Source organism: Sorangium sp. So ce185 (assembly GCF_051526825.1).
Taxonomy (GTDB): domain Bacteria; phylum Myxococcota_A; class Polyangia; order Polyangiales; family Polyangiaceae; genus Sorangium; species Sorangium cellulosum_D.
This window is the reverse complement of the sequence record NZ_CP150316.1, coordinates 4,783,945-4,841,615: the sequence shown is the minus strand read 5'-3', so window position 1 is coordinate 4,841,615 and position 57,671 is coordinate 4,783,945. Positions and strand designations below refer to the sequence as shown.

Here is a 57,671-nt window from a genome sequence, read left to right as displayed (position 1 = left end):
AGCTCGACTACGCCTGACGGTGCATGGCTCGAATTCTGCTCACCCTGGCGATGTTCCTCCTGGCCGCTGGATGCGGTCGCTCCGACGGTCCCCAAGAGACCGGCTCGCTGCCCGGCTCGAAGCCGAACGCGGCGCCTCAGCCGGGCGCCGATGGGGAGGTCACCCTGACGGGCGCGGGTGCGACGTTCCCGTATCCGCTTTATACGAAGTGGATCTCCGAGTTCCAGAAGGCCAACTCCAAGGTCAAGATCAACTACCAGTCGATCGGCTCCGGCGGCGGTATCCGGCAGATCACCGAGCGGACCGTCGACTTCGGCGCCACCGACGCGCCGATGACCGAGGAGCAGCTCGCCAAGGCGGCGGGCATCCTGCACCTGCCGACCTGCCTCGGCGCCGTCGTGCTGACCTACAACCTCGAGGGCGTGCCGTCGGGGCTGAAGCTGACGCCGGAGGCGACCGCGCAGATCTTCCTCGGCAAGATCAAGAAGTGGAACGACCAGGCCATCCAGCAGGAGAACCCGGAGGTGAAGCTCCCCGACAAGGAGATCGCGACGGTTCACCGCTCGGACGGCAGCGGGACCACCAAGATCTTCGTCGACTACCTGAGCGCGGTGAGCCCGGAGTGGAAGAGCGGCCCCGGGACCGGGACCAGCGTCAACTGGCCGGGCGGCCTCGGCGCCAAGGGCAACGACGGCGTCTCCGCGCTCATCACGAGCACGCCCGCGTCGATCGGCTACATCGAGCTCGCGTACGCGATGCAGAACAAGCTCACCTTCGCCTCGCTCAAGAACAAGAGCGGCAAGTTCGTCGCACCGTCGCTCGAGAGCACGACCGCCGCGGGCGCCGGCGCCGCCGCCAAGATGCCGGACGACCTCCGGATGTCGATCGTCGACGCCGAAGGCGAGGACGCGTACCCCATCGCCGGCTTCACCTACCTCCTCGTCTACCAGGAGCAGAAGGATCTCGCGAAGGGTAAGGTGCTCGCCAACTTCGTGAAGTGGGCGATGCAAGACGGCCAGAAGTTCACCAACGACCTCCATTATGCGCCGCTGCCGACGGCGGTCGTCGAGAAGGTCAACAAGAAGCTCGCCACCGTGGTGGGCCCCGACGGCAAGCCCCTGCTCACCCCAACGCCATGAAAGAAGGCGCGTCAGCGGCGCGCACGGCGCTCCGCCGCGCGCCGCCGGCGCGCGCGCAGGATAGGTCCATGAGCACGGTAGAAGTCCCCATGCAACAAGCCGCATCGACCGCGTCCGGGGGCGACGCGGCGCGCGGCACGCGCGGCGCGGATCGAGCGTTCCGCGTCATCCTGACGGTGTTCGGCCTGACGGTGCTCGCGGTGCCCACGCTGATGGTGCTGGAGCTCGTCCGGTCGTCCCGGCTGGCCATCGACAAGTTCGGCCTGGGGTTCCTCACCGGCACCGTGTGGGACCCCGCCCGCGAGCAGTTCGGCGCGCTGCCGTTCATCTACGGCACGGTCGTCAGCTCGCTGATCGCCATCGCGCTCGCGGTCCCCGTCTCGCTGGGCCTCGCGATCTTCCTCTCGGACCTCGCCCCCCACCGGATCCGCAAGCCGCTCGGCTTCATGGTCGAGCTCCTCGCGGCGATCCCGAGCGTGGTCTACGGGTTCTGGGGCATCGCCGTGCTCCGCCCCTGGCTCCGGGAGACCATCGAGCCGTTCCTGATCGAGCACCTCGGCTTCCTGCCGCTCTTCGAGGGCCCGCCGCTCGGCATCGGCATGTTCGCCGCGGGCGTCATCCTCGCGATCATGATCGTCCCCACGATCACCTCGGTCTCGCGCGAGGTGATGCAGGCGGTCCCGCAGCTGCACCGCGAGGCGGCGGTCGGGCTCGGCGCCTCCGCGTGGGACACCATCCGCTACGCGGTCCTCCCGTCCGCGCGCTCGGGCATCATCGGGGCGATCATCCTCGGGCTGAACCGGGCGCTCGGCGAGACCATGGCGGTCACCATGATGATCGGCAACGCCCCGAAGATCAGCGCGTCGATCTTCCACCCTGGGTATTCGATGGCGAGCGTCATCGCCAACGAGTTCGTCGAGGCGACGAGCGACATGTACGTGTCGGCGCTCGCCAACGTCGCGCTGCTCCTCTTCGGGGTCGCCCTCCTCCTCAACCTCTTCGCCCGGTGGCTCGTGAGCTCGACCAAGAGCAAGCTGGAGAGACGCGCATGAGCAACGACACCCCTGCCCCCGCGGCGCGCCCCTCCGCCGCCGCTCGACGCACGCTGCTCGAGCCGGCGCCCGGCGAGCGCCTGCGCCGCGCCCGCAGCTACTTCTTCGAAGGGCTCTGCGTCTCGAGCGCCGTCGTCGTCCTGGTGCCGCTGTTTCTGATCTTCATCTACGTGGTCAGCAAGGGCCTGAGCGGGCTCTCCCTCGACTTCTTCACCCAGCTGCCGAAGCCGCCGCTCGGCGACGAGCGGAGCGGCATGGGCAACGCGGTCGTCGGCACGCTGATCCTCGTCGCGATCGGCTGCTGCATCGGGCTGCCGACAGGCATCCTCGCCGGCATCTACCTCGCCGAGATCGGCCGGGGCAAGCTCGCGAGCGCGATCCGGTTCATCGCCGACGTGCTCGGCGGCGTGCCCTCGATCACCATCGGCGTGTTCGTCTATGCCCTCGTCGTTGTCCCGATGAAGCGCTTCTCGGCGCTCGCCGGCGGCATCGCGCTCGCCATCGTGATGCTCCCGACGGTGACCCGCACGACGGAGGAGCTGCTCAAGCTCGTGCCCGCGCACCTCCGCGAGGCGTCGCTCGCCCTCGGCGTCCCGGAGTGGCGCACGAGCCTCCTCGTCGTGCTCCGGACGGCCTCGCCGGGCATCGGCACCGGCGTGATGCTCGCCGTGGCCCGCATCGCCGGCGAGACCGCGCCGGTGCTCCTCACCGCGCTCGGCTTCCAGTACTGGAGCGTCGCCGTCGACCGACCCATCGCCTCGCTGCCGGTGCAGATCTGGAGGAACGCGACCTCCCCCTACCCGAAGTGGCAGCAGGAGGCCTGGACCGGCGCGCTCGTGCTGATCGCCATCGTCTTCTTCCTCAATCTGCTCGCCCGAATCGTCACGTCCCGGAGCGTCAAGGCGCGTTAAAGGCACCCGATGAGCTCGTTTGACTCACCGCACGATGGACAGACCGGACAACGCCGCGGCGGGCTCGACGCGGAGGGCGACCGCCGCTCTGTGGAGTCCGAGCCCGAGGCGCCGCCGGCCAAGATCAGCGTCACCCGGCTGAACGCTTACTTCAACAAGTTCCACGCCATCCACGACATCACGCTGGACATCCCTGACGGCCAGGTCACCGCGGTCATCGGCCCGTCCGGATGTGGCAAGTCGACGTTCCTGCGCTGTCTCAACCGGATGCACGAGCAAGTGCCCGGGGCCACGGCGAAGGGCTCCGTCATGATCGACGGCGTGAACATCTATGATAAGGCGGTCGACCCGGTGCGATTGCGCCGCCGCGTCGGCATGGTGTTCCAGAAGCCCAACCCCTTTCCCACGATGTCGATCCGGGAGAACGTCCTCGCCGGGCACAAGCTCAACGGCGTCTCCGTCAAGGACGCGACCGGCCTCGTGGAGAAGTGCCTTCGCCAGGTCGCGCTCTGGGACGAGGTGAAGGACAAGCTCGATCAGTCCGGGCTCTCGCTCTCGGGCGGCCAGCAGCAGCGGCTCTGCATTGCCCGTGTCCTCGCCGTCGAGCCCGAGGTGATCCTGCTCGACGAGCCGTGCTCGGCGCTCGATCCCATCGCGACCGCGCGCATCGAGGAGCTCATCGACGAGCTCAAGCAGCGGTATACTTGCGTGCTCGTCACGCACAACATGCAACAGGCCGCGCGGTGCTCTGACTACACGGCTTTCTTCTACATGGGAGATTTGGTGGAGTTCGACAGGACCCAGACCATTTTTACCAATCCGAAGGAAAGCAAGACGGAAGACTACGTCACCGGTAAGTTCGGCTGAGGGGAGTGGGGATTTCATGCCGACGTCGCACACGAGCAAGGTCTACGAGCACGAGCTGCGCACGCTGCGCGAAAAGCTGCTGCTGATGGGCAGCCTGGTCGAGGAGATGATCCAGAAAGGCTCGACCGCGCTCGCGACGCGCGACACGGGCCTCGCCAAGGCGACGATACGGCTCGATCGCCGGATCAACCGCCTGGAGTGCGAGGTCGACGAGCTTTGCATGAGGATCCTCGCGACGCGCCAGCCCGTCGCCTCGGATCTGCGCTTCGTCACGACCGCGCTCAAGATCGTCACCGATCTCGAGCGGATCGGCGACCTCGTGGTGAACGTCTGCGAGCGGGTGCAGGAGCTCAACGAGGAGCCGCCGCTCGCGCCGGCGGCGGAGCTGCAAGGCCTGTCGGACGAGGCGATCGAGGTGGTGCACGAGGCGCTCGACGCGCTCGTCGCCCGCGACTGCGACCGGGCGCAGCGGCTGCTCACGCGCGACGACGTGATCGACGAGCACTACGCCCGCATCTTCCAGGAGGTGCTCCTCATGATGAGCCGCGACCCGAGCACCGTGTACAGGGCCACGCGCATCCAGTCGATCGCGAAGTACCTGGAGCGCATCGCCGATCACGCGATGAACATCGCCGAGTCGGTCGTGTTCCTCGTCAAGGGCACGGACATCCGGCACAACAACCGCCTGCAGGAGAACGATCCGCTCTCCACCCCGCCGCCGCCCGGGCTACGCCTGCGCTAGGCGCCGCCGGCGCCGCCCGGAGGTGCCGCGCCGCCGTGGCCGTGGGCGTGCCCGTGGTGCTCCTCGGGCCCGTGCTCGCCGCCGCAGCGGGCGTCCTCCCAGCCGACCCAGTACGGGCCGTCCGGCCCGTGCTCGCGCTTCCAGATCGGCAGGCGCGCCTTGATGCGGTCGATGAGCAGGCGGCACCCGCGGAACGCCTCGCCCCGGTGCGGCGCGCTCGCGGCGCAGGCCACGGCGACGTCGCCGATCCGGAGCGCGCCCACCCGGTGCGTCGCGGCGACGCGCACGCCGGGGATCTCCGCGGCGATCTCCGCGAGGATCCGCTCGAGCTCGGCCTCGGCCATCGTCCCGTACGCCTCGTACTCCAGCAGCGTGACCGCCCGGCCGTCGTTGACGTCGCGGACCACGCCGAGGAACGTGGCGATGCCGCCCGCGCCAGGGTGGGACACGGCGGCGATGAGCTCGTCGAGGCGGAGCGGCTCGGTGCGGATCCGGCTCACGGCGCGCTCCTCTGGAAGTGACCGGAGCGACCCCCGCTCTTCTCGAGGAGCTTGATGTCCGAGATCACCATCTCGCGATCGATCCCCTTGAGCATGTCGTAGATCGTCAGGCACGCGGCGCTCACCGCGACCATGGCCTCCATCTCGACCCCGGTGCGATCCAGCGCCTCCGCGGCCGCGGTCACCCGGATCGCCGCGGAGGGCTCGTCCACGTCGAGCTCGACCGCGACGTGGGTGAGCGCGATCCCGTGGCAGAGCGGGATGAGCTCCGGCGTGCGCTTCGCCGCCATGATCCCGGCGATCCGCGCCGCGGCGAGCACGTCGCCCTTCGGCGCGTCGGCGCGCGCGACCCGGGCGATCGTCTCGGGCCGCATCAGGACGGCGCCCGACGCGACCGCGCGGCGGTGCGTGACGGGCTTGCCCTCGACAGGCACCATGCGGGCCTCGCCGCTCGGGGACAGGTGGGTCGAGAGCGCTGCGCCCTCGCCGGCTCGATCAGGAGTGTGCGACATCGCTCCGGAATCTGACACGGCAGCCCGCGGGACCGGAAGCCGATCCGTGAGCCAGGGCCCGCGCCAGCCGCGGCGTCAGCCGCCGATCGCGCGGATCGACACCGCGGAGGCCGTCTCTTCGGTGCAGCCCTTCCAGACCTTGCCGTCGGGCTTGAGGCGCCACGCCTCGTCCAGGCGCCGCCGGATCGCCGCCGGATCGCCGGCCTTCGCCTCGCGCGAGGCGTCGACGCCGTCGTCCGTGGCGAGGCACGGCCGGAGCACGCCCGTCGACGATACGCGCAGCCGATCGCAGCTCTCGCAGAACGTGTCGCTCGTGCCCGTGATGAACCCCACGCGGAGCGACGGGTCGCGGCGCGCGCGGACGTACCGCGCCGGCCCCAGGCCGGGATCCGAGATCGCCTCCTCGGGGAGGAGGTGCTCGGCGAGGCGCGCCCTCATCTCGACCGCGGTGACGAGGTGCTCGCCGACGAGCCGCGCGCCCTCGGCGATCGGCATCACCTCGAGGAAGCGCGGGACCATCCGCCGCTCCCAGGCCCACAGCGCGAGCCGCTCGATCTCGTCGTCGTTCACGCCGCGGAGGACCACCGTGTTCAGCTTGATCGACGAGAAGCCCGCCGCGACGGCGGCGTCGATGCCCTCCAGCACCCGGGCGAGCTCGCCGCCGCGGGTCATCTCGCGGAAACGCGAGGGGTCGAGGGTGTCGATCGAGACGTTCAGGCGGTGCAGCCCGGCGTCGCGCAGCGGCGCGGCGAGCCGCGCGAGCTGCGAGGCGTTCGTCGTGAGCGCCAGATCCTCGAAGCCGAGCGCGGCGAGGGACGCGACGATCGAGACGATCTCGGGGTGGAGCAGCGGCTCGCCGCCGGTCAGACGGACCCGGCGGATGCCGGCGTCGCGCAGGGCCTCGAACATGGTGCGCCAGGCGGGCGTCATCAGCCGGCCGTCGGTGTAGCCGTCGTGGCGCGACGGGCGGCAGTAGGTGCACGCGAAATCGCACCGATCCGTGACCGAGATGCGCACGCTGCGCGGCGCGGGCCCGGCGTGCGCGGAAGGCGCGCCGCGGACGGCGTCGCGGTACGGGATCGCGGCGGCGCGGCGGCCGGCCTCCCCGCCGCCGACGAGCGGCAGCGAACGCCGCCGCTGGGCCGGCGCGTCTCCCCCCACGCGCGCAGAATCGAGGCCGGTCGAAGAAGACATGAAGTGTCCCTCGCGGGCCCCTAGCCGCCCGCCACCGGTGGGATGAGCGCCACCTCGTCCCCGAAACCTACAGGATCGCTCGGCGTCGCATAAACGCCGTTCACCGCCACCCGGATAGAGCCCTTGTAGGGGATCAGCCCCGGATAGCGCGCGCAGACCCGATCGAGGAGCTCCGCCGCGGTGCAGGGGCCAGGCAGCGGCAACGCCACTTCTCCCGCGCCGAGAACGTCCCTCGCGCCAGCGAAAGCGAGCACGCGAACCGCCGCATCCATCGCCGCAACCTAGCATCGCTCCGCGGAAGCGACACGACGAACTGGGGCCGAGCGACCTCGGGCCAGCCGGGCGAGATCGAGTCTACCGGGCCCGGCCGGCACGGCTATCATCGGACCGCTCACCGCCATGTCCGAAGAAGGGTTCTTACCGGGCACGATCCTGGCCGGTCGCTACCAGGTCCGCCGCGAGCTGGGTCGCGGCGGCATGGGGGTCGTCTACCTGTGCCGCGATCTCGTGATCGACGAGCGCGTCGCCGTGAAGCTGCTCGACCGGCCGGGCGCGGCCGCGCGCCCCGAGGACGCCTGGTGGTTCCAGGAGGAAGCCCGGGCGCTCGCCGGCCTCTCGCACCCGGCGCTCGTGAAGGCCCGCGACTTCGGGGCGCTCAGCAACGGGACGCCGTACCTCGTGATGGACGCGGTCCCGGGGAGGTCGCTCCACGAGTGGCTCTACCTCGCCCGGCTCGAGGACCCGCTGCCCTGGCCGATCATCTGGAGCGTCATCGACCAGGTCCTCGGCGCGCTGGCCCACGCGCACGCGCGCGGGGTGATCCACGGGGACCTGAAGCCCTCCAACGTCCTCGTCGACCTCCAGCACGGCGGGGAGCCGCCGCTCGTGCACGTGCTCGACCTCGGGCTCGCCTGGCTCATCCAGGACCGGATCGATCACCGGCTCGACGGCTCGCGGGAGAGCGAGCCGACCGTGCGCTGGGGCGCGGGCACCCCGGGCTGGATGGCGCCGGAGCAGATCCGCTTCGCGGCGCCCCACGTGGGGCCCCCGACGGACCTCTACGCCCTCGGCTGCATCCTCTACGCCCTGCTCGCGGGCGGCGAGGTCTACGACGGCACGAACGACGAGCTCCTCCAGCAGCACCGGAGCTCGCCGATCCCGGACCTGCCACTGCCCCCGGAGGTGCCGAGCGACGTCGCGAAGTTCGCGAAGCGGCTGCTCGCGAAGCGGCCGTGGCACCGCTTCGATTTCGCGGGCGACGCGCGGCGGGTCTGGAAGCGGTTCGAGCCGCGCAGCGACGTGAACGTGACCGCCACGCCGCTGCCGCTGGCGTTGCTGACGACCGGCCGGCTGCCGCCGAGCCGCAAGGAGCTGCTCACCCCCGAGCTGATCGAGCCTCCAGACGACGACCCGCCGCCGTCGGTGACGACCACCGGCCTGCTCGCGCTCCGGCCGAGCCCGTTCGTGGCCCGGACCGGCGAGCGGGCGCGCCTCATGGAGGTCGTCGCCGAGATGGTCGACGCGCCGAAGGCGATGCACCGGTTCGTCCTGCTCGCGGGCGAGGCGGGCGTCGGCAAGAGCCGGCTGGCCGAGTGGCTCTGCGAGGAGGTGCACGAGCGGGCGCTCATGGTGCCGCTCCGCGCGCGCTACCGGCGGATCGCGGCGCCGCTCGACGGCGTCCTCGGCGCCGTGACCCAGCACTACCGGCTGGAGCGGGCCGAGCGCGAGATCGTCGAGAAGGTGCTGATGAACCTCTGGGAGGTGCCGCCCGAGGACGAGGTCGGCAAGACGTGGGTCGCGGCGACCGCCGAGTGGATCAAGCCGTCGCCCCCCGGGAGCGAGGCGGTCGGCCCGACGGGGAAGCGCTTCCGCCTGGACCGGCCGGAGCTGCGCTGGCTGATCATCCGCAAGACCCTGGAGCGGATCGGCCGCGATCGGCCGGTGCTGCTCTGGCTCGACGACCTGCACTACGCGTCCTCGACGACGTTCGAGGGGCTCCTCACGCTGCACCGGGACGCGCCGAACCTCGGCCTCCTGGTCGTGGCGACGGTCCGGAGCGAGGCGGTCGAGTGCGATCCGGTCGCGGCGAAGCGGCTGGAGGGGGCGCTCGCGGCCTACGGCGGGGAGCGGCTCGACGTGGCCCCGCTGAACCCCGCGCAGACGCACGCGCTGCTCCGCGAGACGCTGCCGCTCGACGACGCGGCGGCCGAGGCGGCGACGGCCCGCAGCAAGGGCAACCCGCTGTTCGCGCTGCAGCTCTTGCACGCGTGGGCGGGCGGCGGCCACCTCCAGCTCCGCGCGGGCAAGTACTTCGTGCCGAAGGCGTCGATGGCCGTGCAGGCCGCGACCACGGCCGACCTGTGGGAGGAGCGGCTCGCGGCCCTGCCCGAGGAGCTCCGGACCGGCGCGCGCGCCGCCGCCGCGCTCGGCGGCGACATCCGGCGCGAGATCCTGCGCGCGCTCCTCGCGTCGCTCGACATCGCGGCGGATCGCGCGATCGCCGCCATGCAGCGCGCCCAGATCCTTCTCGCCGTGGGCGATCGGCTCCGCTGGCCGCACGCGCTGCTCCAGGAGCACCTCCTCTCGCAGCTGTTCCTCGAGCCGGACGCGGCGCGCGTCTTCCGCGCCGCCGCCGACGCGCTCGGCGCGCACCCGTTCGCGTCGAGCCGCCGCATCCTCCGGCACCGGGTGGTGAGCCTGCTGCGCGCCGGCGACACCGACGAGGCGGCCGCGCTCATGCACGCGCACGTGGCGGCGCACTGGCAGAGCTCGCGCGACATCGCCGCGACGCTGCGCGATCTCGCCGTGCTCGACGGCAAGCTGCCCGGGGGGAGCGACTCGCGCCCCGGGCTCCGGGGCGCGGAGACGCGGCCCGTGCTGACCGGGACGCGGCTCGGGACGCAGCTGCGCTTCCGGGCCGAGGCGCTGCGGCTGGCGGGGCGGCTCGACGAGGCGCGGCGCGACGCGGACGACGCGCGGCGCATCTTCGAGCACGCCGGCGACCGGGAGAACCAGGCGCACTGCCTGCGCCTGCTCGGGCACATCGCGTCGGACGTCGGCGCGGAGGCGCAGGGCCGGCGGCTCGTGGCGCGCGCGCACGCGATCTTCGACGAGATCGGCCACCGCCACGGGCAGGCGCAGTGCGAGGTGCTGCTCGGGGAGATCGACTACCAGCTCGGGGAGCACGCGCGGGCGCGGGCGGTGCTCGCGTCGGGGGAGGCGCGTTTCCTGGAGGTCGGCGATCGGCTCGGGAGGGCGCAGTGCCTGCTGCTCCAGAGCATGGTCGAGCAGGCCGGTGCGCTCTCCGAGGCGGCGCGGTCGCTGCTCACGACCGCGCGGACCGACTTCGACGCGATCGGCTACCGGCTCGGGCTCGCGCAGTGCGACCTGACGCTCTCGCACGTGGATCACCGCCTCGGCGACTTCGAGGCGGCGCGCGCGGGCGCGCTCGCGGCGCGGCAGAGCTTCCGCGATCTCGCGAACCCGCGCGGCGAGGCGGGGTGCGAGCGGCTGCTCTCGATGGTCGCGCTCGACGCTGGCGCGCCCGAGCTCGCGGAGGAGCACGCGCTCGCGGCCGGCAGGATCTACGAGACGCTGGCGGACCCGTGGGGGCTGGTCGAGGCGCGGCTCTTGTTCGCGCAGATCGCGCTCCACCGCGGGGACGCGGAGCAGGCGCGCGAGCACCTCATGGCGTGCGAGGCGGTGGCGCTCGCGGAGGCGGAGCCGCGGCAGCACCGGCACCTGACGCTGGCGTGGCTCGCGTACCACGAGGGGCGGTTCCACGAGGCGGCGCGGGAGCTCGACGCGGCGCGGGCGTCGTTCAAGGACAGCCGGACCGGGGACCACACGCCGCAGCTCCTGGAGCGGTTCGCGCGGATGGGGTGGCCCAAGCCGGCGGGGACGCGGATCAGCGGGTGGATGCGGACGCTGGCGCTCGCCTGACGCGAGCGGCGGCCCCCGGCGCGTGCCCCGGCCGTGTGACTAGAGCGGCAGCCAGAAGTCGGGGCCGAAGAGGCGGCGCGCGGCCTCGATCGTGCGCAGGGCGCGCGGGAGGTCGAGCTTCGCCTGGTGCTCGGCCAGCTGCACGACGTACGGGATCCAGAGCGGCCGGCAGACGACGAGCGCCGCGAAGTGGAACTCCGCCTCGTCGGTCTGGCCGCGATCGACCGCGACCCGCGCGAGGATCGTGTGCACCGGGACCGGCGACCCGAGCGGCGCGATCGCCGTCGCGCAGCGACGCACGCTCTCCGCCGCCTCCTCGCTGGGATGCCGGCGGAACTCCTGGAACGCCTCCTCGAGCTCGTGCTCGTCGCTCACCTGCTCCGGCAAGTGCTCCGCGACGAGCCGCTTCCAGTGCTCGACGAACGGCAGATCCGCGAGCGCGCTCGACCTGTCGGCGTGGGCGAGGAGCAGATCGGCCTCCTTCCAGTCGCCCGCCTCGCGCGCAAACTCGAGCCCGGAGACGACACGGGCCTCCTCGTGCAGCCCAGGCTCCTTCGTCATGAGCCAGCGCTGCCAGTAGAGCGCGCCGCGGAACGCCACGCGCGCGAGCGGCTCCTTGCCCTCGGCGCGCTTCTCCAGCGCCGCATTCATGAGCGCGCTCTTGTGCCGCTGCACGTCGTCGACCACGAGGCTCGCCGGCCAGGCGCAGAGCCCGCACGCCTCGGAGATCATCGCGCCCACCTCGCGCCGCACGAGAACCACCCGCCAGCGGACCGCGCTGAAGGAAACCTCCCCGACACAGAGCAACGCTACCACGACGCGCGCGGCACGCGAGAGGTCGTCGCCGGCAAGTGGCAGGCAGACAACAAGCGTGTGGGCAGCGCAGCCGCGCACAGCCGCGCGCAGCCGCCAGATGCGACGGTCACCCCGCGCCGAACCGGGCGAGCTGCGCCGAGGCAAGCGCGCCGCGCGCCGCGCCGCCGGCGCGGGCGACGTTCGGGGCAGCACGGCCGCGGGGCTTCGCCCGCGGAGCGAGCGGACTCATGATCCTCGATCTCCACCGAGGCTTCCTGCACAATGGGCCGTTGGCGGCAGCGACGGAGGGGGGGCGCAGGCGGCCGCTCGAGGTGCTGATTGGCGATCGAGCTCGAGAGGACAACCCGGCACGAGGGCGCTCTCAGCGCCAGGCGGCGCCGACGATGAGCCATCGTGATCTTTACCGCGCCGCGTTCGAGGCGGCCGAGGACGCGCTCCTCCTCCTCGAAGACGGGCGCGTGATCGACGCCAACCCGAGCGCGGTGCGCCTGCTCGCCGGGCCCGGGGAGGGCCTGCTCGGCCGCGAGCTCGCCGGGCTCTCGCCCCTCCTGCAGCCCGACGGCCAGGCCTCCGCGGAGGGCCTGAAGCAGCGCATCGATGCGGCGAGCCGCGGCGAGCCGCAGCGGTTTCGATGGCTCTACCGGCGGCCGAACGGGGGCTTCATCCAGGCCGACACGCAGCTCGCGAAGCTCGCGCTGGCCGACGGCTCGGGGCCGATCCTGCGCGCGGTGGTGCGCGAGGAGGACAAGGAGCAACGCCGCCTCTACGCGCTCGCGGTCGACATGCTCGGCGTCGCGACGCTCGACGGGCGCTTCAAGGAGCTCAGCCCCTCGTGGGAGCGGACGCTCGGGTTCAGCCGCCAGGAGCTGATGGCCCGGCCGTACGTCGAGTTCATCCACCCCGAAGACAAGGCGCGCACCCTCTCGGAGACCGACACGTTCTCCACCGGCGCGCAGACGCTCACCTACGAGAACCGCTTCCGCTGCAAGGACGGCTCGTACCGGTGGCTCGAGTGGAACGCGATGCTCGCGCTCGACGAGGGGCTCGTCTACTTCGTCGTCCGCGACGTCACGCGGCGCAAGACCGCCGAGATGGCGCTCCGCGAGTCCGAAGACAAGCTGCGGGCGCTCTACGAGGGCATCCCGCACGTCCTGATCGTCGCCGACAAGGACGCGCGGATCGTCTCCGTCAATCGGACCCTTCCGGGGCTCGATCCGGAGAGCGTCCTCGGCCGGACCGTCTACGACTTCACGTCGCCGGAGTACCACGCGACCCTGACGCAGGCGCTCGACACCGTGCTCAAGTCCGGCGGCCAGGCGCACTACGAGGTGATCGGCCTCGGGGCGAACGGCGAGCGAGCGTGGTACGCGAACCACGCCAGCCCGATCCGGGGCGCCCAGGAGGTCACGAACGTGCTCATCGTGACCGAGGACATCACCGAGCGCCGGCGCGCCGAGGAGCAGCGCCGCGAGAGCGAGGCGCGGTTCCACGCCGCCGTCGAGGCCAGCATGGACGCGTTCCTCACGATGACGTCCCACCGCGACGGGGGCGAGGAGGTCGCCGACTTCGTGATCACGGGCCTCAACGCGCGCGCCGCGGCGATGCTGTCGATGCAGCGCGAAGCGCTCCTCGGCCGGCGCCTCTCGGAGCTCGAGCACTCGGCCGAGGCCGGCGTCCTCCTCGACAAGTGCCTGCGCGTCATCCGGAAGGGGGCGCCGCTGGAGGAGGAGATCCTCCTGCCCGCGCCCCCCGCCCAGCCGTCGCGCCCGCGCGCCTGGGTGCACCACCAGATCGTGCCGATCCGGGACGGCGTGGCCGTGACGATGCGGGACACCACCGACCGCAAGCGGCTCGAAGACCAGCTGCGCCAGTCGATCGAGCGCCTCGAGGCGTACGCCGAGGAGCTGGAAGGCAAGAACCTGATGCTCGCCGAGGAGAACGCCGAGCGCGAGCGGACCGCGAGCGTCCTGCGCCAGCAGCAGGAGGCGATCCGCGCGCTGTCGACGCCGATCATCCAGGCGTGGGAGGGCGTCCTCGTCCTGCCGATCATCGGCGCGCTCGACAGCGGTCGGGCCACGCAGATCATGGAGAAGCTGCTCGGGGAGATCGTCCGCACGCAGGCCCACTTCGCCGTGCTCGACCTGACCGGCGTGGAGGACGTGGACGGGCCGACGGTCGACCACCTGCTCCAGGTGGCCCGGGCCGCGAGCCTGCTCGGCAGCCGCTGCCTCGTCTCGGGTATCTCCCCCGGCGTCGCGCAGGCGATCGTCGAGCTCGGCAGCGACGCGCGGACCTTCGAGACGTTCGGGGAGCTGGAGGACGCCCTGCGCCACGCGCTGCGCGTGTCCGGCGCGCGCCCGCCGAGGCCGCGGCGCACGGCGCGCTAGCTCCGCGCGGCGCTGGCGGCGCGCCTAGGCTTCCTCGGCCGCGAGCTCGTCGCAGAGCTCGCGGGCCCGCGCCGCGTGGCTCGCCGCCGCGGCGCCCTCGCCGATCGCCGCGGCGTGCGCCGCGGCGCGGTCGTACGCCGCCGCGGCGGCCCGCAGATCGCCGCCCCGATCGTAGTGGTGCGCGAGCAGCGCCGCGCCGTCGTCGCCCGGCGCGCGGTGCTCGAGCCAGTCCGCGACGAGCAGGTGGATCCGCCGCCGGACCTTGAGGCTCAGCATCTCGTACGCGACCTCGCACGTCGCCTGCTCGGTGAACACGTACTCGCGCTCGCCGGGGAACGACGCGGGGGAGCGGAGCCGGATCAGCTGGCGATCGCACAGGCGCGCGAGCAGCTCGGCGGTGGACGCGCCGGCGCCGTGCCGCACCGAGAACGGCGGATCGAGATCCTGGAGCTCGGCCAGGATGCGCTCGCTCGACATGGGCGAGCGCGCCTGCGGGGCGTCGTTCCTGAGCCGCTCGACCGCGCCCTCCCAGAAGGTCCGGCCGACGACGGCCGCCTGGACGAGGACCCCGCGCGCGTCGGCGTCGAGCCGATCGAGGCGCGCCTGGACGGCGCCGTGCACCGAGGGCGGCAGGCTCAGCGCGCCGAGCGCGCCCTCGTGGACGCGCCACGCGCCGTCCTGCGCCTCGATCGCGCCGGCGTCCACGAGGAGCTGGAGCATCTCCTCCACGGTGCGCGGGTTGCCCTCGGCGCGCTCGGCGAGCGCGCGCACGAGCTCCGGGTCGAGCTCGGGCGCGCCGCGGAGCCGATCCCGGATCATCTCCTCCGCGTGCCGCCGCGCGAGCGGGAGCGCGTCGACGCGGACGTAGGCCTCCTTCGCGATGCCCCAGTCCGGGCGGCGCTCGTAGAGCTCGGGGCGCGCGGCGCACACCACGCTGAGCGGCAGCCCCTCGGCGTGCGCCACGAGCTCCTCGATGAGGTCGAGCGTGGCGTCGTCGGCCCACTGGAGGTCGTCGCACACGATCAGGATCGGCGTCCGCTCGAGCGCGAAGGTGACGAGCTGCGCGAGCGCGGCGGCGATCCGGCGCTTCGCCAGCACGCTGCCGCGCGCCGCGGCCTCGAGCAGCCCCGCGGGCGCCGGCCGCGCGCCAAGGATGGCCGCCAGCCGGGCGAGGATGTCCTCGACGTCGCTCGATCCGCTCGACGTCGCCAGCGACGGGGACGGATCGAGCTCGTCGTCGTCCTCGTACCGCACCGCGCCGGCCGCCCTGCGCGCGCTCACGGTCGAGCTGACCGGCCCGCGCAGGGGGACCGCCGACGCGCGCGTCACGATGGGCGACGCGCCCCCGAGCGCGGCCCTCGTCCCCGCGCCGGCGGCCTCCCGCTCGGCGCAGGCGCGGGCGCGCGCGGCGCGCAGGCGGAGCCAACGCAGGCCGAGGCGCAGCTTGCGCAGGATGACCTGGGCCGGGTCGGCCTCGTGGATCCCGAACCAGCGGCGGAGCAGCGCGCCGGCGAGCCCGTAGCTCGTCTCGCGCGCGAGCGCCGAGCACTGCGCCGAGAGGACGAACGGCGCGTCGGGCGGCGCGGGCGCGGCGCCGCGCCCGGACGAGGGCGCGCCGGACGCCGGCCCGCCGCCGAGGCCCGCGGCGAGCTCGGCGAGCACGCGCGTCCGGCCCACGCCGGGCGCGCCGACCAGCGTGACGAGGCGCGGCCGCCGCTCGTGGAAGGCGGTCTCGACGAGATCGCGCAGGCGCTGCATCTCCGCGCCGCGCCCGACGAGGCGCGTCGCGAGCCCATGGAAATCGTCCGGCGCGAGCCCGCGGCTCGGCGGGGCCTCGCCGAGCACGCGGTAGATCGGCAGCGCCGTGCCGCGGGCCGCGGGCTCGGCCGGCGCCGCGCGCGCCGCGCTCGCCTCGACGGGCTCGACGCGGAAGCGCCCGAGGACGAGGCGGTGGGTGTCGCGGCCGATCACGATCGCGCCGCGCGGCGCGAGCTGCTGCAGGCGCGCGGCGCCGTCCACCGCGTCGCCGATGACGGCGAGATCCTGGCGCGCCGAGCTCCCGGCGCCGACGAACACCCGCCCCGTCGAGATCCCGATCCGCACCGAGAGGCGGACCGTCCGCGCCGCGCGCGGCAGCGAGAGGCGCGGGATCGCGGCCTGCGCGGCGAGCGCCGCGACGATGGCGCGCTCGGCGTCGCAGTCGGTCGCGCGGGGCACGCCGAAGACGGCCATGACGCGCCCGCCGATGGGCCGCTCGACGATCCCGTGCATCTGCTCGACGTGCTCCGCGAGCGCCTGGTAGCAGCGATCGACGACGTCCTTGACGTCCTCGGGGTCGAGCCTGGACGAGAGCGCGGTCGCCTCCGAGAGATCGGCGAACAGGACGGTGCAGATCCGGTGCTCGCCGCCCTCGAACGGGACGGCGACGCGGCCCCTCGGCGCGCTCCGCTCGGGGCCCACGCTCCCGCGGCCCCCGCTGCTCTCCGGGGGCCGCCGCTGCGGCCGCGACGGCGGCGGCAGCGACGGCGGCGGGACCGAGAGCGCGGGCGGCGGCGGCAGCGGCGGCAGGTGGAGGGCGGCGAAGTCGAGCAGCCCGTCGTCGTCGACGGGGTCGGCGGCGTCGATGCCGAACGCGGGCGCGCGCAGGGTGTCGCGCGCCACCACGACGACGCTGGAGCGCTGGGCGGCCTCGAGGGCGGACCACATCTCGCCGAGGTTGCGGAACCGCTGCGAGGGGTGGATCGCGAGCGCGCGGCCGAGGACCGCCTCGACGTCGGGGCTCGCGCTCACGCCGCGAGCGCGGAAGCTCGGCCGGATCGACTCGTCGCTCGAGGCGACGAAGAGCTGGATGACGTCGCCGCCGGAGAGGGCGGGCTGGCCGCTGGCGACCTCGATGAGGATGAGGGCCATCGCGTAGACGTCGGTCCAGGGCCCGGTGGCGCCGAACCGCGGGCTGAACTGCTCCGGCGCGCCGTACTGCGGCGTGAAGGCGCGGAACGTCCGCCCCGTCTGGACGAGCGCCTCGGCGAACGTCGGCGTCTCGGAGAAGACCTTGGCGAGGCCGAAGTCGAGGACCTTCATGCGGTCGCCGAGCAGGAACAGGTTGGCCGGCTTGACGTCGCGGTGGGACACGTTCTCGTCGTGGGCGACGGCGAGCGCGGAGGCGACCGGCGCGAGGAGCTTGATCGCCTCGGTGAGGCTCCTCGGCGGCGCGTTCTCGGCGCGGCGGCGCCGGAGGTCCTGCTCCAGCGTCTCGCCCTCCAGCCACTCCATGACGATGTACGGCGTCCAGGGGCCGTTCGGCGCGGCCGCAGCGCCGATGTCGAGCGCCTGGACGATGCCCATGGTGCGGCGCGAGAGCTGGTGGAGCAGGCGCGCCTCTTCGCGGAACTTGGCGAGGAAGGCGTCCTGCTGATCAGGGCCCAGGCCCGTCGGGATCTTGAGGCATTTGACGGCGACCGGCGCGTCGAAGCCGAGGTGCCGGGCCCGGTAGACGACGCCGAACGCTCCCTCGCCCGCCAGCGCCTCGACAGCGAACTGACCGTCGATGATCGACCCCACCCAGCCGAACGGGTCGCTGGCCTGCATCGTTGCCTAGGCTACCTGCTGCGGCGAACCACGAGCAAGGTGGCAACGGCGGCCGCTCCAGGGGGGAACCGGGGGGCGGTCGGCGCGAGCCGCTGGGCGGGATACGGCGCGGGCGGGGCGGTGAGCCGAGGAACGCGGACGGTGGGAAATGAAGGGCGCTGTGGGCTGAGGTCGCGCCGGGTCAGTGGACGACCGAGCTCAGTTGATGACCGGGGTAAAGCAACCGATGGACGTGTCGATGCGGAAGTTCGACTCGGTCGTGCGGCGCTCGGCGAAGAAGAAGTCGAGCGCGTACGTGTTGCCCGGCGTGATGCCGAGGTCCTGCGCGCGCGCGTCGAGGTCGATCGTCGCGCTCTCCGGCTTGTGAATACCGCCCAGATCGATCGCGAGACGGCCGTTGATGAAGGTGAAGAGGTCGTCGTCGCCCGAGAAGGTGAACACCTCGCCACCCTTGTATTCGAACGTGGTGTGGAGCTCGAGCGTGAAGTGATAGTTGTGGCGCCGGTCCTCGTTGCCAAACCCCATGTCGTCGATCGGGAAGAAGTCGGCATCGTCGTACGTGGACGTGCCGTTCCCGTTGTCCACGAGCGAGATGGATATCTGGATGGCGGTGTTCACGTCGGGCACGTCGCGGAACCACTGATCGAAGGCCTCCTTGCCGGTCGTGGTCAACGTGCCCTCACTGTCGCCCGCATAGACCGGCTTGCCGTCCGCGCCGAGCTGAGCCTCCACGATGCCCCGGTCCTCCCCGGGCCGGGCCTCGAAATCCGGGTGCGTATCCTTGAAGTCGCGCACGATCGCGATGAGCTCGCTGCCGCAGGCGTCTCCGCCCGCGCTCGGGTCACCGCCCGAGCTCGCGCTACCCCCGATGTCGCCGAAGGGGTCCTGCCCGAAGTCGCCGCCGCTCGCCGTCCCGTCGCCGCCGCTCGCCGTCCCGTCGCCGCCCGAGGCAGCGTCACCAGCGTCGCCGATCCCCCCTCCACACGCGGTCGCCGCCACGAGGGCCACGCACGCCGATACTGCCACCACCATCCGCCGATAAGCCATCATGTCTTGCCCCTTTTCCCAGCCGCCGGAAGCCATCGAATCCGCATGGAACGACGTCGGAGACACCGCGTCGCCAGCTTCCGCCCCTGTGCGCGGGGGTGGGTGGAACGGGTCAAATTTTTATTCAACAAAATGACCGGCGTTCCCGGCCGCAAAAATACAGCTGCCTCGTCCATCCCTGGTGAGCTGCTCGTCGGAGGCTCCTGCGCTGGATCGCCGAGCGCCCTCGGCGCCTGCTCATCGCGCAGGAACGCCGAAGAAGTAGTACCCCTTGCCCCACAGCGGGAAGTCGTAGGTGCCGTACTCCCACGCGAACGCGTCCCCGAGCGGGGCGACCATCTCGCGCAGCTCGGCCTCGGTGTAGACGCGGAGCGTGCTCACCACGCCGTCCCACACGCTGGCCGCGGCGGCGATCGGGGTCGCCCACGTGAGCCACGCCTTGGCGGCCCGGGAGCGGCGCGCGAGCAGCGGGTTCGCGGCGAGCGCGGCGACGCCGACGGGGACCATCGGCAAGAAGCCGAGCGGGTTCCGCTCGAAGCCCTCGGACAGGAAGATGCCGGACGAGCCGCGCACCGCGTCCGCCAGGATCGCCCGCGCGAGCTCGGGAGAGAAGTGGTGGAAGGCGTTGATCATGAGCCGCGCGCGGCCCTCGGCGAGCGCGCGCGGGATGCGCGTCGCGTCCACCGGCGAGGGCTCGAAGGCGACGTACGACGGGTGCCGCGCGGCCGCCGCCGCCCACGCCTCCGGCTGCGGCAGGAGGTCGGTGAGCACGAAGCGCGGCGGCGTCGCGCCCGCGCGGAGGAGCTCGTCGATGAGCACCTCCGACGGCCCGGCCGCGCCCGCGCCGAGCTCGATGACCTCGGTCGCGCCCGAGGCGGCGAGGAAGCGCCGGAACGGCGCGATCAGGCCGCGCAGCATGCCGCCCCACCGGATCGTCCGGCTCAGCGACTCGATGATGAGCTCGCGCAGCGGACCGGGAGACCACGGTGAATCGTTCCACTCGAAGAGCGACAGGCGAGGCAGGGCGCGCGGCATCGGTTCACCGTCGACCGCCGGAGGCCGCGGCGCCATCCTGAACGCATGAACTTCCTGCTTCATCGCCACCTCGCCGCGCGCGACCTCGGCTCGGTCGCCGCTGGCGCCGGCGCGATGCTCCCGGACCTCTGGCGCATGGCCGACCGGCGCGTGAAGCCCGCGCGCGCGCCCGAGCCCCCCGCCGCGCCGCCGCCGCGCGTCGCCGAGGTGCTGGCCGGCATCGATCACCACGTCGCCGTCGACCGCTGGTTCCACGCCGCCCCCGTCTTCGTCGAGGGGGAGCGCCGCCTCGCCGAGGCGCTGCGCGGCGCCGCGCTCGGCGCGCCGCGGCTCGCGCTGTTCGCCCACGTGCTCTGGGAGATGTGCCTCGACGGCGCGCTCGTGCGCCGGATCGGCCTCGCCCCTCTCCTCGACGACCTGCGCGCCGGCCTCGCCGCCATCGACGGCCCCCCGACCGCGGCCGCCGCCTCGATCCACCATTTCGAGCGGCGCGCCCCCTCCGCCGCTGCCCTCGCCGATCGCCCCGCCTTCGAGGCGCGTCTTTGCCGCATCTGCGACGAGCTCGCCCGCGGCCCCTGGGTCGCCGGCTACCAGGACGGCGCCGGCCTAGCGTTCATGCTCTCGCGCGTGCGCTCTCGCTTCGGCATGCCCCCGTTCACGCCGGAGCAGCACGACCGCCTCGCCACGCTGCTCGACGGCCTCGCCGGCGCTGCCGACGACGCGCTCGACGACCTCCTCCGCACGGCTCCCCCCTGCCCCCACTGAAGTCCCCCTCTCCCCTCCCCCTCTCCTCGCGACGGCGACCGCCGATCATTCATGAATGATGATCGTCGTCCCCTCGCCCAGCTCCTCGCCCGTGTTGATGGCGTGCCACCCGGGCGGCACCGGCGGGTCGGTCCACAGGAACACCCGGTGGGCGTCGATGGGCGCCAGGTTGATGCAACCGTGGCTGCGCGGCGTGCCGAAGACGTCGTGCCAGTACGCGGCGTGGAGCGCATAGCCGCTCGCGAAGTACTGGATGTACGGCACGTCCTTGAGGGCGTACGTCCCCTCGCCGCGGCGCCGCGTGACCCCGTACTCCCCGTCGCCCTTCCGGGGCACCGCCTTCTGGCCCGCCTCGGGCTTCTCCGCGGCGCTCGCGCCCGGCTTCTTCTTCGCGCGCTCCTTCGACGAGCCGCCCTTGTCCGGCTTCGCGCCCCGCGAGGCCGAGGGCGCCTCCGCGGTCGTCTCCGGGCGACCGCCGACGCTCGACGACTCGTTCGAGTCCATCGTCGCCGTGATGTGCTTGTTGCGGATGCGGAAGACGCCGCGCACCGTGGCGGTCGTGGTCTTGGGATCGGCCACCCCCGCCTGACCGGTCGAGACCAGCGTGGCATAGACAGGGCGCTTGCCCTCCCAGAGGACGAGCGTCTGGTGCGTGATCGAGACCTCGATCCACTTCTCGCCCTTCTCGGCGACCGCCGGCCACGCGGAAGGGGCGACCGCGAGCCCCACGTCGAGCTGGCTCACGTACCGCTGGTCCTTCGTCCGGTAGTACTTCACCCCCTCGAGCCGGCGCATCCTGCCGGTCAACGGGAGGACCTCGCGGAACGGGAGCTCCTTGCCCGGCGTCGCCTTGTCCCCCTCGATCTCGACGTCGCGCGCGCTCCGCGCCCGGACGAACGCGAGCGGCAGCGTGAGCTCGTCGTTCAGCTCGACGCCGTGCCACGGCGAGCCCGTGTCCGGCTTGATCTTCGTCGCCGGCGCGAGCCGGAGATCGGTCGTGATCGCGAACCGCCGGTTCAGCGACTCCGGCCCGGTCGGGAACGAGCCGATCAGCGACAGGCCGGTGAAGCGGCGCGCGCGATCGGCGAAGACCGCGTAGTCCGGGACCTTGAAGTCGCTGATGTTGCGGATGAGGCGCTTGCCGCCCTCCAGCCAGAACGGGATCGGGTCGTTCTCCCCCTCCCCGCCGAGCAGGGCGCCCTCGCCGAGCTCGAGCGAGTTCTTCCCGAGGCCGAGCTCGCCGATCCGCTTGCCCGGCAGCGGCACGCCCCGCGCGTCGATCGGCACGTCGTTCGCGCCGAGGTCCACCCGCTGCACCGTCGCCTTGTTCTCCTCGAACCACGCGAGGTGCTCGTCGAGCTTGAACTCCGACTTCCGCTGCTCCTCGGCGGTGGGCACGCGCAGGTAGAGCGGCAGCACGGCGCGGACGAAGGCATACCGGTACGGGAGCGCGCTCCTCAGGTTCGGCCCGGGACCGGCGGCCTTGAGGATGGGGTCGTCGAGATCGAGCGTCGCGTCCTCGCCGACGCAGAGGAAGCCGCGCGGCTCGATCGCGTACCACCCGCCCGGGCAGCCGGCCGTGCCGGCGGGCTCCGCGGCGCGCGGCACCCTCGAGCCGACGCGCAGGTAGCCCAGCTTCTTCGAGGTGTCGCGCGGCTCTTTGTAAACGGTCGCGACGAACGCGGTGACCCCGAGCAGCGGCTTGTCGCTCGGCGGCCACGCGGCCGCGGGCGCCGCCTCCGCAGCGGGCGCCGCCTCCGCAGCGGGCGCCGCCGCCGCGCCCGCGTCGCCGGCCAGGGCCCCGGCGTCCGCCGGCGCGTCCGCGGGCTTCTTGCACCCGCCCGCGCCGCACGCGGCCGCCGAGAGCGCCGCGAGGCGCGCGAGACGAAGGACCAGGCACGCCGCGCGCGTCGAGCGAGTCGACCGCGGCGCGCGGCGAGGCTTCCCTGAAGACAGCAGGCCGCCCATGCGGGCGTACTTGCCAAAAACGGCGCGCGACGAAAAGCCCAAAACACCCGCCCGGCGCTCAGGCCAGGAGGCCCGACAGCGGGCCCGTGCAGTACGCGGGGTTGCCGAACGTGGACACGTCCACGCCCATCGCGTTGCACAGCGTCACGAGCAGGTCGTTGTGGGCGTCGCCGCCGTAGCGCACGTACCTCCCGGTCCGGAGCGCCCCGCCGGCGCCGCCCGCGATCACGTACGGCATGTTGTGCCGCGAGTGGGTCTGCCCCTCCGAGATGTCGGTGCACCAGAGGATGAGCGTGTTGTCGAGCAGCGTGCCCGTGCCCTCCTTCACCGCGTCGAGCTTCCCGAGCAGGTACGCGAGCTGCTCCGCGTGCCAGCGCCCGATGTCGATGAGCTGCTGCTGCTTGCCCTCGTCGGTCACGTTCGAGTGCGAGAGCGAGTGGTGCGTGTCCGACTGGCCGAGCCAGGTGAACACCTTCCCGGCCTGCGTCGAGCTCCACTGGATCGACGCGACCCGCGTCAGATCGCAGGCGAGCGCCATCGCGAGCAGATCCATCTGCAGCTTCCCGATCGCCGGGTAGTTGTCGTTCGCGTAGACGTCGAGCGGATCGCCGAGCTCCGGCAGCGCGCACGCGCCGCCGAGGAGCCCCGGCGCGTCGAGGCGCTTCTCGATCTCGCCCACCGCGTCGAGGTGCTGCTCCAGCTTCTGCCCGTCCTCGCCCCCCAGCGTCCTCGCGAGCGAGCCGTAGTCCTCCATGACGCTGCCGAGCACCCGGCGGCGCAGGGCGCGCCGCCGCTCGAGGTCCGCGGGGTCGGCGCTGAGGTCGAGGAAGAGCCGGTCGAAGGCCGCGCGCGGGTCGTCCTCGGGCGGGACCGGCTGGCCCGGGCCGAGGTACGAGACGCGCGACGAGACGTTGGCGTACTGGACCTGCACGCCGAGCTCGAGCGACGAGAGCTTCGTGCTCTGCCCGAGCTTCGCGGCGAGGAACTGGTCGACCGAGATGCCGCCGCCCCAGCCGACGCGCGCCGCGGGGTTGCAGGCGTACGGAAAGAGCGTCCCCTCCTGGAGCTCCGTGCCGGTGAGGGCCTGGCCGATGCCCTGCTGGTGGGGATCGCCCGGCCCCTGGTAGGCCGAGTCCATGTTGATGCCGTCGACGACGAGCAGCTTTTCCCGGAAGGGCGAGAGCGGGGCGAGGATCTCGCCGAGCTCGAACGACGCCCCGGTCCCGGTCGGCTCCCACGCGCTCTTGACGGTGCCGAGGCCCGTGAAGAAGACGACGAAGCGCTTCGGGAAATCGACGGCGCTCGCCGAGCCGCCCATCGCGTCGAGGAACGGCAGCGCGAGGGCGAGCCCGCCCGCGCCGCGCAGGAAGGTGCGGCGATCCAGGCGTCTCCTCGGCGCGCGGCGCGGCGCGGCGCGGCTCACGGCGCACCCCCGTCGCCGGGCAGCGCGCGGCGGTAGCGGAACGCGTCCGTCTGGGTCAGCGCCACGAGCAGCGCCTTGATGTTGTAACCGCTCTCGGCGAACGCCGCCTGGATCTGGGTCATGCTGCACTCGTCCTCCGCCTGCTCGGCGCGGCCGTAGCCGAAGCGGAACCACTGCGTCGCGACGCACTGGCGCACCTCGCCGCTCTCCGCGAGGCGGTGCGCGAGCTCCACCGCCCCGTCGAACGGCCCGTCCGCGCCGCCGGTCCCCCCGATCTCGCCGCTCGCGTCGATCGGGACGCCCTGGTCGGTCTCGCGGTAGAGGCCGATCCCGTCGTAGCGCTCGAACCCGAAGCCGATCGGATCCATGAGCTTGTGGCAGCCGGAGCAGCTCGGGTCCGCGGCGTGCTGCTCGAACCGCCGGCGGGTCGGGATCCCCTCCCGCACGTCGGGCGGCTGGATGTCCACGTCGGGCGGCGGCGGCGGCAAGATCTGGCAGAGCAGCCGCTCGCGGACGAACTTGCCGCGGTGAACGGGCGAGGACTGGTTCGGCTTCGCGAGCACCGAGAGCAGGCTCGCGTGGGTGAGGAAGCCGGCGCGCTGCGACGGATCGAGCGGCACGATCGCGAGCTCGTCCGGCGCCCCGGCGGGGCCCGCCGGGAGCCCGTAGAACGCGCGGAGCTCGGCGTTCATCAGCGAGTACGGCGCCGTCAGCAGCGTCGCCACGTCGCCGGCGGCGTCGTCGAACACGACGTGCTCGAGGAACGCCTCGGTCTCCGCCCGGAGCAGCGCCGGCAGCCCGCCGTGGAAGTGCGGGTACACCGCGGGGTCCTTGGTGAGGGTGTCGATGTTCGACAGCTGCAGCCATTGCGCGTGGAAGTTCGCGACCGCGGCGCGGGCGCGCGGATCGTCGAGCAGGCGGCGGGCGTGCGCGGCGATCTGCTCGGCGGTGCGGAGCTCGCCCGCGTCCGCCGCGGCGAACAGCGCGTCGTCGGGCATCGAGCCCCAGAGCAGGTACGACAGCCGCGAGGCGATCTCGTGATCGGAGAGCGGCACCACGCCGTCCCCGACCGGATCCGGCATGCCGAGCTCGACGCGGTAGAGGAAGTGCGGCGACTGGAGCATCGCCTGGATCACGAGCTCGACGCCGGTCGAGAAGCCGTGCTCGCCGTTCCCCCAGGCGAAGAGCCGCGCGAACCGCTCGCCCTCCGCCGGCGTGAGCGGCCGCCGGAACGCGCGCTTGCCGAAGCGCGCGATCAGCTCGTCGGCGCACGCCTCGGGCCCCTGCACCGCCGGATCGCACCCATCGAGGAGCCCCTCGATGTTTCGCGCCGCCCGGGCCGCGATCGCCTCGGACGCCTTCATGAGCTGCTCGGCGAGCAGCGGCGTGACGCCGAGCGCCGCCGCCTGGTTGTTGAACCCGAGCGCCTCCTCCTCGACCACGAAGGCGTCGGCCGGCGCGCTGTCGTCGCCGAGGAGATCCCGGATCGTGTTGTTGTACTCGAAGCGCGTCATCCGCCGCAGCGGCGAGGCGCCCGGCCGGATCTCCGCGCAGCGCGTCGGCTCGCCGTCCGCCCCGGCGCCGGACCCGCCCGAGCAGGCGGCGGCCGCCGTCAGGGCGATCGTCGCGGCCCCCAGCGAGGCGCGAGGGCCGCGCCGCGCGCGGGAGTGCCGTCCTCTTGACCGATCCATGTGCCCTCTGCCTGGGACGAGCTGGTCTGCGATGCGTTGCGTCGCGGCGCCGCGCATCGCTCGACAGCTTTTCTACTTGATCGAAGGCGGTCAAGGAAGGCGGGCGCGCGGCGCGGCAACCCTTTCGAGTCCGGTCATAGCGGAGTCTCTTAACGACACTGCGTGTCGCGAGAAAGATCCCTCCATCTCTTCGCAAGATGCTGGATTCCGTCCTGACATCGCTTGTAGGCTCGCGCGCGTGCAAGCTTCAGTCGACGCCGCTGCCACCACGAAAAGGCCCGTGCCCAAGCTCACTAGGTTCACCACGCTGTCCCTGTCTTTGAGCCTCTGTGGGAGGATCCTCCTCGGGCTCTCCGCCGCGACCGCTGCCACGTTCGCGGTCTCGCCGGTCGTGCTCGCCGCCCCCAAGGCGTCGAAGTCGATCGCGGTCCACGTCGAGGGGCCCAACGCGGATGCGATCCGCGAGGACATCCTCTCGATCGTGCCCAAGACGCTGGAGGTCGTGGAGCCTGCCGCGTTCTCGAAGGCGCTGAAGGGCGCCGGCCAGACCAAGCCCGTCGGGGACGCGGTGGTGATGAAGGCCCTGCGGAAGAAGGCCCTCGACCGCATTCGCAAGGCCGGCAAGACCGTGAAGGCGGAGGGGGTGATCTACGGCGTCTCGCGGACGAACAAGAAGAAGAAGAAAGAGGTCTACCTCGTTTACGTCGACGAGAACGCGGGCGACCTCGCGGTGGACGGCGCGGTGCCGCTGGGCGGCTCGGACGACGACCGCCAGAAGGCGCTGGAAGATCTGCTCGGCCCGACGCTGGCGCAGATCGCGCCGCCGCCCGCCGACGAGAAGAAGGACGGCGGCGGCGACGGCGACGGCGACGGCGAGGGAGAGGGCGGCGAGGGAGAGGACGGCGGCGGCGGCGACGGCGACGGCGAGGAGAAGGCCGAGGGCGACAAGGACGACGGGGGCCCGGCGCGCAAGCGCAACGACGTCCGCTCGGCGCTCTTCTCGGTCGAGCTCGGCGTCGAGTTCGTGGGCCGCTGGTTCGACTACTCCGATGCGCTCTCGCAGAACCTCCGGCCCTACAGTGTCTTCGGTCAGCCGGCGCTGTCGGTCTCCGGAGAGCTGTACCCGCTCGCGGGGACGAACATCGCGGTGCTCAAGGGCCTCGGGATCACCGCCGGGTACGCGCGGGCGCTCGGCCTCAACTCGGCGGTGGGCGACGGCGACCCGCTCAGCACGACCTACCAGCGCATCAACCTCGGGCTGCGGGAGCGGCTGACGCTCGGCGAGTCGACGGTGCTCGGGATCTCCGCCGGGGTCCGGTTCGTGACCTTCGAGATCGACGCGCCGGAGGCCCTCGCCGCGACCGTTCCGAACGTCGACTACACGATCTTCCGCGCCGGCCTCGACGCGCGCATCCCGGCCGGCCCGGTCGCGCTGGCGCTGGGCGCCGACTACCTGATGCCCCTCTCGTCCGGCCCGGTCTACGATCGGTTCACCGGCGCCAGCGTGCAGGGCATCGGCGCGACGGCCGGCGTGCTCGTCCCCGTCGCGAAGGGGATCGAGGCGCGGCTGCTCGTCGAATACGCCCGGTTCTTCTCGTCGTTCCAGCCGGAGCTCACCGACGACTACGCCGCCGGCGGGGCAACGGACCAGTACCTGGGAATTCGGCTCGCCGGGGCCTACATCTACTGAGAGTGAGGTAGCACGTGACGACCATCGCTTCCCTTTCCAGGCGCGCCGCGCTCGCCGCTGCCGCGCTGCTGAGCGGCGCCGCGCTGCTCAGCAGCTGCGCGGGGACCCTCGACGAGGACTTCAAGGACGAGTACGCCGCCGGCGGCGACGAAGGCGCCGGCGCTGGCGACGGCCAGGGCGCCACGACGGCCGCCGGCGGCGGCGGCGCACCCAGCGCGACGACCGGCGGTGACGCGGTGACCACCGGCGACGCGGCGGCGACCACCGGCGGCGACGCGGCGACCACCGGCGGCGGCCCCCCGACGTGCGCCGAGGCACCGACGCTGATCGCGAACTCGTGCGGCTACGGAGGCTGCCACGACGCAGGCACGAAGACCGCGGGCATCGTCCTGGCGGCGGGGTTCGAGACGATGTACAGGGACCAGCCGTCCCAGTCGTGCGGCGGCTCGGTGCTCGTGCCGGGCCAGCCGGACATGAGCTCGCTCTACACGAAGCTCATGGACGACCCGCCGTGCGGCCTACGGATGCCGTTCAACATGGATCCGTTGACCGAAGAGCAGAAGACGTGCGTGCGCGACTGGATCACGGCGCTCCCGCCGTGAGGGCCTGAGGGAGCGGAACGCCGCGGGCGGCGGCGGGGGCGGCGCGTCGTTCCACCGACGAGCCCGCCTCGTTGGCGCCCCCGCGGCCAGACGCTACGCTCGCCGCGATGCTGCGCCGGCGCTCGTTCTGGATCGCCGCGGCCGCTGTCGCCTACACGGCCTTCGCCGCGCTCCGGGCGTCCGGCGGCCACGGGCCCGCGTGGCTCGCCCTGCTCGGGCTGCCGGCGCTGCTCGCGCTCGGCCTGCGGTGGGTCGAGCGGCCGCCGCGTGGGGAGGACCGGATCGAGCCGGCCGCCCGCAGCGCCGCCGCCGTGTGCCTCACCGGCGCCGCGATGCTCGCCGCCGCGCGGAGCGGCCCCACCGGGCTCGCGCTGATCGCCCTCGGCAACCTCGGCGCGGCGGCGGCGTCGATGGCCGCCCTGGTCGGGCTCGCGCGCATCGCGGGCCTCGGCGGGCTGCTCGAGCCCCCGCCCAGCACGCGGCGCCTCGACGCCGCGGCGTTCGCCTCGCTCTTCTGGACCGTCGCGGTCGCCCTGCCCGCCGTGTCCGCCGCGGCGCCCGAGCGCGCGGCGGATCTCGATCCGCTGCTCGTGCACTACGCCACCTCCGCGGCGTCGCTCGGCTCGCTCACGGTGATGCTCGTGGCGATCGCGCGCGTCCGCATCGCGCGGCGGCTCGAGCTCGGCGTCGCCGACCGGGTCGAGGCCGCGCTCCTGCTCTCGGCGACCGCGCTCGCGGTCGGCCTCGCGGCGGCGTTCGTCGGCGTCGCGGCGCCCGAGTCGATCCTGCCCGTCACGAGCGCGGTCGCGGCGGTCTGCGTCGCGTTCTGCACCGTGGCCGCCGACGCCGCGCAGGTCTCGCGCGCGCTCCGCCGCACGCTGGCGCTCGCGGCGCTCGCGACCCCGCCGGCGCTCCTCGCGGTGTACGCGGTGCACGAGGCGCCGCGCGGCGATCTCGGGCTCCGCGGCGCGCCGGCGTCGTCGGTCGGCGTCGCCGTGTTCGGCGCGTGCGCGCTCTGCGCGCTCGCCGGGCTCGCCGCGCCGGCCCTCTCGCGCCGGTTCGCGCCGGAGGGGGCGCGCTGGCTCGGCGCGTTCGACGCCGCGACGCGCGCGGCCATGAACCCCGAGCCGGAGGCGGCGCTGGAGGCGGCGCTCTCCGCGCTGCGCGACGCGTCCGACGCCGGCACGGCCGGGCAGGCGCCGCCGGCGCTGTACCTGCTCTCGCCGCCCGAGCGGGTGACCGTCGATCGCGCGGGCTACGCGCACACCGCGCCGGCGGAGGTGCCGGCGCGCCTCATCGAGCTCGCGCAGCTCGAGCCGGAGCGCGTCCTGCGCGTCGAGGCCGCCGAGGCGGTCGAGGTCCGGCGGCCGGAGGTGCGGCCGCTGCTCGCGTGGCTCGCCGAGCGCGACATCGGCGTGGTGGCGCTGGTGAACGACGCGGAGGGGCCGATCGGGGCGCTCGCGATCCCGCGGGGCCGGCGCGCGTCGCCGATGACGCTGGAGGAGGTGTGCGGCCTGCGCGCGGTCGCCGACCGGCTCGGCGCGGTGATCGCGGTGTCGGCGATGCTGTCGGGGTCGCGCGGCCGGGAGGTCGCCGCCCGCCGCGAGGCCGAGGAGCGCGCGCGGGAGGTGAGCCGGCTCGAGCGCGCCGTGGCGCAGGGCGCGGGCCGGTTCCGCGCGATCGCGGCGCTGCTCTCGCGGCCGGCGCGGGCCGCGGCCTACAGCCCCGCCGCGCGCGCGGCGATCGAGCAGCTGGAGCGGCTCGGCGAGGCGGGCGGCCCGGTCACGCTGCTGACCGCGCCCGGGATCGACGCGGTCGCGTGGGGCGCGGTCGTGCACCTGTCGTCCGCGCGTGCGGGCGGCCCGCTGGCGATCGTCGACGGCGCGGCGCCGGTGCCCGAGGGGTTCGCGCAGGCGTTCGCGCAGGCACGGGGCGCCTCCGCGGGGCCCGCGGGCGGCGCCGGGCCCTCGGGGGCCGAGGGCGCGCCGCCCGCGCTGACGCTGTGGCGCGATCCGGACAGCTCGCCGATCGAGGCGGCGAAGGGGGGCACGCTGCTCATCCTCGACGCCCAGGCGTTGCCGGCCGAGGTGCAGAGCTACCTCGGCGCGGCGCTGCCGGACGACGTGCGGCTCGTCGTGGCGGTGCCTCAGACGGTCGACGCGCTGGTGGCGACCGGCCAGATGAGCGAGCGGCTCGGCGATCGTCTCGGCGATCGTGCGGTCGCGCTGCCGTCGCTGTCGTCGCGCGGCGAGGACCTCCGGGCGCTCGCGCTGGATCACCTCGCGCGCATCGGCGTCCGGCTGCGGGGCCGGCCGTTCGGCCTGGATCTGCGCGCGTTGCAGGCCGTGCTCGATCATCCGTGGCCCGGCAACGACGCCGAGATGGGCGCGGTCCTCCTCCGCGCGGCGCTCATGGCGAAGGGCGACGTGATCGGCGAGCGGGAGCTCGCGGCGATCGGGTTCGCGCCGCAGCCGGAGCCCTCCAGCCAGGGCGGCGCCGCCCGGAGCGAGCCGCGGCGCGCCCGGCGGCGGCGCGCGGAGAAGGCGGGGTAGTACCGCGGGGCGGAGAGCCCGCCAGGGATCTGCCTCGCGAACGGAGAGAGAGTTCGACGCAAAGGCGCCAAGAGCGCAAAGGCGCCAAGAGCGCAAAGACGCAAAAATGCAGTGAATTTTTGTTTTTTGCGCCTTCGCGCCTTTGTGCCTTTGCGTTGAAATCTCTCTCTGGATTCCTGGTGGGTGGAGCTCGCCGAGCGGCCGGCGTGCAGCTCACGGTGGGGGGACCGCCGCCGGCACGCAATCCGCCGTGGGGGGACCGCCGCCGGCACGCAATCCGCCGTGGGGGGACCGCCGCCGGCACGCAATCCGCCGTGGGGGGACCGCCGCCGACGTGCAGCGCCGCGTGGGGGGACGCGCGCCGACGTGCAGCGCCGCGTGGGGGGACGCGCGCCGACGGGTCGCTACGCCTCCGGGCGGATCCGCCGCGCGGCCCTGGGCGGCACGCCGGGCCGCAGCGCCGCGGGACGCAGCATGTCCTTCTGGATGAAGTGCTCGAACATGTGCCGGCAGCTGGGGCAGGGGCTGACGGGATCGCCGGCGTCGAAGTACCTGGACGCCTCGGCCTGGATCGCGATCCCGCCGTCGGGGAGCTCGCGCAGCGCCTGCCGGACCCCCGCCTCGCCCGCGCCCCCGAGCGGGAGCCTTCGCTCGCGCTCCCACTCCATCAGGTAGTCGCTGAGCGCCGCGGGCGCCGCGCACCGGGGCGCGGTGATCGGGAGCGCGGCCGGCGCGCCCTTCGAGAGCGCCTCGATCCAGTCGCCGTACCACGCCGTGAAGCTGTCGTGGGTCGGGAGCAGGCCCGAGCCCGCCGCGCGGAGATCGGCCCAGACGGTGCCGGCGCGCGGGCCGCGCACCACGAGCACGGAGAAGTAGCCGCAGCCCATGTGCGCGAGGGCGATCGTGCCGCGGACCGTCGCGTCGGCCTGGTAAGCAGCGCGCTCGGACGCGCTCATCACCCGCGGCTGGGGCCGGTAGGGCCGCGTATGCGGGAAGTCGCCCGTGAGGCTCTCGAGCTGCCCCGGGCCGTCGAGCGGCAGGAGCCCGTAGTAGGGCCCCGCGCCGGCGCTGCCGACCCGGGTGACGAACGCCGCGTAGTCGGCGGGGATGCGGGTGCCCGCGGACGCCTCGATGCGGCGGAGCTCCTCCGGCGCGAGCGGCGGGAGGATGCGGTAGCCGTGCTCGCGGGCGCCGAAGCGGGTGAGCCACGGGTCGTGATCGCGGTGGAGGTGGTCGATCGCCTCGGCGACGCCGGCGATGAAGCCCTCGACGACGGCGATGGGCGCGGGGTGGTGGAGCCCTTCGGCGCGCAGGCGCTCGAGCGCCCGCGCGGCGCCCGCGCTCTCCGGGTGCGCCTTCTCGTACGCCGCGAGCTTGTCGTACCAGGAGGCGTCTCCATCGCGCACGGCGCGGTGGAAGGCGTAGGCCGGGAAGGCCACGGGGTGCGCCGGCTGCGCGTCGAGGACGGCCTCGAGGTGGCGCAGGCCCTCGGCGGTGCGGCCGGCTTCGCAGAGCATGGCGCCGAGGTCGCAGCGGGCCGAGACGTCCTCGGGATCGAGGCGGGCGGCGGCCTCGAATGCGGCCTGGGCCGCGTCGATGTCGCCTCGCTCCCGGAGGGCGTACGCGAGGCTCACGGCGGTGGCGAACGTGGGCTCGAGCTCGAACGCGCGGCGGGCGAGCTGCGCGGCCTCGTCCAGCCGGCCGAGCTTGCGGAGGATCATGCCGGCGACCCACGCGACCTGCGGGTGGTCCGGGTGGCTCGCGCGGAGCGCGTCGAGGGCGGGCAGGGTCTTTTCGAGGGCGCCGCGGGCCTTCGCGTCGAGGCGCTCGTCGGGGTGGCGGGCGAGCAGCTTCACCAGGCGGTAGACGGCGTCGCCGACGTCCATGCGCGCGACGCTCTTCGGGGTGAGCTCCGGGGCGCCCTGTCGCGGCGTGGGTCTCTGCTTGCGCCGCCCGGTCTTCGTCACGGCGAGACGGTAGCGCGCGTCGGCGGCGGTACCAAGCGACGAACGCGGAGCGGGGCTCTGGTTGGGATGAGGAGCTTTGAGTCGCTCAGTAGAACCGATACCCGAGGCCCACCGGCGCGGCGATCACGAACCCGTCGAGCCCCTTCATGAAGGTCGGCCAGGCGCTCAGGAGGAGCGCGCCCGACGTCCAGCTCGAGCTCGGCAGATCCGCCAGCACGAGCGACACCTCGACGCTGCCGCCGAACGCGAGCGTCTCGACGAGCGCGGTCTCGGGGAGGCTGCCCTCGCGCGCGTTCACGTCGACCTCGGTCCGGCCGTAGTTGTGGTCGACCAGCTCGGAGGGGATCTCCCCCTTCACGCCGGTGACCTTCGCGTCCTGCCCCACCGCGCCGACGAGCCCCGTCAGGCCGAGCCACAGGCGCCCGAAGCGCAGCGACGCAGACGGGCCGCCGACGACCAGATAGCCGCCGCCGAACCGATAGCCGCCGAGCGCCCGGACGCCGAGGTGCAACCGCTCGGAGAGCGCGACCCCGACGAAGGCCTGGCCGCCGACGAACGGCCCGATCGCCGGCTCGAAGCTGGCGTGGCAGACCTCGTCGTTGCAGGGCGCGATGAGCTCGCCCTCGGGCAGGATGTTGTAGCTGTACGAATACGTGCTCAGGTCGCCGAAGCTGCCGGAGTCGATCAGCCCGATCAGCGCGCCGCCCGCCGCGCCGACCTCGAGCACGAAGCTTCCGGCGTGTTTCGGCGAGGCGCCCCGGCTCGCCTCCGGCTCCTCGGCCTCGGAGGGCTCCTCGGGCTGCGCGTCCTCCTCCGGCCCCGCAGCGGTCTGTTCCGGCGCCGCCGCCCCCTTCCCGGCCCCAGCCGCATCCTTCCCGGCCCCAGCCGCGCCCTTCCCGCCCCCAGCCGCGCCCTTCCCCGCCGCAGCCGCCCCCTTCCCCTCCCCGGCCGCGCCCTTGTCCGGCGCCGCGGTGGCCGCCGCCGTCTCCTTCGCGGGCGCCTCCTCCGCCGGCGCGGGCTCCGGCGCCGCCGAGCCGTCCTTGGCCAGCGCCGGAACCGCCACGGCCTTCCGCTCGCCCCGCTTGATCGAGACCGACGCCTCCCACTTCTTCCGGCCCGGCGCGCTCGCGCTCACCTTGTGCTCGCCGGGATCGATCGGCCGGGCCTGGCCCCAGCTCGCGCTGTCGACCGGCGCCCCGTCGAGCGTCACCTCGAGCCCCTCGACGGCGGCGGCCCGCGGCACGCTCACCGTGAGCCGCGGGAGCCGCAGCTCGAGCCTCGCTCCCCGCGCCTTCGCGTCGGCCTCGAGGCGCTTGTTGCCCTCCTTGCGGGCCGCGGCGCTGAGATCGATGTACTCGGACCAGGCGGTCGCGAGCTTCCCCTGCTTCTCGTGGCAGGTGGCCAGCGCGAGGAGCGTGGCCGACCTCGGGCTCAGCCGGTAGCTCTCCTCGATCTTGGGGCAGGCCTCCGCGAGCTTGCCCTTCTTCATGAGCGCCTTGCCCTCGTCGAGCAGCGCAGACGCCTGGGCGAACGCGACGCCCGGGCTCACCGCGAGCGAGAGCGCGAGCGCCGCGCCGGCGATGCGCACCCGCGGGCTCCGCGCGCGCCGGGCCGCCGCCCGAAGCAGGCCGACGCGGAGAGGGCGCCGGAAAGAAGAAAGCATGTCGTCGGAGTTCTCAGCGTCTTGCCGGTCCAAACGGTTCGTCGCTCCAGCGCGAGGCGCGTGAAAGGGGGCCGGAGCGTATCACGCCCCGTTTGAACCGATCAAAACCGCGCGGCACGTCGCCCGTCGCTCACCGCGCGGCGCACGCCGCACGCGGGTCACGCGGCCCCGGAGCGCTCGTCGAGCAGCTTGATCCCGGCGGCGACCTCGCTGGCGAACGACTCGGCGATCGCGCGCGCCCGACCGAACCGGGGCGGGACCTCCCTGGCGGCGCGGGCGAGCGTCGCGACGGCGAGGTCGTGCGGCTGGCGCAGGAGCACGCGGTACGCGAGGCTCCGGCCAGGCGGGGTCGCGACGACCGCGAGCGTCGAGGCGGACCACGCGAACGGCGGGCTCTTCCGGGTGGCGGTCGCGAGATCCGTGAGCGGCGTGCGCGTCATCCAGAGGGCGAGCGCGTCCGTGAAATCCGGCGGGGCGAGCCCGGGGATGCCGTGACCCATGTCGGCGAGGCCGACGCGCCGGGTCTCGACCTCGACGTTGCGCAGCTGCCGCCACCGGAGCAGCCGCGGGGGCGGGGGCTGGCCGCGGAAGCTCGCGCGGCCCGTCCACCAGGCGACCACCGCGTCCGTGCGAACGCTGTCGAGCACGCGCGCGAACGTGGCGTGGCGCGACAGCGCGGTCGCGACGTCCGCCGGCGCGGGCACGAGCTCGCAGAGGTCGCGCACGCTCGCGAGCAGGCGCGGATAGCGGCTGCGCGTCAGGACGCCGGCGAGCTCGTGGTTCGTGAGCTGGAGCAGGTCGTTCAGCGCGGCGAGGAGCGCCCAGTCGGCGGAGGTGAGCTCCGGGAGCGTGTCCACCGGCGCGACGAGCCGGGCGACGCGGACGCGGACCACATCGATGCGCGAGCCGAGGTCGCGATCGAGCGCCCCCGCGCCGTCGCCGAGGAGGAGCGCGAGCCGGACGCCGAACGGGCGCACCGGGTGGAGGGGGCCGCCGAGGACGAGCGGGGCGAGCACGTTCGCCTGGAGCTCGGAGAGGCGCTCGGCGATCGCGTCGGGCTCGGTCATTGGGGGGCCCGGCCGGCGCCCGGCGGGAGCGCCCTCGGCTCGCCGCTCGCGTCGGGCGGGGCGAGGTCGCGCAGGGGCCGGATGCCGACGCCGCCGAGCACGACCTCGGGCAGCTCGGTCGCCAGCGCGGCCGTGAGGCCCGCCGACTGCGCGGCCAGCGGCGACCACTGCTGCGCCTCGAGGAGCGCCGTCTCCAGCGGGACGAACGCGTCCTCGGGCACGCCGATCGCCCGCCCGTCGCGCCCGATGAACAGCGCTTGCCCGGCCGGGGCGCCCATCGCGCGGAACAGCACGCCGGGCGCGACCGCGGGGACCGCGTCGTAGCCGGCGGGGATGTAGAGGCCCGGGTGGACCTCCCGGAAGAACTCGCCGACCGGGATCCCCTCGATGCCGGTCGGGTGGCGGAGGAACGCGCCCGCGGCCGTGAAGGCGATGCGGGCCCGGCGCAGCGTCTCGGGGCCGAGCGCGTAGGCGACGTGCCGGAGGAGCTGCATCTCCTCGAGCCGGATCCACGACGCCGTCACCGTCCGCCACGGCTCGGAGCTCGGGACCAGGCGGAGCGACAGCACGACCGACGGCGGGCGCCGGGCGTCGCCCTCCGGCGTCACCCGCGCCACCGCGGGCTCGCGGCTGAGCTCGACCCGGGCGAACGCCGAGACGTCCCCCATCGCCGGCAGCTTCGCGACCTCCAGCGCCTCGCGGCCCCTGCCCCGGAAGAGCACGAGGCCCGCCTCGCTGAACACCGGGCAAGCGCGGAGGTTGACCGGGTGCCGGAACCCGATCTCCACCGCGGCGCCGGGGGCGACCGGGACGAAGTACCCGAGGCCCGGCGTGCTCGTGAGCAGCGGGACCATCCGGTCGGGGATGGCCGGCACGCGGAAGAGGTAGCGGAGGACCGGGGCGTCGTCGAAGCTCGACTCCGGCGGCCACTCGCACAGGCCGACCTCGGCCTCGACGCTGCTCCGGGACAGGTAGCGGATGAGCGCCGGGCCGAGCCCCGACTCCGCGACGAGCCAGCGGGGCCCGGGCTCGCGCCCGGCGGCCGGATCGAGGTGCGGCTCGAGCCGGAGCAGCAGCGCGCGCACGTCGAGGCGCCGCTCGACCTCGTACGTCTGCGAGAAGGCGTTGTGGTAGAGCGAGAGCGCCGCGTCGCTGGGCAGGATCTGCGGGACGTCGTACCCGAACGGCGCGGCGGCGTCGCGGTACTGGACGAAGTGCCGGCTCGTCCCGGTGAAGCAGTAGCCGCCGGCCAGCCGGGCGATCTCGGCGACGCGGTCGAGCCGGTCGCTGCTCTCCGCCGCGAACAGGAGGGTGACCTCCCGGGCGCCCAGCTTCGATCGCACGACCTCGACGACGAGCGAGCGGAGGATGTCGCCGAGCGAGCCCTGCCGCGTGTAGAGCGCCAGGAAGGCGACGAGCCGATCGATCGACGGCAGGAGGACGAGCCCCTTGGCCCCGAGCGCGACGCCCTTGGCATCGAGCCCGAGGCCGGGCGTGCGCAGCCGGGTCTGGTGAACGGCGACGCGATCGAGCATCGAGGGACTCCCGACGTTAGCGCAGAGCCGCTGACCGTAAGAGGAGCTTTCAGATCCGTCAAGAGAGGCCCCCGCGCGCTCGATTCTTCTCGATTGTTCCTTCCGCGGCTCGCGGCGCGACCGCGACACTGGAACTACCCTGGACGACAGCGTAGTCTCCTTGGCGAATGCGCTCCGTCGGAACACCGCAGCCCCGCCCGGCTTGGCGCCATGAGATCGCCTCTCCGCCGCGCCGGAGCGCGCTCGGCGCCCATCCCACGGATCACGTCGGCTAGCGCATGAGCTCCGCGCGCATCGAGCCCGCAAGGCCGCTCATCGCCGGCCGATTCCACATCGAGCGCGAGGTCGGCCGCGGCGGGATCGGCACCGTGCACCGCGCGTACGACGTGCAGACCGAGCGGTACGTCGCGCTGAAGATCATCACCGCGCTCGGCGTCGACGCCGAGGGCCAGGCCCGCCTCTCCCGCGAGGGGCAGATCCTCTCGGAGCTCGATCACCCCGGGATCGTGCGGGTCGTGGCGTTCGGGACGCTCGATTCGACCACGACGGACGCAGAGGGGCGGCGCATCGAGGAGGGGACGACGTTCATCGCGATGGAGTGGCTCGACGGGGAGGACCTGGCGTCGCGCCAGCGGCGCTCCCCGCTGTCGCTGCGCGAGGGGCTGGAGGTCGGGCGCCAGGTGGCGAGCGCGCTCGCGGCCGCGCACGACGCGGGCGTCGTCCACCGCGACATCAAGCCGTCGAACATCCTCCTCCTGCGCGGGCCGCCGGACGCCGGCGTCCGGGTCAAGCTCGTCGACTTCGGGGTGGCGGCGTCGAAGGAGGTCGTGCTCACGACCGACGCGGGCAGCCCCGTCGGCACGCCGGCGTACATCTCGCCGGAGCAGGCGCGCGGCGACGCGACGGTGGACGCGCGCAGCGACCTCTACTCGCTCGGCGCGACGCTGTTCGAGCTGGTCGCAGGCCGGCCGCCGCACATGGGGCCGACCTCGATCGCGACCCTCGTGCGCCTCGCGACCACGCCCGCGCCGCGGCTGTCCGAGTTCCTGCTCGACGTGGTCCCGGCGCTCGACGAGCTGATCCACGCGCTCCTGCTCGCCGACCGGGGCCTGCGGCCGAGCTCGGCGCGCGAGGTCGCGGACAGGCTCGCGGCGCTCGTCGCCGAGCCGCACCTGCCCACCCCTTCCCCGCTGCGCGTGAGCGACAACCCGCCGGGCGTGATGGGCACGCGGCTCGTGACCACGATCGTGGCGCTGCACGTGGCCACCGGCGAGGAGCGGCACCGCGAGCTCGAGGCGCTGCGGCGCCGCGGGGCCGACGCGCTGCCGCTCGGCGCCGACTCGATCGTCGCCCACCTCGGCGTGCGGCAGGCCCACGGCGACGAGGCGTCGCGGGCGCTCGAGCTCGGGCTCGGGCTCGGCGACCGCGGGGGCCGCGTCGGCGTCGCCTCCGGCCGCATGCGCGTCGACCGGACGCGATCGGCCGGCGAGGTCGTCGACCGCGCGGTCGCGCTCGCGCGCGAGGCGGGCCTCGGCCGCGTCCTCGCGGACGCGACCACGGTGGAGCTGTCCCGCGGGCGCTTCCTGGGCGAGCCGCTGGAGAGCGGCGCCGTGCGGGTGCTCTCGCGCGCGCCGAAGCGGCCCGACGCGCAGACGCCCTTCGTCGGGCGGGACGCCGAGCTCATCACCACGGTCGCGGCGTTCGACCGCTGCGTGGAGGACCGGACGCCGGTCGTGACGAGCATCTCGGGCCCGCCGGGCATCGGCAAGAGCCGGCTCGCGCGCGAGTTCGTCGCCCGCATCGCCGACCGGCAGGATCCGCCGCGGCTCGTCCAGCTGCGCTGCGAGTCGTTCGGCCGGGCGCAGGCGCTCGGCGTGGCCACCGACGCGCTGCGCGTCCTCACGGGCCTGCCGAAGGGCGCGTCGCTGGAGCAGGCCGACGAGGCGGTGCGCGCGCGGCGGCTGCTCCACGGCGACGGCGGGCTCCTCGCGCGCCTCCTCGCGAACCAGCCGTTCCCCGACGGCGTCGACCTGCGCGGCGCGCGCGACGCGCTGTACCTCTCGATGACCGACATCGCGGTCGGCGCCGCCTCCATCGAGCCGTGCGCGCTGCTCGTCGAGGACGCGCAGTGGGCCGACCCGGAGAGCGTCGCGTGGCTCGATCACCTCCTCGGGCGGGCGACGGGCAGGGCGCTCTTCATCATGCTCATGGTGCGCCCGGCGTTCTGGCGCGACCAGGGCCAGCGCTTCACCGGCCGCGACCACGTCCGCGTCGAGCTGCGCCCCATCGCGCGCCGGGCCACGCGCGAGATCGCGCGGGCCGTCTTCAGCGCGGCCGCGGCCGCGCGGCCGTTCGACGACGCGACGCTCGACCGCGTGGCGCAGCAGGCGGCCGGCTCGCCCCTCTTCGCCGAGGAGCTCGCGCGCGTCATCGCCTCCGGCAAGGACGCGGCCACGGCGCCGACCATCGAGGCGGCCATCCAGGTGAGCCTCGACGCGCTCGACGAGCCCACGCGCGAGGCGGTGGTGCGCATGAGCGTCTTCGGCCTGTCCGTCTGGGACGTGGGCCTCGCCGAGGTCGGCGTAGCCGAGCCGGAGACCGCGCTGAAGAAGCTCATCGCCGCGGAGCTGCTCGTCGAGCAGCCCGCGTCGCGCTTCCCGGCCGCGCGCGAGTTCCTGTTCAAGCACGCGCTCGTCCGCGACGTCGCGTACGCCTCGGTCGGCGAGGAGCTCCGGAAGAAGCTGCACGCGGCGGCGGCGCGCTGGCTCGACCGGCTGGGCGAGGACAGCGCCACGGTGGCGCAGCACTTCGACCTCGGCGGCGAGCACGAGGAGGCCGCGATCCGCTGGGAGGCCGCCGCGCGGCGCGCCCTCGCGACGAACTCGCTCCGCGACGCGGTCACGATGGCCGATCGCGCGCTCGTGTTCTCGCCCGACAAGCCGACGGCGTTCGCGCGCGCCGTCCTCTTGGAGGAGGCGTACTCGCGGCTCGACGCGCGCTCGCCCGAGCGCGACTCGGCGATCCGGGCGATGTGGGAGAACGTCTACGACGAGGCGAGCGAGCTGCGCACGCTCACCGCGCGCGCCCGCTACGATCACGCGTGCGGCTCCGGGATGGATCTGGAGGGGCGCCTGACGGCGCTGCGCGACCGCGCCCGGACGATCGATCTCGTCGAGGAGGAGGCGCAGTGCTCGGCCACGCTGGCGCAGGTCCACGCGTTCGCCGGGCAGCTCGCGATGGCGGAGCAGGAGGCCGCGCACCTGCTCGACCTCGCGGCGCGGCGGGGCCTCGTCTGGGCGGCGGTCGACGCCTGGCAGACGCGCGCGGTCGCGCACCAGACGCGCGGCGAGCCCGCCGCGGCGCTGGAGGCGCGCCGGAACGCGGCGCGGGCGGCGCGCCGCGCCGGGCTGCAGGAGCGCGAGGCGATGCTGACGATGAACGTCGGCTTCGCGCTCACGACCATCGGCGCGCGGGGCGAGGCGCTCCAGGAGATCGAGGCGGGCATCGCCCGGGCGCAGGCGATCGGCAGCTCCGGGGCGGCGCGGCACGGGCAGATGATCCTGCTCTGCTGGGCGGCGACGTTCGGCCCCGAGCCGCGGCTCGACGCCGCGCTCGCCGAGCCGCGCGCGAGCGCGGACGAGGCGGCGGGGAGCATGTGGGTCGTGCGCGACCGGGTGACGCTCGGCATCCTGTTCTACCGGGGCTGCGAGCTCCTGCGCGTCGAGTCGTCGGGCCTCGCGCGGGCGCGCTCGCTGCTGAAGAAGGCCACGGAGGCCTACCGCGTCACGGAGAACCGCGACGTCCTCCCCGTGGCGCTCGGGTTCTGCGCCGAGGCGGAGCGCCGCTTCGGCGACGCCGAGCAGGCCCGCGAGATCGCGCGGGAGGCGGCGGCGCTCGTCGAGGCGGGCGCGCCGAGCCTGCTCAACGAGGCGCCGATCTACCTCGCGCTGCACGACGCCTGCGTGGACATGGGCGACCTCGTGGGCGCGCGGGAGGCGATGGAGCGCGCGATGCCGCCGCTCCTGCGCCGGCTGAAGGGCCTGGAGGGGACGCCCTACGCGAGCTCGTTCCTGCTCAACCTGCCGCAGAACTCGGCGCTGCTCGCGGCCGCCGAGGCCTACGGCTGCGTGCCGCCGTCGCTCGAGGCGATGATGAGCAGCAGGCCGTAGGTCCGCGCGCGGCGCGCTTCCGGCGCGACCGCGGGCCGAGAGGGGGCGCCGCGCCGCCCTCCGGGGCCACCGCGCCGCCCTCCGGGGCCACCGCGTCGCCCTCCGGGCCGCCGCGTCGCCCGCCCGGGTGGCTACGGCGAGGCCGCGGCCCTGCCCGTCACTTCCGGGGCGCGGAGCCGCCGCCCTGCTTGGTGGGCGTCGTCTGCACCGGGCGCAGGTTGATGGTCAGCACCTCGTCGCGCGTGAACACCACGAAGCGCGCCTCCGGGGTGTACCCATCGGCCGTGACCCGGATGCGATGTCCGGTGCCATCCCGGCTGAACCGCGCGAAGAACGGGTTGCTGGGGAGCTCCACGTCGTCGAGGTAGATCTTCGCGTCCATCGGCGTGGCGATGATCCGGAGCTCGATGAGGTTGGCGACGGGCGGCGGCGGCGCGGGCTGGATCACCATGGGCGTGGTCGGGTCGACCGGAGGGGCCACCGGCTCCTGGTCCTCCTTCATCGGGAACTGCGAGACGACCGCCCACGTGCCGCCGATCAAGAGCACGGAGAGCAGCGCGACCCCCGCGCCCCAGAAGAGCGCCTTGCGCCCGGTCGGCTTGGTGTTGGCGACCATGATCGTGGGGATCGTCTGGCGGTTCGAGATGCTGTCCTCGCGCGAGCTGTCGTCGCCCAGCATCGGATCCGCGACCGGCGCGGCGGCGAACTGCTGCGCCATCTGCGACACCGGCATGCGCTGGGACCACGGCACCGCGCCGCGCTCCTCGAGCACCGGGAGGATCTCGAACTCCTCCGCGCCCTCGCCCGAGGCCGCGTGGAGCCGCCCGAGCTGGTCGCTGATGGCGGACCGCACCTCGGCCCGTCGGTTCGCGAACGTCTCGCCGATGAGGCGGCCGATCTCGGCCGACGACGGGCGCCGGCCCATCGTCGCGAGGTAGGCCTCGACGTCCTCGCGCATCTGCGCCGCCGTCGCGTAGCGCTCTTCGGGCGCCATCGCGAGGGCGCGCGAGCAGATCCGATCGAGCGCCTCGGGCGCCGCGGGCCACCGCTCGCGCAGCTGCGGGATCTCGCCGAACGTGAGCCGCTGGAGGATCTGCACGTCGGAGAGATCCCCCCAGAAGCGCTCGCCCACGACGAGCTCCCAGAATATCAGGCCCATCGAGAAGACGTCCGCGCGGCGGTCGACCGTCGTCGCGAGGGCCTGCTCCGGCGCCATGTACCGGATCTTCCCCTTGACGACGCCCGTGCTCGTGTCCGCGTCGCGCGTCGCCCACTTCGCGATGCCGAAGTCGACGACCTTCGCCTGCCCGTCGTAGGTGACGAAGATGTTGTGCGGGCTGATGTCGCGGTGGACCACCTGGAGCGGCTGCCCGTTGAAGTCCATGAGGTCGTGCGCGTAGTGCAGCCCGGCGAGCGCGTCCGAGAGGATCGCCAGGTACACCGCGCGGTGACGCGAGGGGTCGATCTTCCTGCAGATCCGATCGAGCGAGTGCCCCTCCAGGTACTCCATCACGATGTAGTACTGGTCGTCGATCTGGCCGCACTCGTACGTCTGCACGACGTTCGGGTGGTTCAGCCGCGCGGCGAGCCTCGCTTCGTCGAGGAACATCGCGTTGACTTCGGGCTCGGTGGCGATCCCCGGCTTGAGCCGCTTGATCACGACCAGCTTCTCGAAGCCGAGCGGGCCGCGATGCGCAGCGAGGAAGACCTCGGCCATCCCACCCTGCCCCAGCTTTGCGATCAGCCTGTATCTCCCGAAGCCTCTCGCGGACTGCACGGGGAGCCGGACGATCATCGATGATGAGGTCACAGCACCCGATCGTTCGTAAGGATTGCTGACTCGTCAAGCAGACTCATGGATATGTGCCTCCCGACGGCATAGAGCGCTCCGAGGCCGGGAGCGAGCCGCCCCCGGCCTCGGATGCTCTGATTCCGATGTAGATTCAGCTATTTAGGGTTCACCGACGCGCGCGCTCACCCCTCGCCGATGGCGATGCCGAGCGCCTGACGCAGCGCAAAATACTGATCGCTTGTCGAGAAGACGATCAGCTCCTTGAGCTTGTCCTGGGGCGGGAGATCCCCGGGCTGCTGCGGCTCGGCGGCGATGATCTTCTTCGCGATCTCGAGATCGCCCGAGAGGAGCAGGCCGGTGCGCGCCGCGGTGATGTCGACGCACTGGACCCACCGCTTGATGTTCGCCTTCGCGCCCTCCGCGAGGAACTTCTTGACCACCATGCGGAGCCCCTCGAGCTGCATCGGCTGCATGAAGCCGCGGAGCGTCTGCGCGGTGGCCATGATCTGCTTCTCGATGTCCTGCGGCACCGGCGTGTCGGGCGCGACCAGCTTGATCCCGGCGAACAGGAGCACCGTCAGCTCGGTGACCGTCGGGAACAGCGTCTTGATGTAGTGCTCGCCGCGGTACATCGCGAGGTGCTTGCCGACGATGAACGTGAGCTCCTGCGGCGAGAACCCGGTGAGGACGGTCTGCCCCGCGACGGACGCCGGCTGCTCGTTCGCCACCGCGACGAGCGCGCCGGGCACGTCGCTGCGCACGTAGAGCCGCGGCGCCGGGAGGCCGAGGACGTTGGCCGCCCACCCGAAGGTCCGGGCGAACGTCACCGTCGAGGTCGCCGGATCCTGCAGGAACCGCGGATCGAGGACCGGGAGCTCCTTCCTCTGCTTCAGCGTCTCGATCTTCGCCCTGAGCGCGGCGCCCGCGATCATCTCGAAGATCTTGCCGACGTAGAGGTTCTCCTCCTCGTGGAACAGGTTCCTGATCCACTGCTCGTTGTCGAGCCGGCTCTTCGCCGGGATCAGGCCCTGCGGGCGGTAGTCCTCGAAGTACTGCTGCTCGTCCGGATCGGCCTTGCGGAGGAACGCGAGCGCCGCCGCGACGCACCAGGCCTGGTCGTAGCGCTTGCCGTCGACGTACAGGCGGTAGAGCCGCTTGTACGGGTCGATCTTCATCGGATCGATCTTGACCATCGCCTGGAACTCGTTGGTCGCCAGATCGAACTGCTCCGACTGCTCGTAGAGCTCCGCCAGGATCAGGTGCTCCGTCGCGTCCTCGGGCTTGAGCCGCGAGGCCATGCGGAACGTCTCGACCGCGGCCGTCCGGTCGCCGAGCCGGTCGCGGTAGATGAGCCCGAGCGCGTGCCAGAGGTTGTACTCGAGGTCCGTGTTCCCCTTGCCGGCGACCCGGTGCAGCATCTTGCGGTACGCCCGCTCGAGCTGCTTCCACTCCTTCTGCGCCGTGAGGATCTTGTTGATGCGCTCGAAGGCCTCGAGGGAGTGCGGGTTCAGGTCCAGCGTCTCGTTGAACAGCTCCACCGCGCGCGCCGGGTCCTCCAGCTTGTCGCGGTAGATCTGCGCCATCGTGTAGAGGTAGCGGCTCTTGCGATCCGGCTGCGGCTCGAGGTCCGCGATCCGCTGGAGGCAGTCCACCATCCGCTCCCACTGCCCCGTGCGCTGGTAGAGCTGGAGCAGCTTGTGGAGCAGGACGTGGTTCTGCGGCTCGAGATCGAGCGCCTCCTCCAGGGCCTCGACGCCCTTCGGGATGTTGTTCTCCTTCTCGACCCAGATGTCGCCGATCTCGTTCAACATCCTGAACCGCTCGGCGCCGTCCATGATGTTGTCGAGGATCAGCCGCTTGTAGTGGCAGACCTGCTTGTAGTCCTTGAGCGCGTCGTAGACGGCGACCATCGCCTCGAGCGTCGGCCGGTGCGACGGATCGGCCCCGAGCGCCTTCTCGAAGTTGTTGACCGCCTGCTTCGACTGCCCCTGCGCCTGCTTGATGCAGCCGAGCTTGTAGTAGACGGTGGCGCGCTCCTCGGTCTCGGCCTCGTCGAGGCTGGTGAGCACCTTCTGGTAGTTCGTCAGCGCGCTCGCCCAGTCGTTCAGCTTGAAGCTGACGTCGGCGAGGCCCCGGATCGTCTCCTGGTCGGTGAGATCGAGGTTGTGCGCCGCCGTGTACGCCTTGAGCGACGCCTCGTCCTTGCCGAGCCGCTCGAGGACCTTGCCGAACGTCCGCTGCAGCCGGTGCTGCTCTGAACGGTCGCGCTTGCCGCTCTTCCTGACGAGCATCTCCGCGAGCGGCTCGGCCTGGGCCCACCGCTCCGTGGAGACGTACTCGTTGAGGAGCGGCATCGCGGCGTCCTCGTTGTCGGGGTCGCTCTGGAGCGCCATCTCGTACGCCTGCACGGCGAGCGCGTGCTCGCCGAGCATGTCGTCGCGGAGCTTGCCGAGCTCGACGAGCAGCCGCGCCTTGGCGCGGGGCGCGTCGGTGTTCATCTGCTCCTGCTCGAGGTAGCGCGCCGCGCGATCCCAGTCGGCCGCGTCGATCGCGATCACCCGCAGCGCCGCCAACGTCGGCACGTGGGTGGGGTCGAGATCGAGCGCCATCTCGAAGCGCTCCTGGGCCAGCCCGCGCTCGCCGAGCTTCTCGTCGAGCTGCCGGCCGATCCGGTAGTACATGTCGACGCGCTGCTTGCCGTCCACGGTCAGGTCCGCGACGCGCGTCATGTACTCGATGGCCTTCGACGAGTTGTCCTGCTTCTCGTAGAGCTTCGCCAGCGCCTCCAGGGACGGGACGTGCGTGTCCTGGATGTCGACGATGTTCAGGTAAGCGTCGATCGCGCGGTCGAGGTCCTCGATCTCCTCGGCGTAGACCTTCGCCGTATGGGACCAGAGCTCGATCTTCTTCTGGCGATCCTCGGCGGCGTTGATGTGGCGGTCGTACGTGTTGATGAGGTCGTGCCACTGCCGCAGCCGGCGGTAGCAGCGCTCGAGGGCCTCGAGCGCGGGCTCGTGCGACGGGTCGATCTCGACCACCTGCTCGAGCCGCGCGGCCGAGAGATCCGGCTTCAGGAACTGCTCCTCCTGGAGGTTCGCGATCTTCATCAGCACGTCGATGCGCTCGCGCTCCGTGGTGACCACGTCGAGCTGCATCTCGAGGACGCGCACGAGATCCGGCCACTGGTGGGTGGTCGTGTACACGCGCTCGAGCCCCCGCATCGCGAGCAGGTTCGACGCGTCGATGTCCAGCACCTCGCGGTAGACCGCGCCGGCCTTCTCGATGAGGCCGAGCTTGGTCTCGTAGAGGCCGGCGGTGCGCAGCTTCACGCTCGCGACGACGTCGGGCTCGCTGACGGCCTTCGCCTTGCGGAGCAGGACGTCGACGAGGTCGTTCGACTGGTCGCGATCCGTGTAGATGCGCTCCAGCGCCTCGAGGGCCGGGAGGTGCAGCGGATCGACGTCGAGGGCGCGCCGGTAGAAGCTGAGCCCCTGCTCGACCTCGCCCATGTGCTTCTCGAGCACCTCGCCGAGCTCGGTCAGGATCTCCTTCCGGTCGACGTCGATCACCGCGACGTTGAGGGCGTTCGTCAGCATCTCGCCCTGCCGCTGCCACTGGCCGGTCTTCTTGAAGAAGTTCGCCATCTGGCGCAGCACCGCCACGTTGTTCGGGTCGTACGCGTAGATCTGCTGGTAGTACGGCTGCGCGTACTCGGGGTGACCGAGGTCCTCCGAGTACCACTTGGCCAGGCGCAGGCAGAGCGTGATCTTCTGGACCGGGGCCGTCTCCTGCTGGAGCCACCCGTTCACCGTCTGCACGAGCTCGGGCCAGCGGTTCGTCGCCTGCGCCATGCGCTCGAGGTACCGGACCGTCTCCATGTCGGAGTAGTCCATCTCGAACGCCGTGAGCAGCGCGTCGAACGCCTGGGGCCTGTCCTCGAGCTGCTCCTCGAAGACGCGGGCCACCTTGCGGAGGATGTCGGTCTTCTCGTGCACCTCCTCGCGCGACTCGAGCCGCGCGAGGTAGAGCTCGATGAGCGGCTCGCTGCGCCGGGCCGCGTCGTGGAGCTCCTCGAGCGCCGCGAAGGCCTGGTCGTGCGTCGGGTCGAGCTCCAGGACCTTCTCGTACGCGAGCGTGCCCCGGTCCTTCTCCTCGACCTGGTGCTCCCAGATCTGCGCCACCTCGAGGTACTCGCGCACCTTGTCGGCCGGCGACTCGTAGGCCGCCGCCCGGCCCATCTTCACGTCGATGACCTCGACCCAGCGCCCCTCGGCGCGGAGCAGGTTCTCCAGGGCGGCCATCGCCTCGAAGTCCTTCGGGTCGACCTCGAGCAGCTTCCGCCAGGCGTCGATCGCGTCGTAGGCCTGCCCGAGGACGTGCTGGTAGGTCGTCCCGAGCTCGCGGTAGAGCGCGATCACGTTCTCGGCCGGCAGCACGTCGCGCGCCCGATCCACCGTCTGGTGGAGCGCGCTCACGATCTGCTCGGGCTCGTTGCGGAGCCGCCAGATCGCCGCGATGGCGTAGAGCGCCTCGAGGTTCGCGTAGTCGATGTCGAGCACGCGCTGGTAGTCGTCGAGCGCCGAGTCGTCGCGGCCGAGCTGCTCGTGGAACAGCTTGGCGCGGCGGAGCAGCACCGCGACGCGCGACTCGTCGTCGGTCGCGATGTCGTAGTGGCGCTCGAGGACGTCACAGAGCTCGGCCCACTGCCCGACCCGCTCGTACAGGTTGGACAGCGCCCCGAGCGCCTCCGGATCCTCGCCGCGGAGGTCGAGGACGCGCTTCCACGTCTCGACCGCGCCCTGGACGTCGTTCAGCCGATCGGCGAGCAGGTGCGCCATCTTGGCGCGGATGTCCGCCTCCTGGCTGTCGCCCATCGCGTTCTCGAGCTCCCGCTCCAGCACGACCTTGAGCTGGGTCCAGGCGCCCTTGGTCGTGTAGATGCGCTCGAGGGCGCTGATCGCCTGCTCGTTCGTCGTCTCGAGCTCGTCGAAGATGCGCCGGAAGGCGCGGATGGCGTCGTCGAGCTGCCCGAGCCGCTCCTCGTACGTCTGGCCGAGCCGGAGGTACAGGTCGACGAGCTCCGGGCGATCCTCGGTCGCGCGCACCCGCTGCTCGAGCACGCTCGCGAGCTCCGGGTACTGCTCGAGCTGCGTGTAGATCCGGTCGAGGTTCGAGAGCGCCTCGGCCTCGAGCGGCTCGATGCCGAGCACGTACCGGTACGTCTCCTCCGCCTTGGCGACGTCGCTGAGGTCGGTCTCGAAGACGCGCGCGAGCCGCTTGCCGATGCTGGTCTGCACGTCCTTGTCGGCGTGGATGCCCAGCACGTCGGCGTACGCGTTCGCGAGCAGTTCCCAGCCGCCGTCGACCGAGCCGGCGAGCCGCTCGACCTCCTCGAGCGTCTTCTCGTCGCGCGGGTACTCCTTCAGCGCCCGGATGAAGACGGCGAGGGCCCCGTCCGGCGAGATGAGGCGCTCCTCCTGGAGCTCGCCGAGCCGGTAGTACATCGACAGCCGATCCGGCTCCTGGGTGAGGTGTGTGAGCTCCGCCTCGAGCACCCCGCCGAGCTTCTCCCACTCCGCCGCCGCCTGGTAGAGCGGCTCCAGGATCGCGCCGATCTCGATCTGCTTGATCCCGGCCGCGAAGAGCCCCTCGAGGGCCTCGAGCGTGGGCGAGTGCTCGGGGGCTGCGGTGAGCACCTCGCGGTACGCCGCGATGGCCGCCGGCAGGTCGTTGAGCCGCGTCTGGTACACCACGCCGAGCCGGTACTTGAACTCGAGGATCTCGTCCGGCGACTGCGCGATCTCCGACTCGCGCGAGAGGATCGTGACGAGGTCGCTCCACCGCTCGGTCGCCGTGAACAGGCGGTCGAGCGAGGCGATCGCGGTCTGGTTCTCCGGCTCGACCTCGAGCACGCGCCGGTAGCGCGCGACGGCGCTGTCGATGTCGTCGAGCTGCGTCTCGAAGATCTGCGCGAGCCGCAGCCCGAGCTCGACGAAGCGCCCCGGCTCCTCGCCGAGCCGGCCGAGCTCCGTGTCGTAGAGCGCGGCGACCTGCGGCCAGCGGTTCACCATCATCGCGAGCCGCTCGAGGTTCGAGAGCGACTCCTCGTTGCCGATGTCGAACGTCACCGCCCGCGCGTACGTCTCGAAGGCGGTCACGTGGTCGCTCAGCATCTCCTCCGAGAGGCGCGCGATGCGGTGGAGCAGGTCGACCTTCTCGTACGGGTCCTCGGCCACCTTGACCCGGACCTCGAGCACGCTGATCAGCTTCTGCCACTCGCCGGACGCGTCGTAGATCGGCTCGAGGACCAGCGCGGCGCCGAGCGGATCGCGGGTGCCGTCCTTGATCTGCTCGAGCGCGCGGAGCGTCGGCTCGTGGTCGGGCATCTGCTGGAGCAGATCGCGGTAGAGCTCGATGGCCCTCGACACGTCGTCGAGGTGCTTCTCGTAGAGCTCCGCGATCCGGTACTGGTAGCTGATGCCCTCGGCCGGATCCGCGGTGATCTCCGCCTCGTGCTGGAGCACGCTGAGCAGCTCGAGCCAGTTCTCCGAGGTCTGGTAGAGGACGTCGAGCCGCCCGAGCGCCTGCAGGTCGTCCGGATCGATCTCGAGCACCCGCTGGTACGTGTCGATCGCGCTCGCGACGTTGCCGAGCTCGCGCTCGTACACCGCGCCGATCTGGTAGTAGATGCGCTTCTTCTCGTTCGAATCGAGGACGAGATCGGCCTTCTTCGCGTAGACCGAGAGCAGCTCCTGCCAGCGCGAGAGGCTGAGGTAGAGCTTGGTCAGCGCGTCGATCGCCCGGAGATCCTCGGCGTCGAGCTCGAGCACCTTGCCGTAGACCGCGATGGCCTGGTCGTGCCGCTCGAGCACCTCCTCCTCGATGCTCGCGGCCTGGAACAGGGCGAGCTTCTTCTCGTTCAGGTCGTCGAGGATCTCCGCCTTCTGCTGGAGGATCTGCGACAGCTCGTTGTACCGCTCCGACGTCCGGAACAGCCGCTCGAGCGACTCGGCCGCGTGCAGGTTGCGCGGATCGATCTCGAGCACGCGCCGGTAGTGCCCGACGGCGCTGTCCATGTCGCCGAGGTCGCCCTCGTAGATGCGCGCGCTCATCGTGTAGAGCGTGCTCGCGAGCTCCGCGTCGGTCTGCTGCGCCGCCAGCGTCTCGAACACGCGCGCCAGGTCGGCGAAGCGACCTGTCGCGCGCGCCAGCCGATCGAGCCCCTCCTGCGTCGACTCCGAGGCCGGATCCTGGCTCAGCGCCCGCGCGTAGGTGTCGAACGCCGAGTTGAGGTCGCCGCCGGCGTCCTCGTAGAGCACGGCGATCTGGTGGAGCAGCTCGACGCGGCGGGTCACGTCATCGCTGCGGCGCACCTGCACCTCGTGCACCCCGATGAGCTTCTGGTAGTCGCCCGACTGGCGGTACAGCGGCTCGAGGATCTCCGCGATCGCGACCTCGTGCTCGGGGAGCTTCCCGAGGCGCTCGAGGGCCGCGAGCGCCTCGACGTTGGTCGGCTCGCGCTCGAGCACCTGCCGGTAGATGTCGATCGCCGAGTCGACGAGCCGCATCCGCGACTCCCGCAGCGCGGCGAGCCGGAGCATCAGCCGGATCTGCGCCTCCTCCTCGGCCGCGATGCTGAGCTGCGCCTCGAGGTTGTCGGCCAGCTCCTCCCACATGCCCTGGCGGCTGAAGAGCCCGTCGAGCGCCGTCAGCGCCACCAGGCTCGTGTCGTCGGTGGAGAGGACCTCGCGGTAGGCGGCGATCGCCTCCTCCGGCTGGCCGAGCCGCTGCTCGTAGACCTCGGCCATCTGCGCGTAGAGGCTCTCGCGCTCGGCGGGCTCGTGCACGAGCTCGATGCGGCGCCGGTAGACGCCGATGAGATCGCCCCAGCGCTCGGTGCGCCGGTAGAGCGCGTCCATCGCCTCCAGCGCCTCGGAGTCGGAGGGATCGATCGAGAGCACGCGGAGGTAGCCGTTCGCCGCGTCCTCGACCTTGCCGAGCCGCTCGTGGATGCTCGCGAGCCGCATCCAGTACTCGCGGCTCAGCCGGGCGTCGCTCAGCGAGTCGGCGATCTCGCTGAAGATGACGTCGAGCCGGTCCCAGGCGCCCGCCTGCGCGGCGAGCGACTCGAGCTCGGCCCGCGTCTCGGCGTGCGACGGATCGTCCTTGAGCGCCCGCGACTGCGCGTCGAACGCGCGGTTCAGGTCGCTCAGGCTGTCGGCCGCCGTCCGCGCCACCTTCCGGAGCAGCGAGACGCGCGTCGCCGTGTCGCCCTCGGCCGCGGCGAGGATCTCGAGCGCCTGGATCAGCTTCTCCCAGTCGCCGCGCCCCTCGTAGATCTCCTGCAGGATGGCCGCCGCCTCGGCGCGCAGCGACTCGTTCGAGAGCAGCGCCTCGAGCGCGAGGCGCGCCGCGTCGTTGCCCGGATCGAGGATCAGGATTTCCTTGTAGTTCTCGAGCGCTCCCGCCGCATCGTTCAGGTGCTTCTCGAGGGTGCTCCCGAGCCGGAACTTGAGGTCGATGAGCGCCTGCTCGTCGAGCGGGGAGTCGATCCGCTTGCGGAGCACGTCGACGTAGGACTCCCAGTCCTGCTGCTCGCGGTAGAGCTTGTCGAGCGCCGCGAGCGCCTGCGGGTCCGTCGGCTCGTCGTCGAGCACCTGGCGGTGCGTCGCGATCGCCCGCACCGGGTCGCGCAGCTCGCCCTCGTACAGCTCGGCGATCGCGTAGAGGATCTGCTTGCGCTCCTCGGGCTCGGTGATGATGCCGAGCTTCTTCTCGTAGATGCCGAGCAGCTCGCCGAAGCGGCCCGTCTCACGGTAGAGCCGCTCCAGCGCGCTGATCGCGGCTTCGTTCTCGCCGTCCGCCTCGTACACGGCGCGGAACTGCGAGAGCGCCTCGTCGATGCGCTTCACCTCGTCGAGCAGCACGCGCCCGAGCCGGAGCCGGAGATCGACCCCGAGCGCGATGTCCCCCTCGCCCTCGGCGCGGGAGATCGCCGTCGAGTAGGCGTCGATGAGGGCGTCCCACCCCTCGGTGGAGCGCGCCGCCCGCTCGACGTCCTCGATGCACTGCTCGTCCTGCGGGGCGATCTGGAAGGCCGAGAGGTAGCGCTCGAACGCCCTCTGCGGCTCCTTGAGCCGCGTCTCGTAGAGCGCCGCGACCTGCCGGTAGAGGTCGAGCCGGGACGCGTCGTCCTGGTCGTGCGAGAGCTTCACCTCGATCGCGCCGGCGAGCCCCTTCGGGTTGTTCGCCTGCGTGTAGATCGGGATCAGCGCCTCGGCCGCGGCGAGGTGCGCGCCGTCGATCGAGAGCACCTTCTCGTAGGCGCGCGCCGCGCGATCCGCCTTCTGCTTCTGGTTCATCCAGAGCTCGGCGATCTTGACCAGCAGGCTGATCTTCGCCGCGTCGTCGGTCTCCTTCGCCTCCTGCGACTCGAGGACGCGGATGAACTCGTCCCACTTGCCGCTCTCGGCGTAGAACACCTCGAGATCGTCCCAGCGCTGGAGCTGGAGGTACGCCTTCTTGAGCGCCTCCTGCGCCTTGCGGTCCTGGGGGTTCAGCGCGATCACCTCTTGCCAGGCCTTGACCGCCGCCTCGTCGTCCTTGAGGCGCTCGCCGTAGAGCTGCGCGAGCTTGCTGAGGAGCGCGAGCTTCTGGGTGCTGTCGAAGGTCGTGTCGACCTGCTTCTGCAGCACCCGCGCGAACGCCTGGTAGTCCTTGTTCTTCTCGTAGAGGCCCGCCAGCGCGTTCAGCGCCTCCGGGTTCTCCGGATCGTTCGCGAGGACCTCGTCCCAGAGCTCGATGCAGAAGTCGACCTTCTTCACCCGCTCGGACGCGAGCTTCGCGATCTCGAGGTACTTCGCGGCGCGCTCGCCGCCCTCCGGGAGCGCGGCGGCCTCGCGGCGGAGCAGCCCGATGAGCTTCTCCCAGTCGCGCCGCTTCTCGTAGCTCTGGCGGAGGAAGTCGATCGCCTGCGGGTGCTCGCCGTCGATCGCGAGGATCGCCTCGTAGCACTTCACCGCTTCGGCCGCGTTCGAGAACTTGCCCGAGTAGAGCTCCGCCGCCTTCGCGTAGTTCTCGATCTTCTCGGCGGGATCGGAGACCGCCTCGGCGATCTCGATCAGCGTCTTGACGTACTCGTTGTACCGCTTGGCCTGCTCCTGCTTCTGGGCCTTCGCCTTGAGCTCCTCGACGCGGCCCGCGACCTCGGCGGCCGGGGGCGGCGGCGCGGTCGGCCGCCGGCCGATCTCCGAATCGGCGGGCCGGCTCTCGGCGGGGGCGCGCGGCGGCGGCGCCGGCTCGATGTCGGCGACCGAGGACCTCGCGTTGACCTCGTCGGCCGGGGCGTCCGCGGGGGCGCTCGCCCTGCCGCTCACGGGCGCCGGCGCGCTGACCGGGGCCGGCGTGCTGATCGGCGCGCGCACGCTCACGGGCGCCGGCGCGCTCACGGGCGCCTGCGCGCTGACCGGCGCCGGCGCGCTCGTGGGGAGCGGCGTGGCGTCTGCGGCCGCGACGGGCGCGGGCGCGGCCGGCGCGACCGCGACCGGCGCGGGCGCCGCGACGGGCGCGGGCGCGGCGGCGGACGGCGCGGCGGCCGTGAGGCGCTCGCCGATCTGCGCTTCGAACGCGCTGACGCTCGGGTGCGTCGGCGCGACCGCCGAGAGCCGCTCGAACCAGCTCCTCGCCCGGATGAGATTGCCGAGCTGCCGCCAGGCGATGCCGCCCGCCTGCGCGATCATGAACGGCGAAGTGCCGTTCTGGTTCGCGGCGCTCTCCGCCAGCGCGGCGACGCGCTCCCAGTTGCCTTCCTTCGTCCCCCAGAGCTCGCGCAGGTAGGCGAACGCCGCCTCGTTCGAGGGGTCGTACCGGAGCGATTCCTCGAGGAGCTTCGAGCCGATCTCGACGTTCTGGTGCCGCGTGGCCCAGCGGACGCCGAACTTGAACGCCGCCTCGCCGCGCGCCACGCCGGTGCGCGACTCGAGGATGCGGCGCTGCGTCTCGACGATCGCCTGCGGCCGCTCCTCCTCGGCGAGCAGCCCCTCGAACATCGCCGCGGCCTGCTTGTCGGAAGGCGCCGCCTCGTACGCGCGCCGGAGCAGGCCCTCGAGCTGATCGCGATCGAAGCGCTTGGCGAGGCGCGCCGCGCGCAGCAGCAGCCGCTTGCGCTCGCTCGTGGTCGCGGCGGCGTCGGCCGCCTCGACCAGCTCCGCCATGTGCGCCGCCCACGACGACTGATCGACCTGCATGTCGCCGAGGCAGGCCCGCGCCTCCTCGCTCGTCCCGCCCGAGGCGGTGAGCGCGCGCGCGTACGTCGCCGTTGCGCGCTCGAAATCGCCCGCGTCGCAGAGCACGTCGCCGAGCTCCACGAGGAGCTCGGCGGCCGCCGTCCCCTCCGGCGAGTTCCTCAGCTCAAGCTCCAGGAGCTTCTGGACCATGTTGGTCTTGCCGAGGTCCCAGTAGATGGAACGAGCCGACTCCAGCGCCTCGAGCAGCGCTGGATTCAGCTTGTACGCGTCCTGGAAGTGCTTCAGCGCCTTGACGGCCTGAAGGAACTTCTCCTCGAGCAGCCGCCCGAGCTTCAGGTGATATGCCGCCTTCCGGGTCGCGTCCCCTTCGGCCGCAATCCCCTTCTCGAGCTCCTCGACGAGCCCTTGCCAGTCATGAACCGACTCGAGATGATTGAGACGCTGCGCAAGATCCATTGATTATCGACCCTCGGCCCCGACCTTCGAACGGATTGAAACGCCTTACGTGCCCCGCGCCGCGCGCGACGTCACGAGCCACCGAGCCGCGCGACGAGCGTGTTCGCCGTCTCGCACTCGGTCTTGAAGCTCGCCGCCTTCGATCCCTTGCAGGCGCGCGTTGTGAACCCCTTGAGCATCTGGATCGCCTCCTGCTTGCGCGGCGGATCCAGGGTCGCGTACGTGCTCCCGAGACTCCAGAGGATCTGTACGGCCTCGGGGCCGTCCTGCGGCGCGGCCGCCTTGGCGGCCTCGAGCTCGGTCACCATCTCCGCGGTGGAGCCGCGCTCCTGGTAGACCGACGCGAGCAGGCTGTGGACGCCGAAGAGGTACTTGTCCCCAGGCTTCGCGAACGACTTCGCCTCCTTGAGCACCTGCTCGGCCTCCTTGGTGTAGCCGAGGCGGATGTAGAGGTCGGCGAGCGCCGCGTAGTACCGGATCTCGCTCGGGTTGTGCTCGATCGCCTTGGTGAGGTTCTCGAGCGCCTTCTGCTCGTCGTCCGTCCAGAGGTAAACGTTCCCGAGCTGCGAGTAGCAGTCCGCGAAGTTGGGATCGTTCTCGATACACTTCTGGTAGGGCTCTTTGGCCTCTTCGTAGGAGATCGTCTTCTTCTTCGCCTGCTGCTCGAGCGCCCAGCCCCGCTCGAACCAGTAATTGGCGAACTTCGGGGCGATCTGCGTGGCGCGGGCGAGCGTGGATGCGACCTTATCCCACTCGTCCCGCTTCTTGTACGCCATCGCCAGCTTGAAGAAGATGCGGTGGTTCGTGGGGTCGAGCTTGGTCGCCTGCTCGTACTTGTTGGCCGCGCCCTCGGGGTTGACGGCGACCTCCTTGTCGGCCTGATTCGCCAGGATGACGGCCTCCTGCCGATGCCGGGAGCAGCCCATCCCCGCCGCGCTCGCCGCGACCAGCCCAACCATCAAGAATGCTCCAAGCTTCATCTGCTCACCTTTCGAATGGGATCGACTCTGCCAGCGTCCAAGCGACCGCGGGCGTCGCGTCGCCCCTCTCCAACAGTCCCCGGAGCCGGCTGCGCCGCTCCGTCCAACAGTCCCCGGAGCCGGCTGCGCCGCTCCTTCAGCAATCCGGAGTCGGCTGCGCCGCTCCTTCAGCAATCCGGAGTCGGCTGCGCCGCTCCTTCAGCAATCCGGAGACGGGCTGCGCCGCTCCGTGTGGCACCGTCACAAGCTTCCTGAGGTGGCGCGCGTTCAACCTCGCGCGGCGTCGCGAGAATAGGCGGAGGGAACCGCGGAAGTCCAGGGCTTCAGACCCCGCCCCTGCGCCGGTCGGCAGCGCCTTCCGGCAGGCCCGCGCCCCCTCCCCTGCGACGCCGCACGGCGACCTGGTGGGCGTCCACGCGACGCCGCACGGCGACGTGGCGGACGTCCACGCGACGCCGCGCGGCGGCCCAGCGCGCCCCCCGCGATCGCGGGCGCGGCGACCGCCGGAGACGCCGCGCACCTGCTGCGTCCGGTCCAGGAAATGGCGAACGCCCCGCACGGTGCGTGCGGGGCGTTCGAGCGAGCCGACGGGCGAGGCGGGCTCAGCCGCCAGGGCTGAGCATGATCGGGTAGACGACGGTGACGATACCGCCCTCGGGCTGCGGGAACGACAGGCCGTAGAACGCCCGCACCACGCAGGAGACCACGCCGTTGTCCGGCAGATCCGAGCCGCCGTTACCGACGTTCGAGACCGCGCCGTCGCGCCCGATGACGAAGCGCACCGCGACGCGGCCCTGCAGGTTCGGGTTGTTCCTGAGGCCGTTCTCGTAGCAAAGCCGGAATCGACCGAAGTTCTGGCGGACGATACGCTGGATGACCTCGGGCGGCAGGCGACCGCTCACGCTCGTCGCACCCATGCGCACCTGCGGCGGCTTGGTGCGATGAGACCCGCCGAGGCGGCCGTGGCCGGAGCCGAAGCCCTGGCCCGTGCCGGTGCCGGCGCCGTGGCCGATGGTGCCGATCGAGCCGAGGCCGATACCCTCGCCGCGCCCGCCGCCGCCCTCGCCGATACCGGAGAGGCCGAGGCCGCCCGCACCGAAGGAGTCGCCGATCTGATCACCCCACATGTTGCCGCGGGCGCTCAGCGGATCGTTGCCGAGCGAATCGTCGCGGCCCCAGGGCGCGGTCGGGGCGTTCGGGTCGCCGCCGGCGCCGGCGTTCAGCAGACCGATCATGCCGAACTCGGCGGCGTCGCGCAGCGCGGCCTGGCGGGCGATGTGCGGATCCGGGTTGTCCGCGGGGCCCTGGACGCCGTAGCGGTTGCCGGTGGCCTTGGTGTTCGGGTTACCCATCGAACCCTCTTCACCCTTGGCGCGCGTGCCGGTGCCGCCCTCCTTGTTGTCCGCGGCGTTCTCGGCGACCTGCTCGGTCTCCTTCTCCTCCATCTCCTTCTCGGCGGCCGCCGCGAGGTACTGCTGGATGAGGAACTGCTGGTCCGCGGAGATCCCGTCCTCGCCGGTGTCGCCGAGCGGCGGCATGAAGAAGGCCATCGCCGCGAGCAGCCCGAGGTGCACCGCCATGGAGAGGCCGGTGTACAGCAGGCTCTGCGTGTCCAGCTGGAAGTGGCCGGCCACGACCTTGCCCGCGTTCACGGCGGACACCTGGAAGACGATGCCGTCGAGCTCGACCTTCGCCTTGCCGCCGGACGGGAGCGCCATCTGGTAGGCGCCCGACAGCTCCGAGCACGGCTGCGCGCGGCCCTGGTCGATCGCCTGCTGCACCGTGATCTTCGGCGTGCCAGGGATCTCGATGGTGCCGGTGGCGCGGGGCAGGAGCACCACGGAGACCGAGCCCGAGCGGTCGGCGAGGACGATCGGCGCCCGCGTGGTGCCGAGCTTCTCCGACGGGATGAAGTAGTCACACTTGAAGTTCTTGCCCTCCTCCTCACCTACGTAGAAGGAGCGCGGCGGCGTGAGGTGCGCGACGTGAAGCACCGCGGCATCCCACAGAATCATGATCTCGACGGACGCCGCCGGGACCTCGACCTCCTCGCTCGGCACGTCCGGCCCGTTCTTCACGAGCGTGTACGTGTAGGAGCCTTCGGGCGCGTCCGGGGGCACCTCGTCGACCGCGGGCGCCGACTGCGCGAACGGGTTGTTGTAGGCAAACGGATCTGCCCCGCCCGCGGCGGTCGCGGCGAACGGGTTCGCCGGCGCGGCGGCGAACGGGTTCGCGGGCGGCGCGGCGGCGAACGGGTTCGCGGGCGGCGCGGCGGCGAACGGGTTCGCGGGGACCGGCTTGGCAGGGCCCGCTGCCGCGGCCACCGCCACCGGCTCGGCGCGCTCCAGCATGATCTTCGTGCCGCCGATCTGG

General features: G+C 72.6%; 32 protein-coding genes (1 of these 32 running past the window's edge). 12 read left to right on the top strand and 20 right to left on the bottom strand.

Translation table 11 applies throughout. The features are described 5' to 3' along the window. The first annotated feature begins 23 nt into the window (after positions 1-23). From pstS to phoU, 5 genes are all read left to right on the top strand, one after another. Positions 24-1,139, top strand: coding sequence for a phosphate ABC transporter substrate-binding protein PstS (gene pstS, locus WMF26_RS17815; RefSeq protein ID WP_438001293.1), 1,116 nt, complete (start codon positions 24-26; stop codon positions 1,137-1,139). Positions 1,140-1,228: 89 nt separating this feature from the next. Further along, positions 1,229-2,191: a phosphate ABC transporter permease subunit PstC gene (gene pstC / locus WMF26_RS17810; protein WP_438001292.1), complete on the top strand. Its 963-nt coding sequence runs from the start codon at positions 1,229-1,231 to the stop codon at positions 2,189-2,191. After that, positions 2,188-3,102 carry a phosphate ABC transporter permease PstA gene (pstA, locus tag WMF26_RS17805; RefSeq protein ID WP_437338207.1) on the top strand — a complete coding sequence of 305 codons (915 nt, stop codon included), beginning with the start codon at positions 2,188-2,190 and terminating at the stop codon, positions 3,100-3,102. The genes pstC and pstA overlap by 4 nt, the downstream gene beginning before the upstream one ends. A 9-nt stretch (positions 3,103-3,111) precedes the next feature. Further along, positions 3,112-3,969, top strand: coding sequence for a phosphate ABC transporter ATP-binding protein PstB (pstB, locus tag WMF26_RS17800; RefSeq protein WP_437947326.1), 858 nt, complete (start codon positions 3,112-3,114; stop codon positions 3,967-3,969). Between the two features lie 16 nt (positions 3,970-3,985). Beyond that, on the top strand, positions 3,986-4,711 hold the full coding sequence (gene phoU, locus WMF26_RS17795) for a phosphate signaling complex protein PhoU (RefSeq protein ID WP_020735525.1): 726 nt from the start codon (positions 3,986-3,988) through the stop codon (positions 4,709-4,711). Here the strand turns inward: phoU and WMF26_RS17790 are convergent. The 4 genes from WMF26_RS17790 to WMF26_RS17775 all read right to left on the bottom strand — a co-directional run bounded on the left by WMF26_RS17790 (position 4,708) and on the right by WMF26_RS17775 (position 7,189). Beyond that, positions 4,708-5,211 (bottom strand): molybdenum cofactor biosynthesis protein MoaE, encoded by a 504-nt coding sequence (locus WMF26_RS17790; protein ID WP_020735524.1) that lies wholly within the window; start codon positions 5,209-5,211, stop codon positions 4,708-4,710. The genes phoU and WMF26_RS17790 overlap by 4 nt on opposite strands. Further along, on the bottom strand, positions 5,208-5,723 hold the full coding sequence (gene moaC, locus WMF26_RS17785) for a cyclic pyranopterin monophosphate synthase MoaC (RefSeq protein WP_020735523.1): 516 nt from the start codon (positions 5,721-5,723) through the stop codon (positions 5,208-5,210). The genes WMF26_RS17790 and moaC overlap by 4 nt, the downstream gene beginning before the upstream one ends. Before the next feature lie 75 nt (positions 5,724-5,798). Then, entirely contained in the window at positions 5,799-6,917 is a 1,119-nt protein-coding gene (gene moaA / locus WMF26_RS17780; RefSeq protein WP_438001291.1) for a GTP 3',8-cyclase MoaA, read from the bottom strand. A gap of 20 nt (positions 6,918-6,937) precedes the next feature. Beyond that, positions 6,938-7,189 (bottom strand): MoaD/ThiS family protein, encoded by a 252-nt coding sequence (locus WMF26_RS17775; RefSeq protein ID WP_063823977.1) that lies wholly within the window; start codon positions 7,187-7,189, stop codon positions 6,938-6,940. A gap of 127 nt (positions 7,190-7,316) precedes the next feature. Between WMF26_RS17775 and WMF26_RS17770 the strand changes: the two genes are divergently transcribed. Further along, the gene (locus WMF26_RS17770; protein ID WP_437947321.1) at positions 7,317-10,859 is read left to right on the top strand and encodes a protein kinase domain-containing protein; all 3,543 of its coding nucleotides are present in this window, start codon (positions 7,317-7,319) and stop codon (positions 10,857-10,859) included. A 39-nt stretch (positions 10,860-10,898) separates the two neighbouring features. Here WMF26_RS17770 and WMF26_RS17765 read toward each other — a convergent pair whose 3' ends face one another. Both WMF26_RS17765 and WMF26_RS17760 read right to left on the bottom strand, forming a co-directional pair. Continuing rightward, positions 10,899-11,591, bottom strand: a complete 693-nt coding sequence (locus WMF26_RS17765) for a hypothetical protein (protein ID WP_438001290.1) — start codon at positions 11,589-11,591, stop codon at positions 10,899-10,901. 190 nt (positions 11,592-11,781) lie between these two features. Continuing rightward, positions 11,782-11,904, bottom strand: a complete 123-nt coding sequence (locus WMF26_RS17760; RefSeq protein ID WP_438001289.1) for a hypothetical protein — start codon at positions 11,902-11,904, stop codon at positions 11,782-11,784. Positions 11,905-12,058: 154 nt separating this feature from the next. On the opposite strand from WMF26_RS17760, the gene WMF26_RS17755 reads away from it, so the two are divergent. Beyond that, a complete protein-coding gene (locus tag WMF26_RS17755) occupies positions 12,059-14,062 on the top strand; it encodes a PAS domain S-box protein (protein ID WP_438001288.1) in 2,004 nt (667 codons plus the stop codon). Between the two features lie 24 nt (positions 14,063-14,086). Here the strand turns inward: WMF26_RS17755 and WMF26_RS17750 are convergent, their stop codons facing one another. The 3 genes from WMF26_RS17750 to WMF26_RS17740 all read right to left on the bottom strand — a co-directional run bounded on the left by WMF26_RS17750 (position 14,087) and on the right by WMF26_RS17740 (position 19,795). Then, positions 14,087-17,650 carry a protein kinase domain-containing protein gene (locus WMF26_RS17750; RefSeq protein ID WP_438001287.1) on the bottom strand — a complete coding sequence of 1,188 codons (3,564 nt, stop codon included), beginning with the start codon at positions 17,648-17,650 and terminating at the stop codon, positions 14,087-14,089. 198 nt (positions 17,651-17,848) lie between these two features. Next, a complete protein-coding gene (locus tag WMF26_RS17745; protein WP_438001286.1) occupies positions 17,849-18,700 on the bottom strand; it encodes a fibro-slime domain-containing protein in 852 nt (283 codons plus the stop codon). A gap of 234 nt (positions 18,701-18,934) precedes the next feature. Continuing rightward, positions 18,935-19,795: a hypothetical protein gene (locus tag WMF26_RS17740; RefSeq protein WP_438001285.1), complete on the bottom strand. Its 861-nt coding sequence runs from the start codon at positions 19,793-19,795 to the stop codon at positions 18,935-18,937. Between WMF26_RS17740 and WMF26_RS17735 the strand changes: the two genes are divergently transcribed. After that, the gene (locus WMF26_RS17735; protein WP_438001284.1) at positions 19,778-20,497 is read left to right on the top strand and encodes a hypothetical protein; all 720 of its coding nucleotides are present in this window, start codon (positions 19,778-19,780) and stop codon (positions 20,495-20,497) included. The two genes, WMF26_RS17740 and WMF26_RS17735, sit on opposite strands and share 18 nt — an antisense overlap. A gap of 45 nt (positions 20,498-20,542) precedes the next feature. On the opposite strand, the gene WMF26_RS17730 is transcribed toward WMF26_RS17735, so the two are convergent. Genes WMF26_RS17730 through WMF26_RS17720 form a run of 3 tightly spaced genes read right to left on the bottom strand, consistent with a single transcriptional unit; the run spans position 20,543 to position 25,579 of the window. Continuing rightward, positions 20,543-22,465, bottom strand: coding sequence for a L,D-transpeptidase (locus WMF26_RS17730; RefSeq protein WP_438001283.1), 1,923 nt, complete (start codon positions 22,463-22,465; stop codon positions 20,543-20,545). 58 nt (positions 22,466-22,523) lie between these two features. Next, the gene (locus WMF26_RS17725) at positions 22,524-23,888 is read right to left on the bottom strand and encodes a DUF1552 domain-containing protein (protein WP_438001282.1); all 1,365 of its coding nucleotides are present in this window, start codon (positions 23,886-23,888) and stop codon (positions 22,524-22,526) included. Then, the gene (locus tag WMF26_RS17720) at positions 23,885-25,579 is read right to left on the bottom strand and encodes a DUF1592 domain-containing protein (protein ID WP_438001281.1); all 1,695 of its coding nucleotides are present in this window, start codon (positions 25,577-25,579) and stop codon (positions 23,885-23,887) included. The genes WMF26_RS17725 and WMF26_RS17720 overlap by 4 nt, the downstream gene beginning before the upstream one ends. Before the next feature lie 280 nt (positions 25,580-25,859). Here WMF26_RS17720 and WMF26_RS17715 point away from each other — a divergent pair, with 280 nt between their 5' ends. The 3 genes from WMF26_RS17715 to WMF26_RS17705 all read left to right on the top strand — a co-directional run bounded on the left by WMF26_RS17715 (position 25,860) and on the right by WMF26_RS17705 (position 30,423). Next, positions 25,860-27,269, top strand: a complete 1,410-nt coding sequence (locus tag WMF26_RS17715; RefSeq protein WP_438001280.1) for a hypothetical protein — start codon at positions 25,860-25,862, stop codon at positions 27,267-27,269. Between the two features lie 14 nt (positions 27,270-27,283). After that, positions 27,284-27,871 (top strand): hypothetical protein, encoded by a 588-nt coding sequence (locus WMF26_RS17710; RefSeq protein ID WP_438001279.1) that lies wholly within the window; start codon positions 27,284-27,286, stop codon positions 27,869-27,871. A gap of 107 nt (positions 27,872-27,978) precedes the next feature. After that, positions 27,979-30,423: a hypothetical protein gene (locus tag WMF26_RS17705; RefSeq protein ID WP_437947310.1), complete on the top strand. Its 2,445-nt coding sequence runs from the start codon at positions 27,979-27,981 to the stop codon at positions 30,421-30,423. 404 nt (positions 30,424-30,827) lie between these two features. Here WMF26_RS17705 and WMF26_RS17700 read toward each other — a convergent pair whose 3' ends face one another. From WMF26_RS17700 to WMF26_RS17685, 4 genes are all read right to left on the bottom strand, one after another. Continuing rightward, positions 30,828-32,390, bottom strand: coding sequence for a tetratricopeptide repeat protein (locus WMF26_RS17700; RefSeq protein ID WP_438001278.1), 1,563 nt, complete (start codon positions 32,388-32,390; stop codon positions 30,828-30,830). 85 nt (positions 32,391-32,475) lie between these two features. Continuing rightward, a complete protein-coding gene (locus WMF26_RS17695; RefSeq protein WP_438001277.1) occupies positions 32,476-34,053 on the bottom strand; it encodes a hypothetical protein in 1,578 nt (525 codons plus the stop codon). A gap of 158 nt (positions 34,054-34,211) precedes the next feature. After that, a complete protein-coding gene (locus WMF26_RS17690; protein WP_438001276.1) occupies positions 34,212-35,120 on the bottom strand; it encodes a hypothetical protein in 909 nt (302 codons plus the stop codon). Further along, positions 35,117-36,655, bottom strand: coding sequence for a hypothetical protein (locus tag WMF26_RS17685; protein WP_438001275.1), 1,539 nt, complete (start codon positions 36,653-36,655; stop codon positions 35,117-35,119). Before WMF26_RS17685 ends, WMF26_RS17690 begins: the two co-directional genes overlap by 4 nt. Before the next feature lie 278 nt (positions 36,656-36,933). Between WMF26_RS17685 and WMF26_RS17680 the strand changes: the two genes are divergently transcribed. Continuing rightward, positions 36,934-40,824 carry a serine/threonine-protein kinase gene (locus WMF26_RS17680; protein WP_438001274.1) on the top strand — a complete coding sequence of 1,297 codons (3,891 nt, stop codon included), beginning with the start codon at positions 36,934-36,936 and terminating at the stop codon, positions 40,822-40,824. Positions 40,825-40,981: 157 nt separating this feature from the next. Here WMF26_RS17680 and WMF26_RS17675 read toward each other — a convergent pair whose 3' ends face one another. The 4 genes from WMF26_RS17675 to WMF26_RS17660 form a co-directional block, all read right to left on the bottom strand. Then, the gene (locus tag WMF26_RS17675; RefSeq protein ID WP_438001273.1) at positions 40,982-42,541 is read right to left on the bottom strand and encodes a protein kinase domain-containing protein; all 1,560 of its coding nucleotides are present in this window, start codon (positions 42,539-42,541) and stop codon (positions 40,982-40,984) included. A 257-nt stretch (positions 42,542-42,798) separates the two neighbouring features. Beyond that, positions 42,799-54,318: a tetratricopeptide repeat protein gene (locus WMF26_RS17670; protein WP_438001272.1), complete on the bottom strand. Its 11,520-nt coding sequence runs from the start codon at positions 54,316-54,318 to the stop codon at positions 42,799-42,801. A gap of 71 nt (positions 54,319-54,389) precedes the next feature. After that, entirely contained in the window at positions 54,390-55,298 is a 909-nt protein-coding gene (locus WMF26_RS17665) for a tetratricopeptide repeat protein (protein ID WP_437320457.1), read from the bottom strand. Between the two features lie 602 nt (positions 55,299-55,900). Then, positions 55,901-57,671, bottom strand: the 3' portion of a protein-coding gene (locus WMF26_RS17660; protein WP_437941269.1) for an AgmX/PglI C-terminal domain-containing protein. Its footprint extends 272 nt past the window's final position; the window shows 1,771 of its 2,043 coding nt (coding positions 273-2,043); its start codon lies beyond the right edge, outside the window — the gene reads right to left on this strand; the stop codon is at positions 55,901-55,903.

Bases quoted from the DNA above. Each gene is read 5' to 3' on its own strand.
- pstS (WP_438001293.1), top strand. From the start codon at position 24: ATGGCTCGAATTCTGCTCACCCTGGCGATGTTCCTCCTGGCCGCTGGA.
- pstC (WP_438001292.1), top strand. From the start codon at position 1,229: ATGCAACAAGCCGCATCGACCGCGTCCGGGGGCGACGCGGCGCGCGGC.
- pstA (WP_437338207.1), top strand. From the start codon at position 2,188: ATGAGCAACGACACCCCTGCCCCCGCGGCGCGCCCCTCCGCCGCCGCT.
- pstB (WP_437947326.1), top strand. From the start codon at position 3,112: ATGAGCTCGTTTGACTCACCGCACGATGGACAGACCGGACAACGCCGC.
- phoU (WP_020735525.1), top strand. From the start codon at position 3,986: ATGCCGACGTCGCACACGAGCAAGGTCTACGAGCACGAGCTGCGCACG.
- moaC (WP_020735523.1), bottom strand. From the start codon at position 5,723: ATGTCGCACACTCCTGATCGAGCCGGCGAGGGCGCAGCGCTCTCGACC.
- moaA (WP_438001291.1), bottom strand. From the start codon at position 6,917: ATGTCTTCTTCGACCGGCCTCGATTCTGCGCGCGTGGGGGGAGACGCG.
- WMF26_RS17775 (WP_063823977.1), bottom strand. From the start codon at position 7,189: ATGGATGCGGCGGTTCGCGTGCTCGCTTTCGCTGGCGCGAGGGACGTT.
- WMF26_RS17770 (WP_437947321.1), top strand. From the start codon at position 7,317: ATGTCCGAAGAAGGGTTCTTACCGGGCACGATCCTGGCCGGTCGCTAC.
- WMF26_RS17765 (WP_438001290.1), bottom strand. From the start codon at position 11,591: ATGATCTCCGAGGCGTGCGGGCTCTGCGCCTGGCCGGCGAGCCTCGTG.
- WMF26_RS17760 (WP_438001289.1), bottom strand. From the start codon at position 11,904: ATGAGTCCGCTCGCTCCGCGGGCGAAGCCCCGCGGCCGTGCTGCCCCG.
- WMF26_RS17755 (WP_438001288.1), top strand. From the start codon at position 12,059: ATGAGCCATCGTGATCTTTACCGCGCCGCGTTCGAGGCGGCCGAGGAC.
- WMF26_RS17750 (WP_438001287.1), bottom strand. From the start codon at position 17,650: ATGCAGGCCAGCGACCCGTTCGGCTGGGTGGGGTCGATCATCGACGGT.
- WMF26_RS17745 (WP_438001286.1), bottom strand. From the start codon at position 18,700: ATGATGGCTTATCGGCGGATGGTGGTGGCAGTATCGGCGTGCGTGGCC.
- WMF26_RS17735 (WP_438001284.1), top strand. From the start codon at position 19,778: ATGAACTTCCTGCTTCATCGCCACCTCGCCGCGCGCGACCTCGGCTCG.
- WMF26_RS17740 (WP_438001285.1), bottom strand. From the start codon at position 19,795: ATGAAGCAGGAAGTTCATGCGTTCAGGATGGCGCCGCGGCCTCCGGCG.
- WMF26_RS17730 (WP_438001283.1), bottom strand. From the start codon at position 22,465: ATGGGCGGCCTGCTGTCTTCAGGGAAGCCTCGCCGCGCGCCGCGGTCG.
- WMF26_RS17720 (WP_438001281.1), bottom strand. From the start codon at position 25,579: ATGGATCGGTCAAGAGGACGGCACTCCCGCGCGCGGCGCGGCCCTCGC.
- WMF26_RS17705 (WP_437947310.1), top strand. From the start codon at position 27,979: ATGCTGCGCCGGCGCTCGTTCTGGATCGCCGCGGCCGCTGTCGCCTAC.
- WMF26_RS17695 (WP_438001277.1), bottom strand. From the start codon at position 34,053: ATGCTTTCTTCTTTCCGGCGCCCTCTCCGCGTCGGCCTGCTTCGGGCG.
- WMF26_RS17690 (WP_438001276.1), bottom strand. From the start codon at position 35,120: ATGACCGAGCCCGACGCGATCGCCGAGCGCCTCTCCGAGCTCCAGGCG.
- WMF26_RS17685 (WP_438001275.1), bottom strand. From the start codon at position 36,655: ATGCTCGATCGCGTCGCCGTTCACCAGACCCGGCTGCGCACGCCCGGC.
- WMF26_RS17680 (WP_438001274.1), top strand. From the start codon at position 36,934: ATGAGCTCCGCGCGCATCGAGCCCGCAAGGCCGCTCATCGCCGGCCGA.
- WMF26_RS17675 (WP_438001273.1), bottom strand. From the start codon at position 42,541: ATGGCCGAGGTCTTCCTCGCTGCGCATCGCGGCCCGCTCGGCTTCGAG.
- WMF26_RS17670 (WP_438001272.1), bottom strand. From the start codon at position 54,318: ATGGATCTTGCGCAGCGTCTCAATCATCTCGAGTCGGTTCATGACTGG.
- WMF26_RS17665 (WP_437320457.1), bottom strand. From the start codon at position 55,298: ATGAAGCTTGGAGCATTCTTGATGGTTGGGCTGGTCGCGGCGAGCGCG.